A 56,899-nucleotide genomic window follows, 5' to 3' on the forward strand; every position below is an offset into this window, starting at 1 on the left:
ATAATGTCGCGTCGACAGGTGCGGGGTGCCGTGGATCCGGCTGGGCCACAGGAACTCCAGTCCGAACATTTCGGGATTGTGACTCCAGCGCTCGAGGGACAGCGGCGTCGCCTCGGTGATCTCGAACCGGACCGGTCTCCCGTCTTGCTCTGGATCTTCGAGGTTCGTTCCTTGACCCGCCCTGCGGCGAAGACATCCCGGACCCTGAGGCCGACGAGATCGCAACCGCGCAACTTGCTGTCAACGGCCATGTTGAACAGCGCCAGGTCGCGCGCATTGCCCGCCATCTCGAGGCGGACGCGTATGGACCAAACATGCCGGGGCAGCAGCGGGCGTTTCTGCCCGATGATGCGTCCCTTGTTCCAAGGGGCGCGGACAGGATGGAGGACGGGAAGAAAATCGACGGACATGGGACTACCTCCTGTCCGCCGGGCCGACCCTTCTTCGGTCATGCCGACCACTACAGGATACCACGTCTCAGGCCGGGAGGGGGAGCGTCGGGCGGATTGCCGACTTTCGCTGCGCGTGCAAAAGACACACTGTCTGAAACATGAAAGCGGCAATTATGGTCTCAGCGTTAGCGCCCTGCCATGCTACACGAAGCACGACGTGACCTACCCCCGATTTCAGGGTCACTCGTAATTCGAGCCTGATGCCACGAAAGCCTAGTCTGAGCCCTAAGTGCAGAATGATACACGATGGGCCACTGTCGATTGCCAAACCCACTACGCTTGCGTTCGCATCATCTCGCGGATCAGATCATTTGTCTCTGGTCTCGTCGTTTGGTGCCGATATCGAAGGGCCAAAACAGTTCTTGATATTTCAAGGCCATCGATTGGTATAGACACTAGGCCGATGTCCAAAGGAATAGCTGTGACTGGCAGGATCACCGCACCCGATCCCTGTCGGGCAAGTTCGACCAACCAATCCACGCGATTTGACCGATAGGCGGCGTAAAGTTCGTGACCATGATCCGCGCAGGTTCCATGCAAAGTATCCCGCATTTCGCAATTCAGTCGGTCAAGCATGTCAGTTTGAGCAAGCGTCGAAAGAGAAATCGCCTTTAGTTCAGACAACGGATGCGACTTTGAAACCACAACCTTGTAGTCCTCTTCATAGAGATAATCTATACGATAGAGGTCTGCACTGACCTTGTCCGCGGTGACGACAACGTCAAAGTCACCATCTCGCAACCCGCCAAGAAGCTCGGAGGATGATGCAACAATCAATTCGATTTCGGCTTGCGGTAACCGCTTACGCGTACGCTCCATAGCTGCCGAAATCAGGTTGTGGCCAATCGTTTCGCCGACACCGAGAGAGATTGGAACCCGCTCCAAACGCATGTGACGGACCGCCTCAGCCTTCGCCTGGCGCGTCTCATCGTAAATCCTCTGCAACCTTGGCAGCATGAGTTTCCCGAGGGCTGTAAGCCTGCATCCTGCACGGTCCCTGACAAAGAGCTCACCTCCAAGCTCGTCTTCAAGCTTCTTGATCGCAGTCGTCAAGGAAGGTTGGGAGACATTGGAGGCACTGGCTGCGTGGGTGAAGTTTCGGTGCTCGCAGAGAGCGAGAAAATACCTGATCTGGTTCATTTCCATCGCCGCATTCTCCGCCACATTTCAACGCAGGCCATCAAAGCAACCTCCATAGTCCATGTCTATCAAAAAATAGAACTTCGGAATTGGAGTCTGACCCATCCGCCATGGGACAAGAGTGCATCGAAACCAAACACGACGAACTTTAAGTCAGGGGACGACCATGAACATGAAAATCCTTCCGATATTCGCCGCACTGGCACTGATCACAACTTCTGCAACTGCACAGGACAATCCAATGGAAAATCATACTGCCAGCTACATCGCCATGCCGGCCGCCGAAGGCCAGAGCGGAGCCTTCGCAGAGTTTCTGGCGGGCGCCGCACCCATCGTGCGAGAAACAGAGCCGGGGACTGTGCTTTGGTTTGCTCTGCAAGCCGAGGATACGCTCGCAATCTTTGACATCTTTGCAGATGAAGACGCACGCGATACTCACTTTTCAGGAGCGGTTGCTGCGGCGTTGAACCAAAATGCCGACACGCTGGTCGACGGAGGATGGCAAGACGGTGTTGTCGCGAATATCAACAACTCCGATGTCCTGTCGGTAAAGGCGCCGGTTGATCTCGACACGGCAACGACCGCAACGTACATCAAGCTCGAAGCTGCTTCGGGTAAAGGCCCCGAACTGGCAGCTTTGCTGACCGCCGCCGGCCCCATCGTTGCAGATACCGAACCAAAAACTTTGTTCTGGGCGGCGCTGCAAATTGACGAGAGCAACTTTGCCATCTTCGACATCTTTGCCGACAACTCTGGCCGCGAAGCGCACTTTGCCGGACAAGTTGCCAAGCTGCTGAATGAAAGGGCTTCGGAACTGGTCGCTGGCGGATGGAACGACGGTGTGGTTGCAAACGTCCGTAATTTTGACATCCTCGCTGCCAAATAATCTTGAGCTGCCTTGAGAAAGAGGTGCCTGGTGCAAACCATCGGGCGCTTTGCTGCTTTAATTGAGATCACGCCAAAGCGGCTGAGTAACCGCAGCGAATCGGCATTTTGTTCCACTCTGCCGACGCTCACCCACCGAAAATGCTGCCGCATATGCAATTGACCGGTCTGGTGAAGCTGCACTGCAGCGCCGGCCACCTTGCCGAGCGGCAGCTATGGGCCGTAAGGGCCGGTCACGCAAACTCGGCAATGATGGCTCTTGTCGTCTGAACCGCCGTCTCCAGCTCGGTCTTCTCCGCCTCCTTAAGCCCCAGAGCTGCCAGATCGAATGACAATTGACTTGCCCCAGCACCACCAGCGGCCACTCGAGCCGCTCGACCCCACGCCCGAACTGATAGCGCTGGTTTCGGATGTGGAGGCTCCTTTGCAGGTGTCTCAGCAACCTTCGACGCGGAAGCTGAACCATTCGCCCCTGCAGCCGCGCGCACCTCCTGCAACTCCTGCTTCAGCTTCTCCACGGTCTCCCGCGTCTCGGTCATCTGCCGATCGCGCCGCAGCCCGTCCTCATCCGGATACGGGAAACTCCCCGCTTGACCCGCGTGAAGCACCTTCAGTGCCGGATCTTCGAAGTACTTGATCCGCCGCGCGCGGATCGGCATCTGCGCGTCGATCACGAGGATCACCTCGTCGAGGTCCATCCGGCGGGCCTGGTCCTCGGTCAGAAGCGGCGTGTCCTCGGTCCGCTCGGAGACGCTGCGCCCCTCGAAGGGGTTGCGCCCGACCGCACGGGACCGTGTGACTACGCGCTTGGTGGTCTTGCCCACAGCCTGGCTCAGTTCCTCGATCGTCTTCTGCTCGGACGGGGTGAGGTAGAGTTTCACGCCTGCGCCGCCCTGAAGCGACCGGCGGGTGTTTTCGCCATAGATCTCGTCCAGCGCCGGAATGGTCTGGGTGACGATGGCGAGGTTTCCGCCGAAGGATCGCAGCGTCTTGATGCTTTCGGCGACGATCGGCATTTTCCCGAGCCGGTCGAATTCATCGAGCATGATCATCACGGGCCAAGGCTCGTCGTCCCCCGGCTCCTGCGCCTGCAACGACGCGATCAGGTCCGAGAAGAACAGCCGGATCAGCGGGGCGAGGGGACGGATCATCTCGGACTCTACCACGAGATAGATCGCGTGCGGGCGGCGTCGGATATCCCGGAAGGAGAAATCCGAGGTCGCGGTGGCCGCGTCGATCGCGCGGTTGTCCCAGGTGTCGAGCCCCGAAGTCATCAGGAGCGACAGGTACGAGGTCAGGGTGTCGTTGTTGGTCGAGGCCATGCGCTCGAAGATCAGCTTGGCCGATGCGTTCTTCACCTCATGCGCTCGCTTCAGATATTCCTTCTGCTTGTCACCACCCGAGGCGGTGATGCGGTAGATTTCGCCGATGGTCGGAACGCCGCGCTCAAAGGCCAGAAGACCGGCCGCGACGAAGAGGTCGATGCCCCCGGCCAGGAGCCCGCTCAGCTTTTCGTTGTCGGTCTGCAGGAAGAGCTTGGCGGTGAGCTTCAACTCCATCTGTTGCCGGTCGGGATTGGTCATCGCCGCGATGCGGGCCAGCGGGTTATAGCGGTGGGTGGGGCGGTCCCAGTCGGTCGGCGCGAACCGAAAGACCTTGTCGCCCATGCTGGCGCGGAAGCGTGATGTCTCGCGGAAGTTCTCGCCCTTTACGTCGAGCACCACGGCCGAGCCCTTGTAGGTGAGCAGGTTCGGAATCACGAAGCCCACGCCCTTGCCTCGGCCCGTGGGCGCCACGATCAGCGCATGCGGGAAGGTCTTCGAGACGAGGAAGGGACGCTTCGATTTCGGAGGGCCAAGCTTGCCGAGAAGGAAGCCGCCGCCAGGTTTGGCGAAGAAGCCGTTGCGCTTCATCTCGCCCCGGGTCTGCCAATGGGTCGTGCCGAAACGCGTCAGGGCATCGCCGAGAAGCGTGACGCTCAGCATCAGCGCGGCAATGCCGAAGCCTGCGAGTATCAGGTTCACCCAGAGGAAGTCCCGAGGGGCACTGGATCCGAGGGCGCGGTATTCCCGCGCGAGTAATGTGACGTCGAAGGCTTGCGTCGACAGCCCATAGCGGATGGACAGGTAGCCCGTGGCCACGACATAGCCGATGGCGAGGCCGACCAGCGTAAGGCTCAGGATCCCGCCTGCGATCTTCCCCTTATCCATGGGTGATCCCTTTCTCGCCATGCGCAGCGTCGTGACGTGCCCGCTGCGCCTCGATCTGCTCCTCGGCCAAGGCATCCAGCACCCGCTCCATGGCGGGGCCGTGAGCCGTCACCTCGCTGCTCTCCAGATAGGCCTTGGCGAGTTCCAGCTGCCGCAACGGGTGCTCAGTGAACTTCTCCAACACATCCGCGTGCCCCGCGCGCAGCGCCGTCACCGCGTTCGGCGTGAGGTTGCGGTCGATCTGGGCGGCGAGGCGCTGGCCGTGAGTCTCGGTGAGCGGTTTCACGTCCTCGGCCTCTGCCCGCTGCAGGAAGGTCATCACATCAGGGGCGGTCTCAGCCATAAAGCGCCGTTCGGCATAGTCCTGCCGCGCTTGATCCTCGATGTCGAAGCTCCGCTCGCTGATATAGGCGCGCGATGCCCCCATGGCGCGCAGGCGATTGATTTCCTCTTGCACCGCCGCCCCGAACTCCTCGTCCGGCATTTCCGCGCGGTAGCGCGCGAGGGTGCGGTCGTCTTCCGTGATCGGGCCGAGATGTTGCATGGGATCCCGCAGCGCGAGGTACATGTCGCCGACGTGGAGTGTGCGGTCCTTTTCCTCGACGGCGAACTCCTGCGGCTTGCGGCTGTCAGTGATCTTGTCCCAGGCTATCGACGCCAGTTCGGCATGATCCGGCGACCGCTCTGCGAAGGCGTTGAAGGCGGCGCGGGCCTCTTCGACCTCGACGGCACCGGCTCGGCGCACGGACGGATCATCAGAGAAGGGATGGTCGAAATCCGTCCGGCGGAACTGAGCAACAAGGTCTTGGAAATTCCGGCGCTCAGACGGGACGAAAATGTCGGGCTCGCCCGCCGCGCGCTCGCGCTCCGGCAGCGTCACGCGCTCGGCCAGGGCAACCGGGTCATCCTTGGTGTCATCCACCTCATCGGCGGCCCGCAGGATGCGCGCATCTGTCAGGGTGTCGCCCAGACGGACATGGACGGCTTCCAGCCTGTCGAGGGCTTTCTCGCGGTCCTCGCCCTTCTCCAGATCGAGATCGCCCGCCTTGGCGATAGCGCGCAGATCCTGCGCCAGCCATTGGCGCTCAAGGGCGGCATTGCCTGCGCCCTCACGCATGCGAGCGGCCACGGCTTCGGGATCGATCCCAGTGCCCTGCAGCGCCTCGCTGAGGCGCGTCTTCACCGCATCGTCGTCGAGGCGCCCCATCTGGTCCTCGCGCATATTGGCCCGCGCATAGACCCCGTCCCGGGACGGTGCGTCGAGGAGGGCGGCCGAGCGTTCACCGAGCGGATTGAGATGCGCAACGGAGGCCAGCACATCGGTGAGCTTGCGCTCAATCTCCGGCCGCTCGGATGCGGGTGCCCGGTCGATCGCCGCTTCGATCTGACGGATGTTCTGAGAAAACTCGGTGATCAGCGTATCAAACGTTGTTTCGTCTTGGGACATGTAGATGGCTCCGTCAGATTGAATCTGACCGCCCCTGGCAAGGATGGTGCTGGCCCGCTCAAGCGCCTCGGCCACGTCATCGAAGTTCGACCGGGACGCCTCGGCCGCCAGACCCCGATAGGTCAGCGCATTGCGCGCCACCGTTTCCAGCGCCGCGGCGAGATCAGCGCCTGTGCGCTGGCGCTCGACGGGCGCTCGGCCTTCGTCACGGGCCTTGTAGACCTCATCAATCTCGGCACGGTAGGTCGTGACCCCCCGGTCGAGACGCCGTGTTGCCTCGAGCCGGATCCCGTGGACCTGTGCCGCCTCGACCATCGCCACCCGGAAGGCGTCGTAGTTGAAGTGGTGATCCTTCCCGAGAAAGAACATTTCGCCATCCTTGCTGCGGCGGTTCAGAACGATATGCGCATGTGGATGCGCGCGATCTTGGTGTATTGCAGCAATATAGTCGAATTGCGACCCCTCACCTTGAAAGAACTGCTCGCAGACTGTTTCCGTGATCGCGCGTACCTCTTCGCCGGTGGTGCCGACGGGAAACGCCATCAGAAGATGCGAGGTATGGCCGAGCTTCGGGCTGTGCCGCTCGCCCCACTGGTTCTCGAAGCGCCGGACAACCCGGTCAATCTCCGCCTCGGTCAGGGTTTTCTTGCCATCATGGGTGCCGCGGCTGTCGAGGATATGGCTCGATTTGGTGGTGAGGTAGGTGAGCTGGGCCTTTAGCTGCGCGCCCGTGTGGCACCCGCCTTTCGAGATCGGCTTGAAGATGGCCGGCGAGTAGCCGCGTGCCGCCCGGACCATCTGCGCGTTCTTCGACAGGCCCTGCCAACTGCCCGAAACCCGGCTCCAGTCGCGATCGAAGAGAGCGGGGCTGACGCCGCGCACCTCACTCCACGCCATGTTTGGCCACCTGCTCCGCTTCCTGCCGCGCCAGACCGGCGAGGGCCTTGGTGACCTCGAGGTCCAGTTCGCGACGCCGCGCGCGGAACATCTCCTGGATCTGGTCGGCCATGTCGAAAACGAGCACCGCGAGATCGCGGATCTCGACATGGCTGGCGGGGGTATAGGGCAGACGCTCGCCTTTGAGCTTTGCCTCGTTCAGGCGGCGCGCGACCTGGTTCACGTTATTGCCGACCCGGTTCAGCGCTGCGCTCAACCCCCTCAGTTCATGCGTCATGCCCTCATCGGGGCGCAAAAGATCGTCAGCGGCCAGCATAAGGCAGCGCATGGCGTCCGAACGATGCGCGATCCCACGTCGCGCGAGAGCCGCATCGAAGCCGCGAAGGTCGCGGTCGGAGACGCGCATGGTCAGCACACGGGTGCGGCTGTCATTGGCGGAGACGGCGGAACGACCCCGGCCGAGCACGTTGTAGACGGTCTTGGGCGAGACCTTCAGCGCCGCACTGATCGCACTGACCGAGACGCCTTTCGCCCGTTCCCGGACGATCTGACGGCGCTCCTGATCGGTCAGTCTGCGACTGCTGCTCATGTGAAGTATACGTTCCTATTTCTTGCCAACTTCGTACAAGCCCGCCTTCTCCCAGCACAAGCGGAGAAGGCCGCAAGGGCTTGTACTCAATGCAGAAAATCGGCCTCTCGGGCCGATTTGACGTCCTTTGGCAAATGCAGCGCGCAAGGCGCTCAATGCAACGCGTCCCGCGTTGCCTGCACCGCGCATCGCGTCCTTTGGACCGCGTTTTGCGCGCCCTGCAGCACGGCTTCTGGCGAGTGGCAGATGGCCCGTGCTGTCCGCATCGCGCGTGGTGCCCGATGGTCCACGTCCCGTGCGGTATGCGTCACGCCTCCTGCGTCGCGCACTATGGCCGATGTCGCATGTCGCGCGTCATCTGGGGACCGCATCGCGCGGACGGGAGAACATCAGGTGTCAAGAGCGTGGTGCTTTTCGCTCCCTGCGCGATGCACCATGGACCCCGTATTCCGCCCAAGGGAACCTGCATCACGTCTTCTGCTTGACGCCGTCGCACACGGGGGTTAGCGACATGGAAACATCTTTGCTGCGTTTCACTATTCTTGCGAGAGGTCCACCCACCATGCCGAACGACAATCTCGTGGTGATCGCTGCGATGGCCCGGAAAGGGGAGAGTGGCAAGACCACGCTCTCGCGCGCCTTGATAAGTGCTGCTGTTGCCGCCGGGCGTCGCGTCCTTCTGATCGATACCGATAGCACCGGCGTGCTCGGCACCTGGCACAAACGGGCTGAAGCCGCGGGGTTGGGATCACCGCTCCTGCGATCTGCGACCGTCGAAAGTGTGGGAGCCGTGGATCGCCGGATCGAGCAGGTCTATGCGGCGGATTCGGCAGATTTTATCTTCATTGATACAGCTGGCGTCGGGGCCGAGTGGTCGGACGGGATCGCCGTTCTGGCCGATCACATCGTAACCCCGGTGATGCTCTCGACCTCCGACCTCGATGTCGGCGCGCAGACCGCCGACTGGTTCGAGAAACTGCGTGCCCGCGTCGATGATCCCGAAAGCCTGCCGCGGCACCACGTCGTTCTGAACATGGTCGACCCCAAGACCACGCGCGCAGATGCGGCCCTCATCGAGGCGGCTATTGCGCGGTTCCCGGTGGTCGAGACCGTGATGATGCGCCGGAATGTCTACAAGGAAATGGACGAGAAGGGCCTCCTGCACGCTGTGGCGTTGCAGAAGCAGGCCGATCCGAACCCCCTCATGCGCCCCCATGTGCGCCACGTGGTCGAGGCTCTCGAAGAAGCGACCGACATCCTCAACAACATCTTGGCCGCGTGAGGACAGGGTTGTGAGGAAGAGAATCCCGACAATCACGCGGCCCGACCGGGCTTATGCTGCATCCCTGCGACCAGAGGTGGTAGAAGACCCGGGAAGGGAAGAGGTTCTACGAGCTCAGACGATGCCAGAAGCTGCAAACGTCGAGCCTGTGGTCTTGGACAGTCACGCTGTTTCGCCGCCAAGTACGCAGCCTGCGCCCGCTCCTCAGCCCAGACCGGAGACGGCCGAGCGTGCTGCATCCGCGGCCATGGTATCTCCCACCCGCCCACGCCGCAGTCCGGCGACGCGCAAGATCGACATCCGGGTGAACGCCCTCGAACGGCAGGAGGACGCCCTGATCGACTGCGGCGTCGATCCGGCCCATGTCATCCGCGCCGCCCTGCGCCGTGCAGTGAAGAACTGGGAGCTCGGGGCCGACTTCGTCCCTCCCGCCGAGGAGCAGCGCACACGGATCACCGAATGGCGTGCACGAACCTCGCTGGCAGTCGATGTCGGCGCTGTGACCACCCTCCTGCGCGCCCACGACCCGCTGGACGTGCTGAGTAAGTGGACCCTGATCCGAGGGCAGTTGGAGCCCCGTGTCTGGGCCGAAATCGACGCGATCATAGTCGAACTCAGCGAAGGCCCCAGTCTACCAACGCCGCAGGACGAATAAAGCGCAGCTCAATTGTTAGCGCGCAAAAAACCGATGCGCGTTGAGCCCAACGGAAACGACAAAAGGTGGCAACGTAAGAGAATAGTGGCCGCAATTCATCCACCTGACGTCAGGCGAGGCCCCTGCACCTCGCAGCTGGTCGACAAACCTCTCGGACAAAGCTGGAAAAACAACCTGATCGCGTCGCGCAAGCACGAGCTGCAGGTCCAGAGAAGGTCGGGCCAATCGATGGGCATAGTTTGTCAGGTTAAGCGGAGCCCAAGCCCGCTGGAAATCTTGAAGCTCAATCTTGCCTTCTAGACTTGTTCGGATGTGTCGCGTTGCCCCGCCCGTCCAAACCATTTCAGCAAGGTCGCCACCGGTGAGCAAGAGGCTCGCCTTGTGCACAGAAAGGTCATGCGCAGCAATCAGGCCCGCCACCCATGACCCAAGACTGATCCCGAGAACTGAAATCTTTCGATATCCGGCGCGCTCTGCAATCCTCACAAGCTGTCGCCCGTCGATCACACCCTGGCGAACAGATTGAAGTGTCCGCCCCAAGTTAGGGCTGAGCATGTAATCCGCGTGCAGAGAACCCAGCCGTTTACGTTCCAGATGGTAGGGCAGTGCCATCTCAAACACGGTGATGCCCCGTTTTGCAAAAAACTGGGCAAGCTGCGCGTTTCGATCAGATGCATTCCAATGATGGAAGACTATTAGGGCGTGATCGGATGACTTTGCCTCCGACACCTTGGCGTACACCGTGTCATTCTCAATCGTTCCGGTCGAAATGTCAGATCGGAAACTCAGAAACCCATCTTGATGGGTAACATCGGAAAGATTTTCGGCTGGGGCGAAGAAGCTGTTCGAACGACCGACCATCATCTCCGCGTGTCTGCAAAATTCAGCAAAGCTTGCCAAATCTTTCGCTTCAGGAAAGGCGCGCCACGGATCAAGCTCAAGCTCTGAGGGATGTTTGACGTCATCACGGCGCCGCATCCTGCGCTCATCCCATTGGTCCAGCCATTTATGGAGCATAATGTGACCCTCCGGTACGGCGCACCAAAAACCTGAACTCAGGATCGAAGAGGCCTAGCAAGGCGACGATTGAAGCCGCAAAAACAAGTATAGAGAAGCCTGGAACGATGCCGGCGAGGACATATGCCATAAACAAAACTGCAATAGCGAGACCGGGACGAAGCGTTTTCCTGTCAGCAGACACCAACTCTCCAAGTCGGACCCGTCCGTAAAGATAGATGGCCATAGCAAGAAACGCGACAAGCAGACTGGTATAATGCGTCAAACCGGGAGATGACGCCCAACTGATAGGCGCAGATTGCAATCCAAATGCGGCCTGTCCATCAGCAATCAGCCAAGCCCAGACGCTAGAGGCAGACGTCAGTCGATAGAGACTTTCAATCTTCATGCAGGTGGCGACGAGCAAGCCAAGTGCCGTATACCGAAATACCCCCCTAAGGATCTCACGGGCGCTTGCGTTTAGCTCATCCGACCGATCAGTTCCCTCTGAAGCCGCCAGGACGGTGCGGATGGCCACAACATCGTCGATCATGTTGGAACACAGGACCATTGCGGCAAAGAACAGATAAAAGCACAGGCACATATAGAGATAGGCTATTCCGGTGAACGCGGTCTGTTCGAAGATCCCAATTTGCTCCGGCTGCACCAGCGCGATCGATCCCCAATCGATGGCCTGATCTCTCGTACCATTCAACAAGGGAAGCAGGCGAACACTTATCCATTGGAACAAGCCTGCAAAGCCAACACAGATCAAGAATACGGTCCAATAGGTATAGCCAGAGGCGGCAACCCTTTTCGACCAAGGCTCTATCTGAGCACCGTCCTCAAAGCCTGCCACGAGCACGGGGCGGCTCACATTTTTCCACTTCGCGAGCAAATCGGCAACGATCGCGAGGCCAAGAGGCAACAAGAGCACAAACAGAACAGTCCAATTCAGCGCCCAGAGAAACCCGACTTGTTTCATCACGCCGTCTTCTCGGACATATGTGAAGCTGTGGATGGACAGGAAATAGGACAAGAATTGAAGCGCGACCGCCCCTGCGAAGACAGCTGCCGGCAGCGACAGCAGGGACCCTCTTGAGAATAACGCTTCGGTAAAGCTTGCCAGATCAAAGCGGCGCGGAGCGCCTTCGACCTGCAGCTCTTCCAAGTCTGCGGCGGCAGTCGAACCTTCGACTTGTTCTGGCTCAGGAGCAAGGTCCTCACGCTTACGAGTTCGCCTTTTGGCGACCAACCTAGATTGGGCTGCACTCAGCGCCGTTTGCCAAGCACTGGTCGCCTCAGGATCATTGCAGCCCAGAACCCGCGCAAGCCAACGTATGTTGGTAGCACTGATGCCCTTCTCATTGTCCTCAAACCAGAGTTGGACAGTGCGCAACTCAATGCCAGCTCGGTTCGCGTCGATTGCAGAGATCGCATCCGCCAAGAGATCGGGCGTCCATGGACCCTGAGGAACGCCATCCTTGTCGACGGGTCGGCCAACCCCAGCAGCCGCGACGCGTGCAAACAGTTCCTTGAAGTCTTCGTCACTTCGCTCTGGCGAGATGAAAAACTTTCCGTTCTTTATCAGCAGCATACAAGGAAACTTTTCGACTAATTTCACACTGGTTCGTAATGGGACGTGATCTCGCATCCGCGTGGCAGCATCTAGCCCGCACAACCTGGGGTAGCAACTGACCACACGCCAATGTCATTCGCACAGCATCTAGCAGGCCAAACTACGCCTGTGCGTCGCTGCGAAAGCGCTGCCCCTCAACCTGAACAACGTCGGAAAATTTCGAATGCCACACGCGAAGAAACCAACGGCAGGGGCCGTCAAATCTCCAGGCCACATGCAATCTCGGCTAACCGCTGAGCCCGTGATGCGGATCCTCTGCAAAAGGACGGACAGGTTGGTGGGATATCTTTACAAATGGAACAATGGCGATCTGCAGCCGGCATGGCTGACTGATGCAGTGGCAAGCATTCGATACGAGCCGATGAGCAAGGCAGCTTAACCTCACGCCCACGACGCGGTGTCTTATGCCCTACAGCAGACAGTGAACACGCTAGCACTTGTCCTGTCGCCAGTTGCCCAACCGACAAGGTATGGAGCGACGGGCCTTTGCTGATACGTTGTGCTCATCACACTCCGGAATCTTTCGGCCCAGATTGATTCAGAAACTGAATTGGACATCGAAAGCTGTTCGGCACAAGGTTTACGCCGGAGGCTACCATGGCTCACACATATCTGCATCGCATCGACCCGAACGCCAACATGGCGCGCTTCTACCATATTGACCTCGCGCCAACCCTTTTTGGTGAGGTTGCAGTCCTGCGCCATTGGGGTCGGATAGGCACAAACGGCCGCACAACGATCGAAACATTGCCGAGTATCAATGAGGCACAGCAGTCCGCGGACCGAACCCTGCGGCAGAAATCGCGTCGAGGCTATAATCCGGTAGACGCAAAACACGGGTAAAATCTACAGCCAACTATCGATCAGCGATGTCGCTGCAAAAGGCCTTCCATCTCGGCGCCCGCCTCAATCGCAATCCGTTCATGCAAGACATCGGCGTGAACCACAGCACTCGTCCCGAGTTGCACATTTCGCGCCGAAACCGACCCAGATATCGACCCCAAGACAGTAAGGTCGTTGGCAATCACCGAGCCTTCAACCCGTCCTGTGGCCGCAACCACAACCTGGGGTGCTTGGACAGATCCGACGATCCGTCCCTCGATATCAAACGCGCCTGCGGAGGTGACGTCACCCTCAATCACCAGGTCAGCCGCCACGATGCTGCGCCGGGCACTTGCTCGTGCAGCCTCCGGCCAGATTGGGAGTTCTTTGCTCTGAGCCATGCCTATGCCTTCAATCAAAATCGACGTGCGTGGACTGGAACAGAAGCGCAACCTTTGGGCAAGTGGCCGAGCAGCGATCGGCGAAGAAGCGCGTTTCCCTTTGTGCGGGAAATAGACAGAGAAAACTTCAATGTTGATAACAGTTATCAATAGGTCTACTTTATAGGGCAAAGATCGGAGGGCCCATGATCAGCGCTGACCTCGGACCGCAGCTTGAAAGTTTCGTCGCAAAACTTGTAGAGACAGGTCGCTATAACTCGAAGAGCGAAGTGCTGCGGGAAGGCATCCGCCTGATCCAAGAACGTGAGGCTCGGCTTTCTTTGCTCGATTTGGCCTTGGCGCGCGGTCTTGATGACGCCGAGAAGGGACGTGTCAAACCCGTGTCCGATGTGGTCACTAGGCTTGAAGCCAAGTATCAAAGCATGGGTAGCGCATCGGGATGAATGTCGATTTCACCAGCGCGGCAGAGGCCGACCTGGAAGCAATCGCAGATCACATCGCGCGAGACAACCCAACGCGCGCCTTGAGCTTCGTGCGCGAACTTTACGAGCGCTGTCTTGATATTGCCGACATGCCAGACGCTTGGCCGATCGTGCCACGTTATGAGCATCATCGCATCCGTCGACGCGTCCATGGTCGCTATCTTATTTTCTACCTTAAAGGCTATGACCGGATCACAATCCTTCACATCCTAAACGGCGCGATGAATGTCGAAGCGATCCTGTTCCCTGAGGGCTGAAGCGCAGTGTTCTGCGGGAAGAGGTGTCTGGTTTACGGAGCCCGAAGGTCGCATCGCATAATTTTGATTATGTAATACTTGGGACTTTCGCCAACCGTTCGGTGCGGCAAGAGCCAACGACCGGATTGGGGCTGCATACCGACTGACGGCTCCAAGTTCAAAGAAATCTAAGCGCAGACATACTCTCGCATAGCTGCTGATGCCGCAAAGGAACACAGGACGACGTCCGAAGGACCTGCGACGCTTCGACAAAACTACCATTTGATCACTTGGGAGATCGGCGAACCAACCGGATAGACGTGCAAACCGAGTGTTTCTCCCGTGCAGTCCGATGCCGCATTTGCTATCTTGAGGTATGACGACGATGGGGGCGCGATGAAGGGTGATTGGGTTAAACGCGGATTGCCAAACGCACCCGTCCTTGTATTTATTCACGGCGTCCTGTCCAGCGGCGAAAGCTGCTGGCGGCATCCAAGCGGAGCCAATTGGCCAGAAATTGCCGCCAAGGATCCGGACATGTCGGCTCTTAGCGTTTACGTTTTTACGTATAGAACGGGTTTTTTCTCCGGAAACTATGGTCTTGTCGACGCAGCCAATGCGTTGAAGGAACATTTTTCCGTCGATGGAGTAAACAGTTCAAAGGAGTTGGTTTTTGTGTGCCATAGCATGGGGGGAATCGTAGCGCGCAGATATCTAGTATCACAAGCCGCCGAACTGATTAGTCGCCAAGTGCAAATCGCGCTTTTCCTTTTGGCTTCGCCATCGCTTGGCTCAGATTACGCCAACTTGGTGAGTCCCCTAGCGAAAATTGTCGGACATCTTCAGGTGGCCGCACTACGTTCTGCCCGTTCTAATGCTTGGTTGCATGAATTGGACCATGACTTTCGGAACTTGAAGGAGCGGGCACTTCTTCCAATATCGGGAAAGGAACTAATTGAAGATCGCTTCGTTGCGTCACGCTGGTTGTTACGCAAACAGGTAGTCGAGCCATTTTCTGGAGCCTGCTATTTTGCCGAACCCTACAAAGTACCTGGGTCGGACCACTTCTCAATCGTGAAGATCGAGAATGAACATGCGATCCAACATCGTCAGCTTAAGCACTTTGTAGCAGAATGGCGTCTGACCAAAACACGGGCGGGCACGGCCGGAGATTCTGTCAAACAAAGTCGCATCAATCCGATAGAATCAGGCCAGGACTCACTAGCTATCTCTTCGAACAACATGCTTTCTACAAAACTCCAAGACATAGCCCCGGGTGGACAACCTTCCCAGACGTCGCTTTCTGCCGTTGAGGAGGCGATAGCCCCTTTCCCCCACGCAAGCTTAGAGGCAATCATGGGCGACCCCGCAACTAAGCATCTTGTCGACCGCTTCTGGGATTTAGACGCAAGCGACCGGCGTGAGATCGCGCTCGAACTTGGCCTAATCAGTGAGGGGGAAGTCGACCTTCCGGAGCTGCAGCGCTACGGTGTTGCGTTGATTCGCGCATCCGAGCGCAACCTCCTTGATCAGCTTGAGAAGCTGGTCAAGGTGCGGGAATAAACAAGGGAGAGCGAGATTAATATGCATATGGACTTTCCGAAACTCTATTCCGAAATTTCGACCGACGGTGCACAGAGGTCCCTGCGTTGGACCGGTGTGGAGAAATTCGTCGGCAGCTATACGAACTCGCGGGTAGAGATGCTCGCCCGTCTTGTATTCCAAACCAAGCCGCCAGCCAGCGGTCACCAGCAGGACGATCTGGCAACCGAACTTGCGGCGTTCCGCAAGACGTTTTCGGATGCCGATCCTTCCATCGAGCATGGCGTTCGGCAAGACCAGATCCTTGCGGCTGCAGCGCTGATGCAATACTTCACAACGAAATCTACAGCGGCGATGGCAGTGATAACGACCGCCTGCAACGGCGCACGCAAGGTTACACTACCAATCGATCTGGTGACGGCGGCTGAGAACGCTCTTTCACAGTTTGCCGCCAGTCGGCGCAAGCGGACCGATCTCGGAAAGGTCGAGATCGAAGTTCCGGAATTGGATTGTGAGTTGGACTTCTCTTCAGCTCAGGCCAACGCGCCGTCTACGTTCAAGGGCGTATTCGATCAACTTGCCGAAGCGGTGGACCAAGCCCTCGCCGACGTCGTCACCAAGTTCAATGCGTCGACGAAGATCTTGGTCCACGCCAACAAGAAGGCAGACGAGGAGCTAGATATGCTTTCCTGGGTATTCGGGCAAAGGGCCCTGATGCCCGACCAACCGTTCACCGACGTCCCAGCCACTCAGAAGCCGCTCGTCCTCGCTCGAGATTTGGCCTCGCTGACCACTATCGTTCCCGGTCCCAACTCAGTGCCGGCACTGTTGGCACGGGCGGGCGTCGATTGCACCGGACATTTGAGGATCGTAGATGCGGTGAACGCAGTCACGGATGACTGGACTGCAGCGGCCTTGAAGAATTGCAAGCCGTCCCCCGCGACCTCTCCAATCCACTTCGCTCTCTTGAAGCGGCAGGAGACCGGGCCCGGTGATGGTTGGATCGCGGGCTGGGCCGCCATCACAGGAATCGACCATGCCGCAGCGATGTCCCCCTTGGCCCTAGCGGAGTTATTCTACCGCGAAAACCTTTGGCTGCGTTGATCCCAAATGGCAGAAACAGAGATAATTTGCGCGAACCGCGAATGCCGCATCGCTCAAGGCGGTAAGTGCGTCGAAGGCCACGATGATCTCACAAAATGCCCTTTTTACGGTAGGGAACCCGAGGAGCTGGACGACGAGCAGGTCGGTGACGGTCAGGAATCTACCAGCGTGTTCGACGGCGTCCATTTGCCCGACGCTCTCCCGCTAGATAGTGGGGGCGCCGACAAGATACTAGCCATGCTGCCGTCGCGTATGATCGGCCTGATCGGGGCTTACGATTCCGGTAAAACGAGCGTCATCGCGGGTCTATTTGACCTTTTCCAGCTGCGGGCGGTTTCCGACAGCGTCTTCGCTGGATCTTCGACGCTGCACGGTTTCGAAATGATTTGCCACGATGCAAGGGTCGCGTCGGAACGCAACGAGCCGCACTCCGAGCGCACCAAGCGGGGTGAGGTTCGGTTCTACCATATTGACGTGCAGCGTAATGGTGTACTCCAGTCACTTCTGATTGCCGACCGTTCGGGAGAGGAGTACGAGGAAGTTGCAGATCTCGCGGCGAACGCGGCTGGCATGTTCGAACTGCGGCGGGCAGATGTAATCACCATACTAGTGGACGGGCGGCGGCTCACATCACCTAGTGATCGTGCGGACGTCATGGGGGCCATCCCACTCATTGTCCGTGGCATGGCCGAGAACGGCGCATTCTTGAGGAAGCCAAACCTTGCCATTGTGCTGACCAAAAATGACGCCGTACAGGCATCGCCCCGTAAGGATCGAGTCGAGCAGGACTTCAGAGCAATTGCCGACCATGTCCGAGATGCGTTCGCCGACCACTTCGGCGAGTTCGGAACCTTCGTCACCTCCGCCTCGCCCGCAGATGTGAACCTCGTGCGCGGCGCAGGCTTGGATGAGTTGCTGGACTTCTGGCTGAGACCGAGCGCGCAGCCGAAGGCAATTCGGGTCCGCCACCGAAACGGTCGAGTGTTCGATGGCCTCAGGATCAAGGAGATGGATGGTGGCTGACAGCATCAAGAAACAAGTCTCGATCTCGATCATCGGCCTACCTGGATCCGGTAAGACGACCTTTATAGCGGCGCTTTGGGAACTGGTGAACGAACCTAGACTCCAGAAGGCACTTACCATCGAGTCGATCGGGAAGAACGATCACAGCTATTTGCGAAAGATCGTGAGGGTCTGGCGGAAGGCGACTGAACAAGCTCGGACCAGGCTCACCGGTCTTAGCGCAGTAAGAATGAACCTGCAGGACCTTCACGGGAACGTGGTCGAGGTCGCCCTGCCCGATGCTCCTGGCGAAGATTTCCGTGCGATGTGGGAGAACCGCGAGCTCGGGCGCGTGCTCGGCGAGAGTCTAGCAGACGGAAACATCATGCTCCTTGTCAACGGCAACAAGGTGAAGGCGCCTGCTTGGGTCACTGAGCGAGCCGCGCAGCGCAGGGCGACGGGTAGGCAGAAGGTCGAGGCACTCGCGAAGGAGTGGCATCCGAGTCTCGCCCCGACCCAGGTGCAACTGGTGGATCTCCTCCAACTGATTTCGCACCCGCCTGTTGGGCGAGCCGGACGCAGGCTCGTCGTTATGATCAGCGCCTGGGACAAAGTTGAGGGGGAGAGGCTCACACCGGACGCCTTCCTGACCGCGAAAATGCCACTGCTCTCACAGTACATCGAAGCCGGTCGCGACGGCTGGACGAGCCGAGTTTACGGCGTTAGTGCGCAGGGCGGAGAGTACGACGGGAATGACGACAACACCGAACCGGTCGAAGACGGAGCTTCGAAGAAGAAGACGATGAAGGGTCGCGACGCGGACCGGCTACGCGAAGTGGACATCCCGGCTGACCGCATCCGCCTCGTCTTCGGCGAGCAAGAGTCGACGGACCTGACCGAACCGTTGCAATGGCTTATGCATTGAACATGGACCGCATAAGGCTTGAACAGACGCTCCACGGGTACAGCGAGGGCCATCGGCTGATCTACGGATCGTTCAAGCCACCGCAGTCCGATGCGCGCAACATGCTGGTGCTGAGCGACGCTTCCGCTAGCGGCAGCCGCATCCCGTCGGAGGGCTACCTCACCGGCTACCCGCTTGCTGAATCGGGCAAATACGTGCTTGCTCGGACGTGGGCAGCACCTGAGATGAGCCGGCCGGGCTGCGTGTGGACCCATTCGCTTCTGATTGACTTTGGGGACCTTGCGCGTCTGGGCTCGGCACTCAGCCTGCTCGATTGCTTCCGGCGTCCATCTGGGGGGGGCGGCTCCGAGTATGCTGCACGGCTGGAGGTCGCCGTGACGAGGACGCCGATGGTTGTGCCAGCCCACGATGTCGACCGAGCCGGCCAATGGGCAAATGCGCTCTACGGTAAACCGAAGAACAGGATCATCGCTGAACGCGAGGGTCCCGGCGACGACGTCCTAGTGTTGGCGATCTGGATGCAGCAGTGGCCCCGATTGCGGCGAGCCTTCCGCTTCAGCTCTTTCTCTGCGGACGATCGCTCGACGTCGGCGGACACCTTCGACCTCCAGCTCGTGGATGCGGGCCGAGCAACTCGATCGAAAATGCCGGACAGCATCGTCGCAACTGCGGTCAAACAGGGCGACTGGCTTGATGCTCTCGTCGACGACCTAGTGCTGCCTGAGCGATCGCACCTTCGGCAATTCCTTCGGGACGTGGGATCAGACGTCACTAACGGCCGAGCGGCGATGGTTCCACTGATCCACCTGCACGGGGCATTGGAGCCGGAGGCCGGTCAGTCGAAGTTGGCGACCGCCGTTTCCGAACTCGAGAGGTTGGGTTCTGGACAGGGCCGGATGGGACGGGCCGCAGCCGCGCGAGTCGTGCTAACGCAATCTGTGGTCGACGACCACCAGCTATTGGATTTCGCGTTTCAGCAGGTCCGAGCAGACCGCGACCTGCTCGGAGTCGACCCGGCCATCGTTGGCCGCGCTGTCCTACGCTGGAGACCCGATCTGCTCGCCGACGGTTTAGCCGAGGAGGGTCCGCTGCAGAAAGCGGTCGCAGCGGCCCTTCCGGGAGCCGACCCCGAAGAGCTCGTGCACGCGCTTAACGTCATGCCTGCGGCAGCCGCGGCAGTGCTTTTGTCCCGCCCGGACGTCCTCGAACACGCGTCGTTTTGGCGGATCACCGCCATCGACGCCTTGGCACTGATCCGCTCGCTAGACATTGATCAAGAGCATGCGACGCGAATCGTCGGCGCAATTGCGGAGGCCGAAAGAGACGACTGTTCGCGGATGGTGGTCGACTGCTTTGGCATCAGTCCGGTGTTGAACATCCTATCTGGGATGGATGTCGTAGGGATTCGCTCAAGAATGGGCTGGATCCGTGCCATTGCCCAGCGAACGAACGACATAGCTGAAAAGATGTCAGATGGAGGGCTTGCGCACCGGCCGTTGCTCTTAGTCCTCGCAGAAGTCCTCGACCCCGACGCTGTGCCGAACAGCGTTGGGACAGACCCTTGGGTAGTGGCCGTCGAGCGCACGAGGACTTCTGACGACGTTGCGTCCGAAGACCTGCTCGCTGCTTTCCTATTCAACCGCGCCAGAGGATGGCGATCAACGTCGAGGGGCCGACTTTTCTTTCTCTCCGTACAACGTCTTCACGAGGCCATGGCCCGGGAGCGCCTCTCGGACGCTGCTTGGCGCATAGCTAAGCAGCGACTGCCCTATGGTTCGGCCTGGCGTGATTGGGACCAATGCGAGAAGCTACGTCGCGCTGTCGTTGAGGAATTCGTAGACCGGGACCTTCCACCAATTGAGTTCGGAACTGTCGTGAACGACGGCTACCTCTGGAAAGAGCTGGTCGACCTCGCCGCCGACACCTGGCGGGGGCGGAAGTATCTGGACAAAGTGCGCAGTGCACTTCGCGGCGGTCCCGAAAGTTGGTGGGATGAGCGCGCTAAGCTGATCGATCTACTCGTCAAATAGCAACGAGTTAGGGATCCGGTTGCTTTGGTGACGCAGGGATCTCTCTGCTACGCTTGACTTGTCTCTTGGCCCGGCGGGTTTCCCCGCCGAGTATGGTCTTGGTCGGCTTTAGAAGCCGACCTCGTCGTCGCGGTCGCGATCGACCAGCTCGGGGCCTTCGCCCTCGGCCGTCTTCGGGCGGCTGAGGAAGTCGACCTTCTCGGCGATGATCTCGCAGCCGTAGCAGTCGACACCCGCCGCATCGGTCCACTTCGTGTAGTGGATGCGGCCCTGGACCAAGACCTTCATACCCTTCTCGCAGTTCTCGGCGACCGACTTGCCGAGGCCGTTGAAGCAGGTGATGCGGTGCCATTCGGTGTCCATCACGCGGTAGCCGTGCTCGTCGCGGATCGGGCGGCCTTCCGACAGGCGGGGGCGCGAGGTGGCGAGTGTGAAGTGGGTGATCTTCGTGCCGCCCTGGGTGACGCGAGCTTCCGGGGCCTGACCGATGTTGCCGGCGAGGATGACGATGTTCTGCATGGTGTTTCTTCTGTGTCTGGTGCGAGGGACCATCCCTTCGACAAGACCCGGCAGAAGCCTGGCGGGAGACGTCTGCACGGCTGGGCCAAGGGACCAGCCGGAAACCCCCGAGGGGCCGGGGTGGAGCGGGCAGGACGCTTTGCGGCCAACACGGCCCGGACAGGAGCGGGGTTGCGGGCAGGAAACCGAACAGGCTTAGGGGATTGTCAGTCGAAGGGGAGGTGCCTCAACCAGACCACAGGGGGAGAGGAACCCAAGCAGACGAGTTCAGCCGACCTCATCCGGCAATGTCAGGCCCACGAAGAACCGTCCCGAAAAGGGGAGAATGAGATCAGCACGCCCACCCATGCTCCCTGCCTCAAGGTCAGGGTATCGCCCTACCCCGCGCCGAGACTGCGGAGCCGCTGGAACACCGAGCAGCACCTGAACACCGGAATTCAATCTAAAGGCAGGGGCGCCGATAGAACTGCCGAATGGGCAAGATGTTCAGATCTGTGACCGGCCTCACCACGGAAGACCAATGCGCGGCGGTGTTGCATACGACGAACAGAGACCATCGCTGCGAAGGACGACAGCGTCACTGACTGGAACGGGCCTCGGCCATCCAAGCGTCGACAATTGCGACGAGGTATGGTTCTGAAAGCCGATCGGTCACTTGCCAGGCGGCGGACCCACTGTGGCGGTTTTCAGGCCAAGTCGTCGAGTTTCACAACAGGTAGTGCAATCTAAGCGATCGTGCCTACATTTTGCATAGAAGATCGGGGCGGGCCGAGATGATGTGTGGTGCCGTCATCTGGTCATGCTTGCTTTACGCAAAAATATGTGGCATCTTTCCGTCATAACGCAATCACTGAATCGCACGGACGGTGCTCGAATGGCAGACTTCGATTGGAAACAACTTCTGAAGCGCGGCCTGCTTCTCGCTTTGGAAGACCGGATGGGCGCCGAAACCCTGCGGGCCTTTCAACTCGTGCGAGATCACGCCGGTTTGGACAGGAAGCGTGGTCGCGAACTCGAAGGGCAAGCACGGTTCCGGATGATGGAGCAAGCATTCGAGGAAATTTGTGCGCGCTTTGACGGTCTGCCCCTAGCTGGTGGAGTGCTTCCCAACACCAACCTGAAGATTTTTCAGCCGTTCATGCGCTTCGGTGGGGAAGGTCCGGGTGTTATCCTTGGCCTTGCGGCCATGCCCGAGCCCAGCAAGCTTCCGGCCAAGAACCGGTCGCGCCTCGCGGGCGTCACGCTCAACTTCAGTCTTATGCCCAGTTTCGATTTCGACGGCTTGGGCCCGAAGCCGGGAGACATCTTCGTGCTCTTCTTGGTCGCCCGGGACCGCGAACAGTCCGGAAAGCTTGAGGAGATCGCGATTGGCGTGATCGACTCTGCCTACGATCAGTTTCTGTTTTACGAACGCCTTGACAAGTTCCTTGCCGATGATGCCGATGCCACCGAAACCGTACGCTCTTCTGCATCGGCTCCGTCCGACGTTGGACTGGTGCGCTTGAAATCGAAGGTGAAACCGTTCGTCCCCCCCGAGTTGCCGCCCGAGGTGGAGGACGATACCGGCACTAAATGAACGGTATCACTGATACCGACGGGAGGGTTGAATGCGCGTAGGAACGCCTGGCTTCATGCCAGAACGCCTAGCGGAACTGCGGGCTGCTCGGCGAATTCTGAGCATGAAGGAGCTGGCTCGGATAATCGGCGTCTCGCCTAGTGCCGTTTCCCGATGGGAAAACGGAACACATGCACCCGATGCAGATGCTCTCACGGCACTCTCTCGCGAACTGCGCGTTCGGCGGGAATATTTCTTGCGGCCCGTTCACGGCAGCGATCACCCGATGTTTTCGCGGTCGCTTTCCAGCGCGTTGAAGCGCGACACGTCTTATCAAGACACGCAGATGCAGTGGCTTCAGGAAATCTCCTCCATTCTGCAGCATTATGTGGATTTTCCTGCAGTCGATATTCCCGACATGATGAAAGGTCTGACGTACCGCCAACTGCGCGACGAGGATATCGAAGGCATTGCTCAAGATTTGCGGGGGCACTGGCGGCTCGGCCAAGGCCCGATTACGGACGTCGTCGCAATTCTCGAACGGATTGGGTGTGTCGTTGGTTCCATCGAGATGGGAACCTCGAAGCTAGACGGGCTATGCAGCTGGTCGCGCGGCGATGAACGACCCCACATCCTCCTGGCGACCGACAAGATGTCCTTGCCCCGCCGACAGATGGATGCGGCTCATGAACTGGGGCATGCGATCCTCCACAAGGGGGTCAGCCATGAAGAGCTGAAGTCGGACCTGAAGGAAATTGAGCGCCAGGCTTTCCGTTTTGCAAGCGCTTTCCTGTTGCCCGAGACCACCTATGTGCATGAAGTGCAACACTATTCATTGGCTGGTCTCGTTTCGGTCAAAGAGCGGTGGCGGGTTTCGGTCAAGGCACAGATCCGACGGCTCCTAGATCTCGACGTTATCCCAGAACACCATGGCACCCAACTCTACAAGAGTTACTCTGCCAATGGCTGGAACAAGGTGGAGCCACTGGATCGCGACTGGCCAGTTCCGGAACCTTCGATGTTGCGCAACGCCATCAGCCTCATTGTAGAATCCGGAACCCGAACCAAGGAAGATCTCCTTTCAGTCGAGTTCACGATGCATCCCTCCGACATAGAGAACCTGGCCGGACTTCCGAATGGTTGGTTCACCCGAGAAGGCAGCATTGTGCAGTTGTCGCTGAAATCCGATTCAGCGAAGCCGCTTGCCACGGCCCCTGCAGGAGAGGTTGTGCCTTTCACCCGCCGCTGATTTGGGAGTGGCAAGGGGGGGGGGCTCACGCCCCCCTCTCGAACTTCACCACGGGGATGCCGAGCTTCTTGGCCTTGTCGGCGAGGTTTTCCTGGATGCCGTTGCCCGGGAAGACGAGGACGCCGACGGGCAGAACATCCAACATGGCGTCGTTCCGCTTGAAGGGTGCCGCCTTGGCGTGCTTGGTCCAGTCGGGCTTGAAGGCCACCTGCGTCACGCCCCGGGACTCGGCCCATTTGGAGGCGATGAGTTCGGCGCCCTTTGGGCTTCCCCCGTGCAGCAGGACCATGTCGGGATACTTGGTCCGGACCTGGTCGAGCTTGCCCCAGATCAAGCGGTGATCGTTGAAGTCGGTCCCACCGGTCAGGGCGACCTTGGGGCCTGCGGGCAGCATCACCTCGGTCTCCGCGCGGCGCTTGGCGGCCAGGAAGTCGCGGCTGTCGATCAGCGCTGCGGTCATGTGCTGGCGGTTCACCATCGAACCGGTGCGGGGGCGCCAGATGGAGCCGGTGTGATGGACAAACTCGGTCGCGGCGTGATCACGCATCATGTCCATGCAGTTGCGCCGTTCGATCAGGGTCAGGCCTTCCGCCGTCAGGCGCTCGAGTTCGGTGGATTTCACCTCGGAGCCGTCCTGTTCGCGCTGGAGGCGGCGTTGGGCCTGCTCGTTCTCATCGAGCGACCGCTCGATCCGGGCCGTGGCGCGGTGGAAGAGGTTGACCTGGCCCCAGAGCACCTCTTCGAGGTCGGGTTCCATGCGGGTGTCTTCCAGGGTCGCGACGAGGGCGTCGAAGATGTCGGCGACGGCGACAGCCAGGCGCTGCCCATCGGGCATCGGGCGCGGATCGGGCTCGTCAAAGGGACGGTAGCCATAGAGCTGCAGCTCGTCGAGCGCATGGGCGGTCTGGGATGCGGTGTGGGCGGGTTCATACGCGTCGTCGTGGGTGTGGATCGTCATCGGTTCTTGCCTCCGGGCCTCAACTGGTCCGCGCGTCATCCCGCGCGGCCTTCATGGGCTGCGAAAGCCGTGGGAGGGGACGGCCCTTCACCCCCTTTCGGGGCCGGAACGCATGTGGAGGAGGACGGGGGGCGGCTGATTTGCTTCGCGATGCAAAGGCGGGGCTCGTCCCCGCCGGCGGAAATCAGTCGCCCCCCGTCCTTGAAGGGGCGGCCCCTTTGACGGCCGCCTGCCCATCTCTTGAAGGCCGTGTGGGTGACGGGTGGATGAGATTGCCCGGAAAGAGGCAAAGCGACGATCCAGAGCCATGACAGGGGCCCGTGATCCCTGCCCCGCTGTCCCCTGACCGGCCCCTGCGCGATGCAGCTCAGCCTGACAGGCGATGCCGATCCTCTGGCCCGATCTGACATGCCAGATGCTGGCGCAGTGCCTCCTTGCCGTTCGCCCGGAGATCATCGTTGAAATCCCCGAGAAGCGGTTCCAGCACCCGCACGGAAATCCCGACCTCGGTGGCTCTGGCGCTCAACCTCTCTGCCGCGCGTTGCCCGGCCGGATCGCGATCGATGGCGATGGAGAGGCGCTGCACCCCCTTCGGCAGCAGGACCGCCCCGAGGTGACCCGACGAGAGCGCCGCCCAGACGGGAAGGCCGGGCACTGCCTCGACAAGGGACAGCATGGTCTCGATGCCTTCGCCGATGACGAGGATGTCGTCATGCGGCATCAGCCTGACGGCATTGCCGAGAAGGTGACCCATGGCCCGCCGCTGCGTCTCGACGCCCGCTTTCCCCTGTCCGTCAGGTGCCAGCCAGGTGCGATGCACTCCCTGCAAAGCCCCTGCCCCATCGGTGACCGCGGCGATCAGAGCTGGTCTGGGGACGCTCCGGGTCTGACCCTCGTCCCGATGCCAGCACGTCGGGTGAAAGCGCAGGGCACTCATCATGCCGCCTTGGGTCAGGCCCCGGGAACGGAGGTAGGTGTCAGCAAGCGTGCCTGCGACCGGCACCGAGGCTGCAAAGAGCCGCGCCGCCGCCGCTGGTGTGCCACCGGGGGCCTTGGCCTTCTTCGGCGCAGGCGCATCCGGGAGAACCGGCTGCGGACGACCAAGATGCGCTCGGGCCTCGGCCAGAAGATCAGGAAAGCGGGAGATCCCGGTCCTCTCGCGGATGATGTCGAGCAGATCACCGTGCTCGCCCGTTGCGCCATCGGTGAACTTGCCAGCCGCGCCCGGCCCTGAGGCGGGTCCAGTCAGCCGCACAAAGAGCGACCGGCCGGGGTTGTTCTGCAGGTCGCCCACGATCCAGTAGGACCCTTCCCGCCGTCCGGCGGGAAGGTAAGCGCGACAGACGCTCTCTGCATTTTGCGCCAGAGCGCGGATCACCTCTTCGGTCTCGGAATACATGGCTCAACAACCCCCGCGTGCATGTAGTCCCGTCACAGGACAACGTGCAAGAAGCCGCTCGAGAACGGCGATGCCGGCAGGGTCGGTCGGGCAGAAGAGGCGGAGCTTCCAGCTGATGATCTCCGAGAAGAAGCCATCGGCTTTGAGCCGGTCCTTGGCGGCTTCCGTGAAGCCGGACAGCTCGATCCGGTTGACGCCCATAACGCGGGACCGGTGCAACTCCATTCCCTCGGCAAGCTGCACCACGGTCTTGCCCTCAAGAACGAGGGCATGGACCTGCGCCGCCGTGAGCTTCGGTGCGTCGTCAGCAAGAGTGGTCGCGACCCAGCCGGGCGAAACCCGGCGGCCGATAATGCGTTGACCGTCGTCAGTCTGCAGCCGGTAGACGCGGGTTTCGTCCTGGGGGAGCTGCTTCCAGATCGGCAAGAGAAGGCCAACCACGATGTGCAAGGTGGTCTCGCTGAACTCCGGCACCTCGGCCAGTTCCGCCGTCCAGGCGGTGGCGAAGGCCGAGCGGTCGGCCTCCAACCAGTGGGTGTCCTCCATGATCTTCGCGGGAACCGTGTTCGCCTCGGTCGGCCGGATCAGACGCAGGCGCGGTTCGATGGTGCCATCGTCCAGCATCAGACTGGTCGCGGGCACCTGTACCGCCGCGCGGCTTGAACGGCTGTTGACCAGAAGGCGTGCCTTCGGGTCGTGGAGCCAGTCGAGAGCGTCCGCGAGAGAAGTCGGCGTGTTCCGCCGCTTTTCCGCAATGGTCAGAAGCTGGGTTTCTGCGCCGGAGCCGGGATGGGTGTAGATCACCCGCGCATCGGTGACGCAGAAACTCTCGGCTCGCAGGGTCTCAAGCCCGAGGTCGTAGACCCCGGCGGCGATGGCGCCCTCGATTCGCTGATCGAGTAGGTCCTCGAAGGCCGAGAAGAGCACGGCCTGCATGTCGATGGTCAGTGCGAGCAGGCGATTGAGGAAGGTGGTGATCGGGGGCAGGTCATCCTTCAGCCCGTTATCGTCGGTAAGGCTGAGGCCGGTGGCATCCTCGAAGGCCCCGAGCGAACAATCCGCCACATCGCCGCGATAGATGCGGCGGTAAAGCTGGCGCAGGGCATCGCGGGCATAGGGGGACTCGAGGTTGTCCTCCGGTCGGAACAGCCCCTGCCCGCCGGTCTGGCGCTGCCCGCGGGTGATGGCCCCCAGCGTGTCGAGGCGGCGCGCGATGGTCGAGAGGAACCGCTTTTCCGCCTTCACATCGGTGGCCACCGGTCGGAACAGTGGCGGCTGCGCCTGATTGGTGCGGTTGGTCCGCCCGAGGCCCTGGATGGCAGCGTCCGCCTTCCAACCGGGTTCCAGCAGGTAGTGGACCCGCAGCCGCTGGTTCTTCGCCCCGAGATCAGCGTGATAGCTCCGCCCCGTGCCGCCGGCATCCGAGAAGATCAGGATGCGCTTCTGATCGTCCATGAAGGCGGCGGTTTCCGCGAGGTTGGCAGACCCCGCCCGGCTTTCGACGACAAGCCGCGCGGCATGTCCCTCGCCCCTGCGCACGATCCGCCGTGACCGGCCGGTGACCTCGGCCACGAGGTCGGTGCCGAAGCGCTGGACGATCTGGTCAAGCGCCCCGGGCACGGGTGGCAATGAAGCCAGCTTTTCGATCAGGGCATCGCGCCTCCGAGCGGCCTCGCGGCATTCGACCGGCTGGCCATCGCGCACGACAGGCCGCGACGACAGGTTGCCGTCGCCGTCGGTGAAGGGCTCGTAGAGCTGCACCGGGAAGGAATGAGCGAGGTAGTCGAGGACATATTCCCGCGGGGTGATGTCGACGCGGATGTCGTTCCATTCGTCGGTGGGGATCTCCGACAGGCGGCGTTCCATCAGCGCCTCGCCGGTCGAGACGATCTGGATGACGGCCGCATGGCCCAAGGTCAGATCGGCCTCGATGCTGGAAATGAGAGTAGGGGTTTTCATCGAGGTGAGCAGATGGCCGAAGAACCGTTGCTTCGCGGACTCAAAGGCCGAGCGGGCAGCGGACTTGGCCTGGCGGTTCAGCGTGCCGCTTTCGCCAGTGATGTTGGCGGCTTCCATCGCGGCGGCGAGGTTGTTGTGGATGATGGCAAAGGCCCCGGCATAGGCATCGTAGATGCCGCGCTGCTCGGGCGTCAGCGCATGTTCCAGCATCTCGTATTCGACGCCGTCATAAGAAAGCGACCGGGCCGTGTAGAGACCCAGCGAGCGCAGGTCGCGCGCCAGCACCTCCATGGCTGCCACGCCACCGGCTTCAATAGCCTCGACGAATTCCCCGCGGGTCGAGAAGGGGAAGTCTTCCCCGCCCCAAAGACCGAGCCGCTGCGCGTAAGCGAGGTTGTGAACTGAGGTCGCCCCAGTGGCTGAGACATAGACCACGCGGGCATTGGACAGCTTGTGCTGGAGCCGCAGGCCCGCCCTGCCCTGCTGCGAGGCTTCGGTGTCGCCGCGCTCGCCCTTGGACCCTGCAGCATTCGCCAAGGCATGGCTTTCATCGAACAAGATCACCCCGTCGAAGTCGGCACCCAGCCAGTCGACGATCTGGTCGACGCGGGATTTCTTGGCCCCGCGTTCCTCGGAGCGCAGTGTCGCATATGTAGTGAAGAGGACGCCTTCGGTCAGCGGGATGTCGCGGCCTTGGGCAAAGCGCGAGAGCGGCGTCACCAGAAGACGCTCTTGGCCGAGCGCCGACCAGTCGCGCTGAGCGTCCTCGAGCAGCTTGTCACTCTTCGAGATCCAGAGCGCCTTGCGTCGGCCTTGGGCCCAGTTGTCGAGCAGGATCCCGGCTGACTGGCGGCCCTTGCCCGCACCGGTGCCATCGCCAAGGAAGAAGCCACGGCGGAAGCGGACGGCGTCAGGGGCATCGTCGGGTGCGGCCGAGACCATGTCGCCAGTTTCGTCGACAATCCAAGACCCCGCGAGATATGCGCCATGCGCCTCACCGGCATAGATCACGGTCTCAAGCTGCGCGTCGGACAGCAGTCCGTCGCGCAGGACGGCGGCGGGGAGTTTCGGGCGGTAGGAAGGTTTCGGGGGCGCGACCGAAGCCATCGCCGCGGACTGGACCAGCTTGGTCGGGTGCGGGGCAGCGCCAGGGATGTCGATCGCCTGCAGGCGGAAGGTCTCATAAATGGCATCCGATAGGCGCATACCAGCTGCCCCGTCCTCGGTCGGACCGCGCAGGGTATAGGCAAGGTCTGCGGCCTCGATCTGTGGAGCGGTGTTGGTGGGGGGTGTTGCTGGCGTGGCGCGCGATGTGCTGATGGCCTTGCGCGTGGTGCGGGCAGGATTTCCCGGGACGGGGGAAGTGGCGCCCTGCCGGGCTGGTGCGACCTGCGCCAGCGCGAGGCGCGGGGGGACGTGGGCAGTGATCAGCGACAGCAGGCTGGCAACATCCGGCGAAATCGGGCGCGCCAGATCGGCGGTGATGCCGCCTTGCTCACCGCCCCGGCATTTGTCGAAGACCGAGATCCGGGTCTCGAAGCTGGTGCCGTGTTTGGCGAATGCGGCACCGGAGACGGCACCGGTGAAGACCAGATGGGCAGACTCGGTCAGGCGGGCGAAGGTTTCCGCCCATGCCGGAGCGTCGGGCCCGAAACCGGCGCCGGTGATGGCCACGAGCCGCCCACCGGGGGCAAGGCGCGCGAGCGCCGATCGCAAATGCCGGGATGTCGCCTCGGTCGTCCGGCCATCGACATTGGCCACAGCCGAGAAGGGCGGGTTCATCAGGATGACGCTCGGGCGCAAGCCCGCGTCGAGGTGATCGTCGATCTGTGCGGCGTCGAAACTGGTGACAGGGTACCCCGGAAAGAGGAGGCGCAGAAGGTCGGCGCGGGTGTCGGCCAACTCGTTCAGCGCAAGGCTGCCACCCGCGATCTCAGCGAGGATCGCCAGAAGCCCGGTCCCGGCCGAAGGCTCAAGGACCAGGTCACGCGGCGTGATCTGTGCGGCGGCCAGTGCAGCGAGCCCCATGGGCAGCGGCGTCGAGAATTGCTGGAATCGCTCCATCTCCTCCGAGCGCCGGGTATGCGTCGGCAAGAGGCCCGCCACCTTGGCAAGGACCGGCAGCAGGGCAGCGGGCGAGCCAGCCCGGGCCAAAAGCGCACGGCCGAATTTCCGCAGGAAGAGGACCAGCGCCACCTCGCCCGCCTCATAGGCGAGCTTCCAGTCCCAGTCGCCGTCGGCATCCGAGCCGCCGAAGGCACGCTCCATCTCGAGGCGCAGACGCAGCGCGTCGATCTGGAAGCCCTTCGCCAGATCGGGCTGCAGCGCCTCGGCCACGGCGAGGATCGCGCGCGCGGCATCGCGAGATGGAACAGGAACGGGAGGCGCAACAGGCGCGAGATATGTCATCGGGGAACTCCGGAATGAAGGACAGGATCAGGCCCGGACACCCTCTCTCGGGCACCCTCAGGCCTGATCTTCCCCGGCCCCCCCTCTTCCTCTCGAGCCGACGCGTCCCGGACGCTTGGCTTGATTTTGTTCCTGTTATGTTCTATCTTTGGGACCAAGCCAGAAAGGGAGTTTCCCGATGGACAGCACCACGCATGCCCTGCCCGCGACGCCCAAGCAGATCGCCTACGCGCGCTCGCTCGCCGTGCGCAACCAGACCCTCCTGCCCTGGGAGGTTCATCAGGACCGTCGGTCCCTGAGTGCCTGGATCGATGCGCAGGCCCAGCTGAAGCCGGTGTCGGACATGGAGCGGCTGCCGACCTCAAAGCAGGTGGCCTTCGCGGAGAAGCTCGCACGGATCAAGCGCCGCGCCGTCCCGGATGAATGCTTCCGCGACAAGGGGCTCATGTCGAAGTGGATCGACGGGAACAGGTGATCGAGCATCTCAGACGAGCGGCAACTGTGCTCTGTTAGATGTACTCGATGTCGAGATGTGATGCCAGCAGTGGGATGCCCTTGCGTTTGGCCCGGGAGACAGGTCGTTGCAAGGAACGCCGCGCAAACCCGGAAACCACCTTACCAAAAGTAGCACCCCTGTTGACCCGCGATTGCCTTGGCTAAAAACAGGACATCTTCATCGAGAGAAAGGGTTGTGTGCGTGGTGCACCTATGCAGATTCAGCGCCAAATGGGGTGTTGGTCGGGTTCATCAAAGGCTGATTTTCGGCACATGCGATTGGAAGTCTACACCAACATGGCCCTTACCGGGCCTGTCGGCTTGGACCGCGTCGGAAGGTAAATCGCGGCTGATCAGATCATTCCCCTGACGCTGGACCTGTGGAAAAATCGGCCAACTTCATCTTTGCCGATGCCGACCCTGACATTGCCGCGACCGGGGCGGTGAAGAATTTCACTCTGAATGCAGGGCAGGTCTGTTAAGTGGGCACGCGGCATTTTATGCGGCGCGCAGAGTATCCGACGTTCGTGACGACGGTAAAGCGCGTGGCCGAGGCACTTGTGCCCGGCGAAACACTTGGGGCCGACCATCACACCACAGCAGTTTGGCCGGGTACAGGCGTTCTTCGACGTGGCGAAATTGGACGAGGCCAAATTGATTACTGGTGGCGCAGCTGCCACGATCACAGGGCAGGACGGCGGCCTCGACATCGCCCCGGCAGTCTATGCTGATGTGACCAACTATATGCGCGTGGCCCGCGAAGAGGCATTCGGCCCAGTGGGCGTGCTCATCCCCTTTGACACTGACCATAATGCAAGCCGTATCGCCAATGGCAGCGACCATGGCCTGATCGGCGCGCTGTGAACCCGCACTATCAGTCGTGGCCTGCGCGTGGCCGTCCGGGTAAAGGCAGGGCAGTGTCTCATCAAGGTCTGGAATACGGTGTCGTTGCAAACGCCCTTTGGCGTCCACAAAAACAATGAATATGGCCGCAAAAAGGGCATCGAGGCGATCCACCACTATTCACACTTCGGGATGACAACGGTCAGAATGCAGCGCGTTGAATTGCTGCTTCACATTGATATTGTTGCTGAATATTCGCTGGTCATTATTCAATCATAGAAAAGCGCACAGTGCCTGTTCGTTGCATTCGCTGATCAGGTCATACTCGTTGTGCCAAACTGCGCTAAAGGACCGACGGAGACATCCGATTACGACCCACGGAAATCCGCCTTTATTTGATATATGAAAGGGTACCTGATGTTGACACGTCGCTCCTTCGCCCTGATGGGCGCCGCCTTTGGCACAAGTGCCGCACTCCCCGCTTTTGCCCGCGCGCCGCTTGGTGTGACCCTGCCCAGCTTTCACCGTGTCAAAGTGGGCACTACTGAGGTAACAGCACTTTTGGACGGCGTTCTGGCGCTGAGCCCCGATTACTTCTCGGGCGTCGATCCCGCCAATATGGCCGCTATCCTGGAGTCGGTCGGTCAGGATTCCACGCTGGAAACCCCGATCAACACCTTTGTCGTGAACACCGAAACCGGCACCTATCTGGTCGATGCAGGTCTTGGGGGCGCACAGCTGTTCGGCCCCGGCCTTGGCAATACGCTGGCCAACCTGACCGCCGTTGGCATCACGCCCGACCAGATCGACGGCGTGATCCTGACCCACGCGCACCCCGATCACGCCGAGGGGCTGGTGGACGCGGAAGGCAAAGCGGTCTTCCCGAATGCCGAGATCGTCGTCCATGAAGCCGAGATGAAGTTCTGGGGCGATGACGCGATCCTTGCCCAAGCCCCCGACAGTGCCAAGGGCCTGTTCGAATCCGCCCGTCGCACGCTTGGCGCCTATGCCGACCGCACGCGGCAAGTGGCCGAAAGTGAGGTGTTCCCCGGCCTGACGCTGAAGCACGCGCCTGGCCATACGATGGGTCATGCGGTGCTGCACATTGCCAGCGGTGACCAGCAGATGATGATCATGGGCGACACGCTGCACAACATCGCCATCCACACGGCGGTGCCTGAGGCCGGTTTCGGGTTTGATACCGATGCCACCCTTGCGGCGCAGTCGCGCCGCAAACTGTTGGATATGGCAGCCGCCGATGGCATCCTGACGGCGTTCACCCATGTTAACTTCCCCGGCTTTGGCAAATTCAAGGCCAAGGACAGCGGCTTTGTCTATCTGCCGGCTGATTGGGTCTGATCCCAAACAAGACGGATGGATGGGGATATCCCATCCATCCGCCCAATCTTCCCGCGTCATACCCCGAAAGTTTCCGACATCATGACCCAGCTTACCGTTGATGCCCGCGTTGTCGCCCGCTTGACCGGCACCTTGCCCGAAGGCGGTTTTGAAGAGGGCACGCCGATCTGGACCTGTGACGCGCCGGGCCTGCTGGACCCAGCACACGCACCCGAAACACGGCTTGAAGCCGTGCCGTTGGGCGAAAAGCTGGCCTTTCTGATGGAAGACGTGATCACCCGCGCCGAAGCGGCGCGGTTTATCGACCTGACCGAAAGTCTGGGCTACCGCGATGCTGCCCCCGGCATTCAGACCCCTCCGGGCATGCGCCGCAACAAGACCGTGCACTGGATTGCGCCCGAGGCGGCCATGGCAGAACTGCACCGCCGCTTGAAACCCTTGCTTCCCGCCACGCTTGAAGGGCGCGCACTGTCACCGCGTCTTAGCCAGCGGATCAACATGTACCGTTACGATATCGGGGATGAATTTAACCTGCATACCGATGGCGACTGGCCGGGATTCGGGCTTTCGACAGACGGCACGGCCATGGCGCAATGGCGCGGCACCCATTCAATGCTGACGATGCTATTGTACCTGAACGGTTCCGAGGATGGCATCATCGGCGGCGAAACGGTGCTTTACGACAAGGGCGAAGCCGGGGCCACCATCACCCCCCACACCGGGCGGGCTCTATTCTTTCGCCACGGGCAGAACCGGGCGTCAGTGTTGCATGCAGGCGCACGGTTGGGCGCGGGTACCAGCAAATATGTGGCGCGCATCAACGTCATGTATGATCTGTAATCAGTTGCAGCCGGTCAGTTCGAAGCACCAAGGTGCTTGTAGACCGTGGTGCGCGACATGCCCAGTTCCTGCGCCGCACGCGTTACGTTGCCGTCGTGGCGGCGCACGGCTGCTCGCACGGCAAGGCACTGATCGGCCTTCCACTGCACGCCTTTACAACTGGCACAGGCATGTTGAATCGTAGGGGGTGACCTATTGACCAGCAGGCCTGCGAAATCCGCCATCTGCACAGGCCCGCTCTGCCGCCGCCCCGCGGCTTGGGCCATCGCCGCCCGCAATTCGCGCAGGTTGCCCGGCCAATCATGTGCCGCCAGCAGGTCTGCGACCCCTCGCCCAAGCGTGGCATCAGCGCGTGCTGCCCGCGCAAAGCGCAATGCGAGCGCGGGCAGATCACTGCGGTCGTTCAACAATGGCAGGGTAATTACCGTCCCCATCGCTGCATAGCGCAGTTGTGGGACAAGGTCAGCCGCAGCCGGGGCAGTGGTCGCGCCGAGCAAGAACAGGACATCGGGCCGCACAAGCGCGCCGGTCATCGGATGGCGATATTCGCCCTGTTCCAGCAGCCGAGCGATGACCATCTGCAAGGGTCCGGCAAGGGCCGTCATGTCCCCAAGATACAGGCTGCCCCCTGCCGCCTCGGCCAAAAGGCCCGTGCTTTCCGTCTGTCCCAGCAGTGTTGTGACTGCCTGCGCGGCATTCAAAGTGGCTGCATCCACCGCCACGAACGGCTTGCCCTTCCGCGCGATGGCGTGGGCAATGCGGGCATAGGTTTCTTTGCCCGTACCACTTTGCCCGATCAGGCAGATTGGCTGGCCGTTGCGCGCCGCATCCGGCAGGCCGGACAGCGCGCGACGCAGGTCGGGGTCATCCAGCACGATCTCGCGGAACGGGTCGGCTTCGCGGTCTGCGACAGCAACAGGTTTGGCGGGCATCGACACCGCTGGGCTTTGCCGCCCCGCCAGCGCGAAGCTGGCGCGGTTTGCCACGCAGCGCATCGACACACCCGACCCCATTCTGTCACGCAGGCGCAGGGTTTCGCCCTGCAGCAGGCGCTGCGCAATATCCTCGAACTGCCGGTCGAACAGCCGGTCAAACCGTTCGGATAGCAGGTTTTTGAACCCGGTCAGAAACATCTCGCCCCGCCGGTTCACGGCATGGATCCGAAACTCTTCATCCAGCACCAGCATGCCCACCGACAGCGTACCCAGATATTCCGGTCTTGGGTGGAACTGCAAAACGATCATCCGGTCATGTGTGGCGCGAATTAGGCTGTTTTCTATGTTGCTCGCCGACATCTGCACCAGCGCCGCCGTATGTTGCTGCCGGATCGTGGACCCGGATGACGCATCCAGCACCCCCGCCAGACCACCTCGCCCGTCAAAGATCGGGGCCGAAATGCAACTAACATCGCCATGCGCGCGCAGGAAATGTTCGCCACCGTAAATCTGCGTCGGAGCGCGGTTGATGATGCACAGACCCAAGGCGTTCGTACCCCGTGTCGCTTCTGTCCAGACCGACCCCGCAATGACGGCTCGCCCTGCATCAGTATCGGCGAACTGACCGTCGGTCAGCGTGTCCAGCACCACCCCATCGGGCGATCCAAGCGCGATCATAAAATTTGACCCGGCGATCTGGTCGAACAGCAGTTCCAGCTCTGGCCGAGCGAAATGGATCAGGTCGGCGTGGTCCGCGCGGCTGGCGCGAAAGGCTGTGTCAGTAAGAACCAGGCCCTCGCTGCGCGCCAGCGGATCAAGCCCGAACCCAAGACTGCGCAGCCAGCTATCAGAGATATCACCCGGCAATGCGCCGCCCGGAAACCGCCCTTGCGATTCAAGCATCATGCGAGCGCGCGACAGCGCCGCGCTTTGATGTGACATTGTCGGTCCTCCTCCCCAGGCTGACCCCCCTTTTTGCTAAGTGGCCAGAGCCGTTTTGTCAACGCGCCAACCGATTCGCAGGCGACTGTCCAGATTTTGCACAGTGGCCGGATGATGGGGCCGCATGCTGTCCACATGGCTCTGAATCGCTTGGACTCTGTTCAGAAAACCCACGCTCTGGGGCTGTTTCGTCCACATTTTGAACGCTTCCGCAGGGGGGAAGCCTTTGATTTGCCGGGCCGACGGAAGGCTGCTTTGTCGGTCATGCAACCACAATGCCCGACCGGGCGGAAAACAGGAAAGGTCACCCAATGAAGGCGCAGGTTCTTCACAAATACGACATGGCTTTGACCGCGCCAAACTGGGTGACCTTGCAAGATGTGCCGGATCCCAAGATTGCAAAATCGACAGATGTAATTGTTCGCATCGGCGGGGCCGGTGTGTGCCGCACCGATCTTCATATCGTTGAAGGCGTGTGGATGCCGATCACCGACCCCACCGGCGATAAGCTGCTGCCGCTCATTATGGGGCATGAGAACGCAGGCTGGGTCGAAGAAATCGGCCCTGAGGTTGAAGGCTTCAAGATTGGCGATCCGGTCATCGTGCACCCGAAGGTCACGGGTGGCACTTGTCTTGCCTGCCGCCGTGGCCATGACATGCACGGTGACGGCAAGTTTCCGGGGCTGGACAGCAACGGCGGCTATGCCGAGGCGCTGCTGACATCGTCGCGCAATCTTGTAGCCTTGCCCAAGACGCTGGCCCCCAAGGACGTGGCCCCTTATGCCGACGCCGGACTGACGGCCTACCGCGCAGCCAAGAAAGCCGCGCAAGTGTTGCTGCCCGACCAGACGGCGGTTGTCATCGGCGCGGGCGGTCTGGGCCACATCGGTGTGCAGGTTCTGCGCGCCATGTGTGCAGCGCGGATCATCGTCGTTGATATTTCCGATGTGTCGCTGAAACTGGCAGGTGAAGGCGGGGCCGATCATCTGGTCAAGGCTGACGGTGACGAGGTTGACGCCGTGCTGGCGCTGACTGGCGGCAAGGGAGCCGAGGCAGTGATCGACTTCGTGGGCGAAAAAGGCACCACGAAGAAGGGGCTCGACATGACCCGAGCCAACGGCAGCTATTACATCGTGGGATACGGCGAAAACATCAATATTCCCACCGTTGACCTGATCTCTACCGAGCGAAACATTATCGGCAATCTTGTCGGCACCTGGGCCGAACTGACCGAATTGATGGCGCTGGCTGACCGCGGTTTGGTGGAACTGGCGACCAAGCACTACAAACTCAGCGAAGCAAATCAGGCACTGCAAGACCTGCACCACGGCAAGATCAAGGGACGTGCGGTTCTGGTCCCCTGACCGTCCGCTTCCCTTGCAATAAACATGATCTTTCGGGAGGAAACCATGACCAAGACAACGCTGCGCGGCGCGTTTGCCGCAACGACGGCCCTGAGCCTGATTGCCAGCACGGCAATGGCTGAGGATTACACCAAATACGGCATCAAGGCCGATGTGCCGGGCACCTGTTCCTTCGAAGCGATTGATGCCAAGGACTACACCGGGCGCACGCTGAACATCATCACCCATGCCATCCCGGTGATCGGCGAGCCGACAGCGCTGCACGCTCAGCAGTTTCAGGAACTGACCGGGGCCACCGTCAACGTGGTGCACGTGCCGTTCGGCGATCTGTTCCAGCGGATCATGATTCCGTTCCAGACACAGCAGGCGGCGTATGACGTGCTGTTCCATGCCTCGCTGTGGCTGGGGGATTTCAGTCCGTTTTTTGCCGAAGTGCCTGCGGCATATCAGGAAACATCGGGGATGAAATCTGTGACCGACACCTACCGTGGCGTGTCGCTTGTGGATGGCAAGCTGTTGCAATACCCGATGGACGGCGACCGCCATTATCTGAAGTACCGCAGCGATGTGTTCGCAAACCCGGATATGCAGGCGAAGTTCAAAGAGGCCACTGGCCGCGATCTGACCGTGCCTGCAACATGGGAGGAATATAACGAGGTCGCCGCCGTATTCAACGATTTCGACTTTGACGGCGACGGTGCGCCGAACTTCGGCACTGCCGAAGTGACCAAGCGCGACGACTTGATGTTTTCCGCCTTCATCAGCCGTGTTGCGGCCTATGCCAAGCACCCCGACGTGAAGGGTGGTTTCTTCTTTGATCTGGAAACCATGACGCCCCTGATCAACACCCCCGGCTGGGTGCGCGGGCTGGAACTGTTCGTGGCGGCACAGGCGTCGATGCCGCCCGGTGGCACGTCTTTCGGTCTGGGGGATGAGATCTTTTCGTTCGGTGGCGGGCAGACATTGATGTCCTATTCATGGGACGATGCTTTCATTCAGGCCATGCAGGCTGACAGCCCGATCCGCAATAAGGTGGCCGCAGCACCCTTGCCGGGCGCGAAAGAGGTCTGGAACCGCACCACCGGCGCGTGGGATACGTTCGAGACGCCAAATCAGGTATCATATGTCACCTGGGGTTGGTCGTCTGCAGTGGCCGCGGCAAGCCCCAATCAGGATATGGCATTCGACTATCTGTGCTTCTTTTCCAACGAGGCGAACACCATGGCTGACCTGCAAATCGGCCGCTTTGGCGTGAACCCGTACCGGGCCGAACATTTCGACCCGGCGTTCTATCAGAACGACCTTGGCTGGGATGCTGCCGTTGCCACCACCTATGCCGACACGCTGAAGGCGGTGGACAGCGCCCCCAATCAGGTGTTCGACCTGCGCGTCCCGGGGGTGGGCGAGTTCATGTCGTCGCTGGCTGCAGGTGTGGCACGGGCGCAATCGGGCGAGGCCACGGCGCAAGAGGCGCTGGATGGTGTGGCCGCCGAATGGACCGCAATCGTGGACCGGATTGGCAAGGACAAGGTGAAAGCCGCCTATGCAAACGTGGTGGCACTGGAAGACAAGTGATCAAAGGGGGGCTGTTGCAGCCCCCCCCACCCCCATCGCCTCCCCATGGGGGAGGCCCCTGCACTGACGTGGCACGTCTTGCCGGATGCGTCGCAAGACAGCTTTGCAGATCCCGCTTATCCCTCCCGCCTTTGGGGCGGAGGGTTGGGTGGGGCGGCTTTAGTGACGGCAACCAAGCCGATCCGAAACCTAAAAGGACCGCACGCCGATGTACCGCCAGAAATACCTGTTCCTTCTGCCCGGCCTTCTGGTGCTGGTGGCGATCATCCTTTTCCCGCTTCTGTTCACCATCCGCGTCAGCTTTTCCTCCTGGGATGTGTATAACCCCGGCTTGAACTGGATCGGCGGCGAGAACTATGGCCGCCTGTGGGAGGACGCCCGCTATTGGCAGGCTCTCGGGCGATTGACGCTGCTCTCGGTCACGACGGTGCTGATCCAATATGTCCTTGGCTTTGCGCTGGCACTGATGGTCTGGCGCGACCTAGCCGCGCGGCGGCTGTTCCGGGTGTTGTTCCTGATCCCGATGATGACCACGCCCGTCGTCATGTCGGTGCTGTGGCGCACGATCTTTCATGAAAGCCTCGGCCCGCTGAACCCCATTCTGGAAAGTCTCGGCATCGGCGCCGCACCTTGGCTCTCCAGCGCAGGCTGGGCCTTTGCGGCGGTGGTGATGGTCGAGGTCTGGCAATGGACGCCGTTCATGTTTCTGCTGCTGCTGGCGGGGCTTTTGTCCTTGCCGAACGAGCCATATCTCGCTGCAAAGATTGATGGTGCGGGGCCTGTGCGAACGTTCTTTTCGGTAACCTTTCCGATGCTGGGCGCGATTTCGGTGGGGGCCATCCTGATCCGCCTGATCGAGGCGTCAAAGATCATGGAAACGGTCTATGTGCTGACATCTGGCGGGCCGGGCACCAGTACCGAAACATCCAGCTATTACATCTACATTCGGGGGATGCGGGATTTCCAGATCGGTTATTCGGCGGCGCTGTCGCTGACCTACCTGATCATCATGATCGTGGCGCTGACGGTGATTGCGAAGCTTCTGGTGCGCGCATTGGTAAAGGACGCGGCATGAAAACCCTGTATCTGGCACTGAAATATCTGGCGATCGCGCTGTGGTCGGCCTTTGTCGTGTTCCCGTTCCTCTGGGCGCTGACCACCAGTTTCAAATCCGCCAATGGCGTGACCGGCGGGGCGACATGGATCCCGTGGGTGCAGTATGAACCATCCTTGCAGGGCTGGCAGTCGCTTTTCGGCGGGGTGGGCGGCATCAATGTGGTGAAGCCGTTCTACAATTCCCTCGTCGTTACCCTGTCGGCCAGCGTGATCAGCATCACGCTTGGCACACTGGCCGCCTATGCGCTGTCGCGGTTCACCTTCCGGTTTCTGTGGATGCGCAACAGCGACATTACCTTCTTCTTCATCAGCCAGCGGATCATGCCACCTATAGTGCTGGCCATTCCGTTTTTCCTGATGCTGCGCTCGCTTGGCCTGCTGGATAGTCTGCCGGGGTTGATCCTCGTTTATGTGGCGCTGCTGATGCCGATTGCGGTGTGGGTCATGGTCGATTTCTTCAACGGCGTGCCGCGTGGGCTGGATGAGATGGCGTGGATGGATGGCTGCAATCCGATCATCACCTTCTGGCGGGTGATCCTGCCCAATGCTCTGCCGGGGTTGGTGGTGGCCGGGATGTTCTGCATCATCTTTGGCTGGAATGACTTTTTCTTTGCCTTCACGCTGACCTTTACCGAGACGCAGCTTTTGCCAGTGGCCATCGTGTCGCTGAATTCATCGGTGACGCCGTGGTGGTCGCTGTCGGCGGCGGCGCTGGTATCTATCGCGCCGCTGGTTGTGCTGGCGTTTGTGGTAGAGCGGTTCCTGTCAAAGGGCGGCTTGGCCGGGGCGGTGCGCTGATGCTGAAGATCACAGATCTTGAGCTGCTGGTGGGGAGCGTGGCGCATCTGGCCGCCATCAACGCCAGCTTTCAGCCCGGCACGCTGACCACAATTCTGGGCCGCACCGGGGCGGGCAAGACCACGCTGATGCGCGCGATTGCGGGGCTGATTGCGCCGGACAGGGGCCAGATCTTGCTGGACGGCACGGGTTGGACGCGCCTGCCGCCCTGGAAGCGCCCGGTGGCGATGGTGACGCAGCAATTCATCAACTATCCACATCTGAACGTGCGAGACAATGTGGCCTTCCCGCTGGTGCGCGCGGGTGTGGCCAAGGCCGACGCCGCCGCCCGCGCCGAGGCGGCCCTGGCGCGCGTGGGTCTTGCCGCGATGGTGGACCGCCGCCCCTCGGCGCTGTCAGGTGGCCAGCAACAGCGTGTGGCAATCGCCCGTGCGCTGGTGAAAAAGGCCCCGGTCCTTCTGTTGGACGAGCCGTTTGTGAACCTTGATTACAATCTGCGCGAAGCATTTCGCAAAGATCTGGTTGACCTCTTGGCCGTAGAGACGGGCACAGTGGTGCTTTACGCCTCGACCGATCCGCGTGAGGCGTTGCAGATGGGCGACCAGATCGTTCTGCTGGCGGACGGTCGCATCGTGCAATCGGGCAGCCCGCGTGATGTATTTGCCAACCCGGCCAGCCTGACCGCCGCCAGTGTCGTGAACGACCCGCCGATCAACCCGATCCCATTTCACCAGAACGGCGTTGCCGATTTCGGCGCGCTTGGCCAGCAGGCAATTACTCTGCCGTCGGGTGCCTACACGCTGGGCCTGCGCGCAAGCGATATCCGCGCGGGCGGGCCGCATCAGGCGCGGGTCACGCTTACCGAAGTCACCGGGTCTGAAACGCTGACCCACCTGTCGTTGAACGGCCTTGACCTGGTGATGCAGGAAAAAAGCGTCGTGCTGCGAAGCCCCGGTGATGTGGTGGGCGTGCATCTTGATCTGCACAAAGGATTAGTCTTTGGCGCAGACGGGCAAAGGGCAGGGGTCTGACATGGCAGAAATTCGTCTGGCCAAACTGGCCCACTCCTACGGCAACGGAACAAATGCGCTGAAACCGCTAGACATGACCTGGCGCGATGGCGGCACCTATGCGCTGCTCGGGCCATCTGGTTGTGGCAAATCCACCATGCTCAATATCATCTCGGGCCTATTGAAGCCGTCTGAGGGCCGGGTCCTGTTTGACGGGCAGGATGTGACTGATAAAGACACCGGCGCGCGGAATATCGCGCAGGTGTTTCAGGTGCCGGTGATCTACCGGTCGATGACGGTGGGCGAAAATCTGGCCTTCCCGTTGGTGTGCCGCCGCGTGCCCACCCCCCGCATCAAGGCGCGGGTGGAGGCGATTGCCGAGCGGCTGGGCCTGTCGCGGCATCTGAACAGCCGCGCCGTGGCGCTTACGGCAGATCAGAAACAACTGATCTCGCTGGGCCGCGGGCTGGTGCGCGAAGATGTTTCAGCGGTGCTGCTGGACGAACCGCTGACGGTGATCGACCCGCAGATGAAGTTCGAGCTGCGCAAGATCCTGAAGGACATCAACCGCGAGTTTCGCCTGACTATGGTGCTGGTCACGCATGACCAGAACGAGGCGCTGACCTTTGCCGATACAGTTGTCGTGATGAACCACGGTGAGGTGATACAGGCGGGCACTCCGCAAGAGCTGTTTGAACGCCCTGCCACCACCCATGTTGGGACCTTTATCGGCAGCCCAGCGATGAACTTTTTGCCCGCCGTGCGCGAGGGTGACCGGGTGCTTGTCCCCGGCGCCGGCCTGTCCCGCACAGCCCCCGCGGACCTGCCTACCACAGATCTGACACTGGCCTTTCGCCCGGAGCATGCAGTTGCGGGTGGCCCCCTGGCAGGCACCGTGACGCGCATTTGGTTTGAAGGTGCCGATCAGGTGCTGGCCTTGTCGGTCGGCGACGCGTCGTTGCGCATCCGTGCCGTAGCAGGGGCCGAAACGGTCGGGGCAATCGTGCGTTTTGACGTGCCGCAAGACTGCTTGCGGCTATACCACCAAGGCCGCCTTGTGGCCTGAAAAATTTGCAACCTGAGGAGATGGCGACAATGAGTGATTACTATTCACAGGAAAACCACGGTCCGTTTCATCTGCACAGCCTTGGCGATTTTACCCTGACCTCGGGGCAGGTGCTGAAGGACGCGCAAATTGCCTACGCCACCCAAGGCAAGCTGAACGCGGCCAAGGACAACGCAGTGCTGGTCACCACCTGGTACACGGGCACCACCAAGATCATGGAGCAAATTTACATAGGCGCGGGCCATGCGCTGGACCCATCGAAGTATTTCATCATTCTGGCAAATCAGTTGGGATCAGGCCTGTCCACATCGCCCTCTAACTCTGCGGCGCAAGGGGGGGCGGCCTTTCCCGCAGTGTCAATGGGAGATGACGTCAATGCACAGCACCGGCTGGTGACCGAGGCGTTTGGCCTCGATCATCTGGCGCTGGTGTTCGGCGGGTCGATGGGGGCGGGGCAGGCGCTGGAATGGGCCTGCCGTTACCCCGGTTTTGCGCAGCGCGTTGCGGCCTTGGCGGGGGTTGGCACCACGCGCCCCCATGCCGTGGTCATAGGCAAGATCGTCCAGGACATCCTGACCTCTGCTCCAGGCTTCAACGGCGGAGCCTATGCCGCTGCCGACATGGCAGTGCCACTGCGCCAGCACGCGCTTTACTGGACTAACCTTGCTTGGTGCCCTGATTTTCTAGACCGCAAGGGATGGGAACCCTTGGGTCATGCGTCTCTGGATGCCTTTCTGACCGATTTCATGACCGGCTATTTCGCGCCGATGGATGCCAACAACCTGCTGGCACAGGTCAGCAAATGGCAACGCGCCGATGTGGGTGGCAATGCGGGCGGCGATGCAAAGGCCGCCTACGCGAAGGTGAAGTCTAAGGTGCTGCTGATGCCGATATCGTCAGACCAGATTTTCCCTGTGGCCACCTGCATCGCAGAGGCAGCATTGATCCCCGGTGCCCGCCTGACCGTGATCGACGGCAAGGCAGGCCATCTTGGTCTTTTCGCCATCGAGCCTGATTACATGCCGCAGATCAACGCGGCGCTCTCCGGGCTGCTAGGTGAACAGGTCTAGGCGATCTTCTTGCGGGCGATCTGATCAGTCATCTGGTGGACTTGATTGCGTCTGGAGTCTCGTCCTAAGCTCAGCTGATCCGCGCGGATTGCCGCTTTACCCATCGGATAGGTATTGAAGACTCAATCGAAGCGACTCCGCCGATCTTCGTTAGACGTCCGGTCAAAAAGTGCTCGAAGTCGTTCAGGTCGGCAACCGAAATTCGAAGTAGATAGTCGAAGCTGCCGGTCATCAGCCAACACTCCACGACTTCGGGGCAGAGTTTGACCTCACGCTCGAACTCGACAAGTTTGCGGTCCACCTGCTGATCCAGCTTGACAGAGACGAAGACACTGAAGCCAAAGCCCATGCGTACCTCGTCCACCACGGCGCTGTAGCCGGTGATGAAGCCGTCAGCCTCTAGCCGACGGATGCGCCGCGCACAGGGTGAGGGCGAAAGGCCGACACGCTCGCTCAGTTCCTGATGTGAGATGCGCGCATCTGCCTGCAGCTCTTTCAGAATTCGGTGGTCGATCTGATCCAGTTTCATATGATATACGCCGAAAATCAGCGCTCCTTGTCAATTTGACGCCGAATATGAGCAATCGGAGTGCGAAAAGACAGGTAAAATGCAAGTATCTCGCCCAGGGACTGCGATATTCTTGCCTAAAGGAGTTGCCGATGCCTGATTTTCCCCATCTGAAAACCATTGAACAGCGCTTGCTGTGGTTGTCGCACTGGATGATCCATCACGCCAATCACATCCGGCCCAACGTAGACGGGATCAAGGTCGGCGGGCATCAGGCGTCGTCGGCCTCGATGGTGTCGATCCTGACAGCGCTCTATTTCCACGCGCTGCGGCCACAAGACCGGGTCGCGGTCAAACCCCATGCCTCGCCGGTCTTTCACGCCATCCAATATCTGATGGCCAACCAGACCCGCGAAAAGATGGAGAATTTCCGCGGTTTCGGTGGGGTGCAAAGCTACCCCAGCCGGACCAAGGACGTGGATGATGTCGATTTCTCTACCGGATCGGTCGGCCTTGGCGTCGCGATCACGTCGTTTGCGTCGATCATGCAGGACTATATCGCCGCCAAGGACTGGGGCGGCGATCTGCCTTTGGGCCGCATGGTGGCGTTGGTCGGTGATGCCGAGATGGACGAAGGCAACGTCTATGAGACGCTGCAAGAGGGCTGGAAGAACGATCTGAGAAACTGCTGGTGGATCATCGACTACAACCGCCAGTCGCTGGACGGGATCGTGCGTGAAGGGCTGTTTGCGCGGATCGAGCAGATCTTCGACGCCTTCGGCTGGGATGTGGTGCGGGTCAAATACGGCGCCCTGCAACGCGCGGCTTTTGCCGAGCCGGGAGGCAGCGCCCTGCGCGACTGGATCGACCGCTGCCCGAACCAGCAATACGCCGCGCTGACCTTTATGGGCGGGGCCGTCTGGCGCAAGCGGCTGATGGAGGATCTGGGCGATCAGGGCGATGTATCGGCGCTGATCGACCGGCGCGACGACGCAGGATTGGCAGCGCTGATGGAAAACCTGGGCGGCAACTGCGTGCAGACCATGGCCGAGGCGTTTGACGCCGTCACCCACGACCGGCCGACCTGCTTTCTCGCCTATACGATCAAGGGCTGGGGCACCCCGATTGCCGGCCACAAGGACAACCACGGCGGGCTGATGAACCCCACTCAGTTTGCGTCATGGCAAAGGCACATGGGCGTGCCGCAGGGCCAGGAGTGGGAGCCGATGGCCACCGTCCAAGACCCGACCGCCCTGCGCAGTTTCCTCTCGCGTGTGCCGTTTTTTGCAAATGGCAGCCGCCGCTATCACGACGACCGCATTGCCGTGCCGAAGATCATCGTCGATACTGGCCGCGAGATCTCGACCCAGGCTGCCTTCGGCAAGATCCTCGACGAACTTTCCAAGAGCTCCTCTGCGTTGGCCGCGCGGATCGTTACCACCTCGCCTGACGTAACGGGAACCACCAGCCTCGGCCCCTGGGTCAACCGGCGCAAGTTGTTTGCGCGTCAGCCGCAGGCCGATGCCTTCATTGAGCACCGCATCCCCTCGACCGCGAAGTGGGAGTTTGCGCCCGAGGGACAGCATATCGAACTGGGCATCGCCGAGATGAACCTGTTCTTGCTGCTGGGGGCGGCGGGCTTGTCACACAGCCTATTCGGCAAGCGGCTGTTCCCCATCGGCACAGTCTATGACCCCTTTGTGCATCGGGGCCTCGATGCCCTGAATTATGCCTGCTATCAGGATGCCCGCTTCATCATCATCGGCACCCCGTCGGGCGTTACACTGGCGCCCGAAGGCGGCGCGCATCAGTCCATCGGGACACCCTTGACCGGCATGTCGCAGGATGGTTTGGCGGCGTTTGAACCGGCCTTTGCCGATGAATTGGCGGTGATCATGGAATGGGCCTTCGACTACCTTCAACGCGACGGCGATGGCGACCCGGACGAACGCACCTGGCTGCGCGACAAAACAGGCGGGTCGGTCTATCTGCGGTTGACGACAAACCCGCTCGAACAGCCGGGCAAGCGCCACGACAACGCCTTCTTGCAAGGAGCCATCGACGGAGCTTACTGGCTGCGAAAGCCCGGACCAAATTGCCAGTCAGTGATCGCCTATCAGGGGGCTGTAGCGCCTGAGGCTATTGCGGCAGCGGGCATCATCGGCGAACACCGCCGCGATGTGGGGGTGCTGGCCGTTACCTCGGCCGATCGGCTGAACGCGGGCTGGACGGCCGCACAGCGCGCCCGCGCACGTGGTAACCGGGCGGCACGCAGCCACATTGAGACATTGTTGGCGGACCTGCCACGAGATTGTCTGCTGGTCACGGCCATTGACGGACACCCGGCCACTTTGGCCTGGCTAGGGTCGGTCGGCGGGCACAAGACAGTGTCACACGGGGTCGAGCATTTCGGCCAGACTGGCACAATCGGCGACCTCTATCACCACTTCGGGCTGGACCGTGACTCCCTTGCGCAGTCCATAGCGGGTTTGACAACGGGACGAGGTCCTTAGGGTCAGTGAACAGCCCCTAGTTTGCTAGACTCCTTGCAGTTTCAGTTTCTGCTGCTGTTCGAAGGCGATCGGTGACAGCATGCCGTTCCTAACGTGTTTGCGCTGCGGGTTGTAGAAGAACTCGATGTAGTCGAACACGTCTTGTCGGGCTCCACTGCGGGCCCGCAAGCTATTGTAGGACAAGGCAATCGCTAGTGAGAACGATACCGTGGCTTGGCAAACTGAGCGCAGTTGCCAACCTATAGGTTGGCAGGGGCGCTTAGGGACATCAGCCTCGGTCAAGCTTCTGTCCGAAGGACCACGGTCTGGTCGCGGCGGCGCTCCGGTAGGTACTCCGCTGCGACCTTCGGCAACCACCGCAAATCTGTAGCCGTCTCTTATCCCAGCGCATTCAAATCTCCCATCAATTAGAGCTACCCTCAGTTCTTTGGAAATTCTGACTTTGGAGCGTCCAAAACGCTAAAGTGTCGCTTCCGTCAAAGAAATCCATGGTGCTCACTTTAAAAATATGTCACTTTAGATATCATGGACGCCGCAAGGTCACAAAATCTGAAGAAACTGCTTGATGCCGTGCCGGCCGGGTACCTAGTCGATGCCGCATGGCTCGTCTCCCACGGCATCGCCTATGAGAGCTTCCGTGACTATGTGAAGCGCGGCTGGCTCGACCGCATCACCCGAGGCGTATTCCGCCGCCCACTCCCCAGCACCGCAGCCATCCCGATATCAAACAGCATCGACTGGAAGACCTGCATCCTTTCCACGCAGCACATCATGGGTCATGACCTGCATGTCGGCGGCACCACGGCGCTCGGCGAACAGGGGCATGCCCATTATCTGCGCCTCGGCGATAGCGCTCCTGTCTGGGTGTATGGGGACAGTATCCCCAATTGGCTGGCGAAACTACCGACGGATGCCCAGATCAGAATCCGCCCCCGTTCCTTGTTTGCCGACCCGAAACTGGGCTTGATCGAGGGCAAAACGACCGGCCAGCCGTGGGACTGGGGTCTCACGATGTCGACGCCGGAGCGCGCGATCCTGGAGGCCATGGACGAACTACCTGACCATGAAAGCTTCCACACTGTCGACATGGTCTTCGAGAGCCTGACGACCCTGCGCCCAAGACTGCTGTCCGACCTCCTCCAGACTTGCCGCAAGATCAAGGTCAAGCGCCTGTTCTTCGTTTTCTCCGACCGCCACGACCATCCTTGGCGCAAGCGGATCGACCCGCAGGCATTTGATCTCGGTAGCGGCGACCGGGCCCTGGTTCAGGGCGGGAAGATCCACCCCCGCTATCGGATCATGGTGCCGAAAGATTTCGTGGAACCGGAGGTCGGCAGTGGCGCGTGAGACCTATGAAGCCCAAGTTGCGCTCCTCGTGCGCGTCCTGCCCCATGTCGCAGGCGAAAGCGTCTTCGCGCTCAAGGGCGGGACGGCGATCAACCTCTTTTACCGGGACCTGCCGCGGCTGTCGGTCGATATCGACCTGACCTACCTGCCAATCAAGGAACGCGCCGAAAGCCTGGACGAGATCAATGCGGCAATGGACCGCATCGCAGCTTCCATCGAGGCCGGTATCCGCGGCGCGAAATCGCAGCGTATCCAAGGCGGCGGCGGCGGAGACACACGGCTGCTTGCACGCCTCGGCAATGCCGAGATCAAGATCGAAACCTCGCCTGTGACCCGAGGCGTGGTTCACGACCCGGAAATCCGTATCGTCTCGGGCGCCGTGGAGGACGCCTACGGCTATGCTGAAATACAGGTCGTCTCTTTCGAGGACCTGTTCGCAGGCAAGCTGCACGCTGCCCTAGATCGGCAGCATCCCCGCGACCTCTACGACGTCACGCTCCTTTACGAAAACGAGGGCCTGACGCAGGACCTCTTCCAGACCTTCCTGATCTATGTCGCCAGTTCGCCCCGGCCGGCGCATGAGCTTCTCGATCCGAATCTGATCGACCTCGAGCAACCCTACGCGCGGGAGTTCGAGGGAATGACCAGAACACCCGTTCCTCTCGACTCGCTTCTGGCGACGCGCCTCAGGCTGATCGCAGATGTACAATCGCGCCTCGACGACAAAGCGAGGCAGTTCCTTCTGACACTTCAAGACGGGGAGCCTGACTTTGCGGCCATCGACCGGGCGCAGGCGGGTCAGCTGCCCGCCGTGCAGTGGAAACTCGTCAACCTGAACAAGCTGAAGCGCGAAAACCCCGCAAAGCACGCAGCGCAGCGCGACGCCCTGCTGAAACTTCTGAGCTGAACCATGTCCTGCACCGGCGAGACGGGGGCAGAGACATCGCCGTCCTCAGCACGTCTATGGGAAGTCCAGAAGACCGGCGAACTCAGTCCGTCGTTGCAAGCCCTGTGTCGCGCTGAACTGACCGCATTTTCGCCCGACGAAAGGCCAAGCGCAGGGCTTCGGTCGGCAAAGGCGGTGAGTCAATAGCCTCAAAGAAGCGCTCATGGTCGATCTTCTTGAGATCAGTGTGGTCAGGACTTTCGATATCGGGCGTTGTCATCTTTACGATCCTCTGGTGCAATTGCGGTTTGGCAGATCAGCCGCCAGCCGCGATCGAGGCGCGTGGATGGACCATCTCTCCGACCAATCGCGCCAGCCAGGTCGGGAACTGCGGCGCAGCCGATACCAGTTCTGTCTTTGCAGTCTCCGTGAGCTTGGATCGCAGGATTTGCATGGCCTTGGGAGCCTCATCCGGACCGAGCCATGCCAGAGCCCGGACAACCTGGCCCGAGGTCTTGCTCCCAAGGGCCAACTGCCAGCGCGGCGCATGACGCAGTTCGACTGCCTGCCGGCCAAGCTTCAGCACACGGCTTCGTCCCGAGGTGAGGTAAACCGTCTTGACCGGCACCTGCGTGGTCAGGCCCAAAGCGTTTGCCGCGGCAGCACCGCTCGGCACGATCGTCTCGCCCCGCTGCACAGCGAGCGCTTCAATCGCCTGTTCAGCCGACGGACTGCGCGGACCAAAGCGTGTCTGGACCGGGCGCATGTAGATGCCGCGTCCCGCACGGATCAACTCGCCGCGCGCGGCCAGACGCGACAGCGTCTGATCGACCGCCGCGCGCGAGCCGAGGTGCAAGAGGCCCTTCGCTGCCAAGGGCACCCCCTCCGGCAACGTCATCGCGACCTTCATAATGCTCTCGGCCATGCGCTCCATGATCGCTCCTTTGTCAGAAACATATGCGGTTTTCTGACAGTATTCAACCGTGCCGTCTCACCCGAAGCGGCGCCCTCCTTCGGTGAAGGTGTACTCGTTGACGATGATCCCCTCCTCGATGGCCTCGTCCGATGTCAGGTGGTCGTATTCAGCCTGAAGCTGGCGGTAGAGCCAGCGGGCCAGATCACGCAGCGCCTCGGTCACGATCTCCTCCGCGTCTTCAGTCGGCGGCTGCCAGGTCGGACTGTCCCGCGTGACGTCAACGGCCATGGTGTATTCGTGGTAGTAGCGGCCGCGGTGGCTGACCTCCGCAGCGAGCTGGTAGAAGTTACGTCGCTGGATGGCCTGCAGGCGGTCGGCGACGCCATGCAGTGTCGCGTCCGTGGGCGCGTAGTCCCGGATGCGCGCTGCCGCGCCCTTGGCGTGGGACCAGTAGCCTTCGAAGCAGGCCCCATCGCCTTGGCTCCAGAACCCGGAGAACCAGATGCAGGGTTTGGCCCGCGTCCCGCCGCCCATCATGCGCGCGGGCGTGGTCTTCAGGCGGATGCCGAGGATGTCACAGACCCTCTCGAAATCCTCATGGACCGCGTCCCACCAATCATCGTGGGGGCCAAGCTCGCGATACCAGCTGCGCGCCTTTTCCTTGGCCGCATCCGAAAGCTCGGGGAACTGGTAGACGGTGGTGCAGATCACCTCAGGCATCTGCGTCCTCCCCGTGCAGAGCAGTGGCAAGCCATTCCTGGCTGATCGTCCAGCCGATGGAATTGCGCGCGCCGAGGTCGATGACATGCGCGCCGCCACCGAAGGCGTCGAGGCGCGGCCGGGAGCAGGTCAGGGCGTACTGGAAGCCCCAGAGGCCGGTGAGGTCGAGCTCTTCCGCAAGGCGCAGCACGAAGCGGATGACGGCTTCGACATCGCCGTGGTCGTCGTCATGGATCCAGAGGGCGCTGCCCTCGGGCGCGTCTTGGCGCACGAGGTCGAAGCCCGCGACCTCCGGGTCCTCGGCGTCCTGATCCTTGGCGCGGAGCTCTTGGAACAGCGCGAGCGCGCGGGCAGCCTTATCGGGGGTGCCAACGTCGAGCAGGCACGAGAAATGGGTGAAGTAATCCGCCATGGGGACCTCCTGAATGGGAAGACCCGACCGAGCGGCCGGGCACTGGATTGGGATGAAAGGGTGGTTGGGGGCGATCAGCCGGTAGGCCTGTCGCCCACCGCCTGTCGCATGGAATGCGCGCAGAGCATCTGCCGGTAGAAGCGCTTGCGCGCCGGCCGGAAGCCGCGCACGGCGCGCGTGTCGGGGTGGAGCGCCCGGACCGCCGCGCGCAGGACGGCGTAGGGCGAAGCCGTCACCGGCAGGCCGAGGCGCTGATAGGCCGGATCGGTCATCTCAGGCGACCTCGACCACGGGCGAGGCGAGATGCGGATCGACCAGGGCCTCGATCCGCGCGGTCCGGCCCATCCAGGGCTCGGGACGGATCGCCTTCACCCAGTCAGCAAAGCTCGGGATGAAGCCAAGGTCTTCCTTCACATGCTGCTCTCCCACCCAGCGGGTCGGGATGATGCGCCCGGTCGAGAGGGTGAGGGTCTGGCCGAAGATCGTCTCGGCCATGAAGATGCCCTCCGCATGGTGGCGCAAGGCCCGGTGCCGGAAGTCAGCCGTGATCTCCTTGCTCTGGTCGATTATGTGGACAGCACGCCGACGGTGGCGTTTTGCCCTATGCTGGCTGTTACGACCCGCAAAAACACCGAGGCGCAAATGTTCAAACTGAGAAGCGCCGACGGTGGCGCGACCATTCTTGTGACCGATATGGACGGCAACGCAGTCGACCCGATCTGCAGATTTGTCGGCTACCTTGGGGCGAAGGCGTATTCGCCGAACACCGCCCTCGCCTATGCACGCGACCTCATTCATCTCTGGACCTTTCTCTCAACCCAAGGAATTCACTGGACCTCCTTCTCCCCCGAACTCTCGGCCGCATTCCTCGAGTACCTCCGGTCGGTAAACGCCAAACGCAAGCGCCGGGATACTTCGATCAGACTGGTGGTGAGCGAGGGGGCTGCCGTTCAGCAGGGCCTTTCAGCCGCCACGATCAATCGCATCCTCGTGGCGGTTGACGCCTTCTATCGCTGGGCGATTTTCACAGGAGCGTTCAGCGGGCCAAACCCCATAGTCAGAAGGCAGGATCGGACTTCCTGGCGGGTGAGCGACCGACACAAACCTTTTCTGGCAGGTATTTCGCAGCATAAGCCTGAGATCAGAGAATTGCGCCTGAAAACGGTGCAACGGCTCCCCCGACCGATGAGCCAATATCAGGTTGAAAGCTTACTGGCCGCCACCCGCAATCTCCGCGACCGCAGCCTGATCTTGCTCATGTTGAATGGTGGCCTACGCCCAGGGGAGGTCCTTGGATTGCAGATGAAAGACATAAGCTACGGGCGTCGTCGCATCTTCGTCCGCTGCTGCGACGATCATCCAAAGGGCGCGAGATCGAAGTCCCGCGTCGAGCGCATAGTCGATTTGCACGATGGCGAGACCCTGGAAACACTGAACACGTACGTCATGCATGAACGGCCTCACGATGCCGAAGCGCTGTTCGTTTTCCTCGTAGGCGGGGGAGGCGCAAATCGTAAGGATCCATTGTCCTATTCTGCGCTGGCCCGTCTATTTGCCCGTGCTTGCGACCGCGCCGGGATCCGAGAACAGTGGATGACCCCCCATGCACTCCGCCACACCCACGCGACACGCATGTGGGAGGCGGGGATGCGAGAGCTGACCCTGCAGAAGCGCTTGGGCCATGCATCGCCGGAATCGACGAAGATTTATACTAGGGTCTCCGATGCCGTGGTCGTGACCGAATACCGGCGGGCCCTCGGCCTTGATCGCCCGGCGCGGGGTGAAGGGGGAGATCAGCCGTGAAGCAGATCTCTCCTAAAACCGAGACCGGTCATCCCCGCCCCTTCAAACATGCGGACGAAGCGGACTATGCGGCCTTTCTGGCGTGCATTCCGATGGACGACAGTTTTCGGCGCCAACGGCTGCTTTACCGATCTAGGTTTGTCGAGAGCTGGCCGGATATCAACGACTGGTTCTCCGCCCCCCTGCCGATCAGGATTGGCCGCCTGAGCGGCGACACGCAGGCACACCCGACTTATCCGGTCAGTTTTCGGGCGCGCAGTTACCTGTACTACGCCGCCATGACTGACTGCATCCAGCTGGACTACGACTTTCTGTTTGCCGTCGGGAACATGCGCGTTGCTGAGACGATGGCACCCCTAGGCGCCTACACTGGTTTGGACCAGTTGGTCGCGGAAAGCGAGCGGATTGGCTATTCCGCAGCCAGCGTGCGGGCGTCGCTTCACGTCATCCTGCCCCGGCTCGCCATGCACACCGGCATCCGATCCTTCGATGATCTCCGACAGCGCCACCTTGACGAGATGATGGCCGGTATCGAAGCATTCGCAGAGCGCAGTGACGCTCACCTGTTCAGAAAGGAAGAGGAAGACTTCCCGAACGGCTTTCTGCGAGGTTGGCACAACCAGACCCGGCGATTGCAGCTTCTCCTCTTCCACAACGGAAATGATGTTGTCCGCCCACAGATCATACAGGACAAGCGCAAACCGATCCCATCGCCGCGGCCTGATCTTCAGGACTGGGCGGATCGCTGGGTTGCGAAAAGGCAGCTGACCTTGGCGCGCCCGACGGTCGACCACTTAGCCGTGTCGATGCGCCACTTCATCGGTTACCTCGCGGGCTTGCAACCCAAGGTTCAGACCTTTGCGGACATCACGCCCGACCTCTTCAACGATTACCTGCGCCACTTGCAGCACGACATCGCGCCTCGAACCGGCGCGCCACTGTCCATTACTGCCCGGCGCGCACGAGCAGGTGCCGTTGCCAGATTTCTCGCGGACGGTGCGGCTTGGGATTGGCCGAACTTCCCCACACGCCCGCTCCTCGACCCAAGTGACCTGCCGAGGCTAGCGCACCGCGTTCCGCGGTTCATACCCGACGATCAGCTTTCACGTCTGATGGAGCATCTTCCGAAGATCGAATGTGCATTCCAGCGTGCAGCACTTCTGGTTGCCCGCTGGTCAGGGGCTAGAAGGGGAGAGATCGTCCGGCTCCGCATCGACTGTCTGGATCGCTATCCCGACGGGACCCATCGCCTACGAATTCCTGCAAGAAAGACGATGCGGGAGCGCCTTGTTCCGCTCCACGATGACGCTGCCACGGCATTGAGCCAGGTGATCGCTAGCCGTTTGGAAGCCAATGACCGACCGATCCGGGACGATAGGACTGGCGAAATTGTTCGATATGTCTTCTATCGCCGCGGCGGGCGGATTTCGCCAGACTACTTGATGCAGGCTCCACTGAACCAACTCTGCACGCTGGCCGGGCTTATCGATCATGACGGCAAACCCACAGTCAGCACTCACCGGTTTCGACATACCGTAGGCACGCAACTGGCCGAGCGCGGGGCGAAACTGCACACGATCATGAGTGTTCTCGGTCATCAGACCCCTCATATGTCGATGGTCTACGCTAGGATCAGCGACACCGAAGTGCTGCGCGATTACCGCAGCGTCCTGGGACCCGGCGAAACGATTGCCGGCCCGGGTGCAGATGCGATCCGCGCAGGCAAGCTGTCGTGCGCGGCGATCGATTGGCTGAAGTCGAACTTCATCAAGACTGAGCTCGAACTTGGCCATTGTCTTCGCCTGCCCTCAGAGGGGCCTTGCGAATGCGACCTGTATCTCAGCTGCACAAAATTTGTGACCAGTAAGGCCTATGCTGGTCGGCTTCGAGACAGGAGAAAACTCGAAGTAGCGCTTGCAGCCGATGCCAGAGAACGGGGGTGGTCGCGAGAAGTCGAACGGCACAACGGCATCGCGAACCGCATCGAAAGGCTCTTGGTCGACCTGGAAGAACCAATTGAAGAATGAACTCTGCGGCGGCCCCGCGATAGACCACAGGGACCTCCCCGCCGTCCTCACCGCCAGCGCTTTGATCCGCGCAGTGCGGACGGCGGGGCCCCTCCTATGGACTATCGCTACCCTCAGCGTAAAGAAAGCGCTTGCCTGTCCAGATAACATCTAACCAGGCATGCACCGCCATGAAATCGTCGACCGTGCCGCCCCATTTCTTCACCGAGGACAAGGCGTGGTGATACGGATGTGCCATGGCCACCCCCTCAGAAGTCATGGGTGAAGAGTTCAGACGAGGTGAAGCGCTCGTTGAACTCGAGATGGATACAGCGGGCCGCGGCATCGAAGCAGAACTCGCCCCAGGCACCGTCGTTGTTTTCCCAGCCGCAGTGGGTATCGGAGAGGAAATCGTAGGCAAGCTGCTCGACGACATCCTCAAGCGACAGGCTGCGCATTTCGACCTCGGGGTCGTCCCAGGTGAGCGCCGCGTATTCGATCTCGGTCTTCGGGAACTCGACCGCGGTCTCGCCGGACCATGCGCCGATGCTTTCGATCTGGCCGCTGTCACCGGCACCGTCAAAGGTCACGGTGACATGGGTGATGCTGGCGGCCGTGAGGCCATCGAAGAGGCGATCCTTGTTGCCGGGACGCAGCGCGTCAATCCGGGCAGCGCGTTCGGCATGCGCCGCGAAGATCTGGCCCATGTCGACGGTTGAGGGCGCCATCGGGGGCGCGAGGGTGGGTTCAGTCGGGATCATCGGATGTCTCCGGTAAGAGGAAGGGATCGAAGCCGGGCCGGGCGATCTCTCTCCCCCGGGGCAAGCTCCAAATCCCCCCTGCCCTCCTCTGTCTCTCGGGCCTCACGCAGCGACCTGCAGCGCCCGGGCGGCGAAGGCGCGCCAGAGCGGGTCGACGAGACGCCCGTCAAGAAGGTCGGCGCGGTGGCGCAGCCGTTCCGCCAGATAGGGCTCACACCAGGCCGCCGTGCGGCAGGCCAGCGCGCGCAGCTGGCTTGCCTCAGTCACCACGCCCCGCGCCTCGGCCGCGCTAATCACCGGGTGGCTCCACGCAACGGCGCCATCGCTAGCGGCCCCGGCCAGCACAAGGCGCTCGTCGCGGTCGAGGATCGCCAGAAGCTGGGGCGCAGCATCCGGGGCAATCCCTTCGGCATGGTCGATCGCGCCCTGCATGGCCACGGCCAAGGTCGCGAAATGGGCGAGGACGAGCGGAGCGGCCCGGCCCGACATCAGATCGGCCGGTGCGCGGCGCGACAGGGTCAGGGCGAAGGGGTGATTGTGGTCAGCGTCGTCCGAGGAAAAATGCGGTGGGACGACCCGCGCGTAAGTGGTCGAGTGGATAGGCAATGGCAGGTCGAACATGGGGAGATCTCCGACGGCGCGGGAAGCCTCTCTCCCCGCCTCATCCGTCAAAGACCAAACCGCCGCCCTCTTCCTCGAAGGGGCGACGGTAGCAAGTCTGGTGCCACGATCAGAGCTTGCCGAGGGCCCGCAAGCTCAGCTCGGTCCCGCCGCCGACGATGATGTGGTCATGCAACGTCAGGCCGAGATACTTGCACCCCTTCTGGATC

50 protein-coding genes and 4 pseudogenes (1 of these 54 cut by a window edge) are annotated in these 56,899 nt (G+C 61.2%); 29 read left to right on the forward strand and 25 right to left on the reverse strand.

The window, feature by feature from the left end:
- Both CUR21_RS18860 and CUR21_RS05230 read right to left on the reverse strand, forming a co-directional pair.
- Positions 1–410, reverse strand: a pseudogene (locus CUR21_RS18860) (integrase); the annotation flags it as partial.
- A 315-nt stretch (positions 411–725) separates the two neighbouring features.
- Positions 726–1,598 carry a LysR family transcriptional regulator gene (locus tag CUR21_RS05230; protein WP_100195979.1) on the reverse strand — a complete coding sequence of 291 codons (873 nt, stop codon included), beginning with the start codon at positions 1,596–1,598 and terminating at the stop codon, positions 726–728.
- A 160-nt stretch (positions 1,599–1,758) separates the two neighbouring features.
- Between CUR21_RS05230 and CUR21_RS05235 the strand changes: the two genes are divergently transcribed.
- A complete protein-coding gene (locus CUR21_RS05235) occupies positions 1,759–2,478 on the forward strand; it encodes a hypothetical protein (protein ID WP_100195980.1) in 720 nt (239 codons plus the stop codon).
- A 232-nt stretch (positions 2,479–2,710) separates the two neighbouring features.
- Here the strand turns inward: CUR21_RS05235 and CUR21_RS05240 are convergent, their stop codons facing one another.
- From CUR21_RS05240 to CUR21_RS05250, 3 genes are read right to left on the reverse strand one after another with little or no spacing between them, the layout of a single operon-like run.
- A complete protein-coding gene (locus CUR21_RS05240; protein ID WP_100195981.1) occupies positions 2,711–4,687 on the reverse strand; it encodes a type IV secretory system conjugative DNA transfer family protein in 1,977 nt (658 codons plus the stop codon).
- Positions 4,680–7,031, reverse strand: a complete 2,352-nt coding sequence (locus CUR21_RS05245; RefSeq protein WP_100195982.1) for a relaxase/mobilization nuclease domain-containing protein — start codon at positions 7,029–7,031, stop codon at positions 4,680–4,682. Before CUR21_RS05245 ends, CUR21_RS05240 begins: the two co-directional genes overlap by 8 nt.
- A complete protein-coding gene (locus tag CUR21_RS05250) occupies positions 7,018–7,620 on the reverse strand; it encodes a helix-turn-helix domain-containing protein (protein WP_100195983.1) in 603 nt (200 codons plus the stop codon). The genes CUR21_RS05245 and CUR21_RS05250 overlap by 14 nt, the downstream gene beginning before the upstream one ends.
- A gap of 562 nt (positions 7,621–8,182) precedes the next feature.
- Between CUR21_RS05250 and CUR21_RS05255 the strand changes: the two genes are divergently transcribed.
- Both CUR21_RS05255 and CUR21_RS18865 read left to right on the forward strand, forming a co-directional pair.
- Positions 8,183–8,902, forward strand: coding sequence for a ParA family protein (locus tag CUR21_RS05255; RefSeq protein ID WP_100195984.1), 720 nt, complete (start codon positions 8,183–8,185; stop codon positions 8,900–8,902).
- A 247-nt stretch (positions 8,903–9,149) separates the two neighbouring features.
- Positions 9,150–9,557: a hypothetical protein gene (locus tag CUR21_RS18865; protein ID WP_232622695.1), complete on the forward strand. Its 408-nt coding sequence runs from the start codon at positions 9,150–9,152 to the stop codon at positions 9,555–9,557.
- 15 nt (positions 9,558–9,572) lie between these two features.
- On the opposite strand, the gene CUR21_RS05265 is transcribed toward CUR21_RS18865, so the two are convergent.
- Together CUR21_RS05265 and CUR21_RS05270 are read right to left on the reverse strand one after the other, a co-directional pair.
- Positions 9,573–10,574 carry a S9 family peptidase gene (locus tag CUR21_RS05265; RefSeq protein ID WP_100195986.1) on the reverse strand — a complete coding sequence of 334 codons (1,002 nt, stop codon included), beginning with the start codon at positions 10,572–10,574 and terminating at the stop codon, positions 9,573–9,575.
- Entirely contained in the window at positions 10,564–12,150 is a 1,587-nt protein-coding gene (locus CUR21_RS05270; protein ID WP_232622696.1) for an RcgA family putative transporter, read from the reverse strand. Before CUR21_RS05270 ends, CUR21_RS05265 begins: the two co-directional genes overlap by 11 nt.
- Positions 12,151–12,789: 639 nt before the next feature.
- Here CUR21_RS05270 and CUR21_RS05275 point away from each other — a divergent pair.
- The gene (locus CUR21_RS05275) at positions 12,790–13,035 is read left to right on the forward strand and encodes a WGR domain-containing protein (protein ID WP_100195987.1); all 246 of its coding nucleotides are present in this window, start codon (positions 12,790–12,792) and stop codon (positions 13,033–13,035) included.
- Positions 13,036–13,055: 20 nt separating this feature from the next.
- On the opposite strand, the gene CUR21_RS05280 is transcribed toward CUR21_RS05275, so the two are convergent.
- Positions 13,056–13,565, reverse strand: coding sequence for a polymer-forming cytoskeletal protein (locus tag CUR21_RS05280; RefSeq protein WP_232622697.1), 510 nt, complete (start codon positions 13,563–13,565; stop codon positions 13,056–13,058).
- 35 nt (positions 13,566–13,600) lie between these two features.
- Here CUR21_RS05280 and CUR21_RS05285 point away from each other — a divergent pair, with 35 nt between their 5' ends.
- From CUR21_RS05285 to CUR21_RS05315, 7 genes are all read left to right on the forward strand, one after another.
- A complete protein-coding gene (locus CUR21_RS05285) occupies positions 13,601–13,858 on the forward strand; it encodes a type II toxin-antitoxin system ParD family antitoxin (RefSeq protein WP_100195989.1) in 258 nt (85 codons plus the stop codon).
- Entirely contained in the window at positions 13,855–14,154 is a 300-nt protein-coding gene (locus CUR21_RS05290; RefSeq protein ID WP_100195990.1) for a type II toxin-antitoxin system RelE/ParE family toxin, read from the forward strand. The genes CUR21_RS05285 and CUR21_RS05290 overlap by 4 nt, the downstream gene beginning before the upstream one ends.
- A 375-nt stretch (positions 14,155–14,529) precedes the next feature.
- On the forward strand, positions 14,530–15,696 hold the full coding sequence (locus CUR21_RS05295; RefSeq protein WP_157791936.1) for an alpha/beta fold hydrolase: 1,167 nt from the start codon (positions 14,530–14,532) through the stop codon (positions 15,694–15,696).
- A 21-nt stretch (positions 15,697–15,717) separates the two neighbouring features.
- A complete protein-coding gene (locus CUR21_RS05300; RefSeq protein WP_100195992.1) occupies positions 15,718–16,779 on the forward strand; it encodes a GTPase-associated system all-helical protein GASH in 1,062 nt (353 codons plus the stop codon).
- Between the two features lie 6 nt (positions 16,780–16,785).
- Positions 16,786–17,802: a hypothetical protein gene (locus CUR21_RS05305; RefSeq protein ID WP_100195993.1), complete on the forward strand. Its 1,017-nt coding sequence runs from the start codon at positions 16,786–16,788 to the stop codon at positions 17,800–17,802.
- A complete protein-coding gene (locus CUR21_RS05310; protein WP_157791937.1) occupies positions 17,795–18,706 on the forward strand; it encodes a hypothetical protein in 912 nt (303 codons plus the stop codon). Before CUR21_RS05305 ends, CUR21_RS05310 begins: the two co-directional genes overlap by 8 nt.
- Positions 18,691–20,736: a hypothetical protein gene (locus tag CUR21_RS05315; RefSeq protein ID WP_100195995.1), complete on the forward strand. Its 2,046-nt coding sequence runs from the start codon at positions 18,691–18,693 to the stop codon at positions 20,734–20,736. The genes CUR21_RS05310 and CUR21_RS05315 overlap by 16 nt, the downstream gene beginning before the upstream one ends.
- 108 nt (positions 20,737–20,844) lie before the next feature.
- Here the strand turns inward: CUR21_RS05315 and CUR21_RS05320 are convergent, their stop codons facing one another.
- Positions 20,845–21,255 (reverse strand): single-stranded DNA-binding protein, encoded by a 411-nt coding sequence (locus CUR21_RS05320; RefSeq protein WP_100195996.1) that lies wholly within the window; start codon positions 21,253–21,255, stop codon positions 20,845–20,847.
- 874 nt (positions 21,256–22,129) lie between these two features.
- On the opposite strand from CUR21_RS05320, the gene CUR21_RS05325 reads away from it, so the two are divergent.
- The gene (locus CUR21_RS05325; RefSeq protein ID WP_100195997.1) at positions 22,130–22,831 is read left to right on the forward strand and encodes a hypothetical protein; all 702 of its coding nucleotides are present in this window, start codon (positions 22,130–22,132) and stop codon (positions 22,829–22,831) included.
- Positions 22,832–22,862: 31 nt separating this feature from the next.
- A complete protein-coding gene (locus tag CUR21_RS05330; RefSeq protein WP_100195998.1) occupies positions 22,863–24,059 on the forward strand; it encodes an ImmA/IrrE family metallo-endopeptidase in 1,197 nt (398 codons plus the stop codon).
- Between the two features lie 25 nt (positions 24,060–24,084).
- Here CUR21_RS05330 and CUR21_RS05335 read toward each other — a convergent pair whose 3' ends face one another.
- The 3 genes from CUR21_RS05335 to CUR21_RS05345 all read right to left on the reverse strand — a co-directional run bounded on the left by CUR21_RS05335 (position 24,085) and on the right by CUR21_RS05345 (position 30,784).
- A complete protein-coding gene (locus CUR21_RS05335; protein WP_100195999.1) occupies positions 24,085–25,017 on the reverse strand; it encodes a DUF2493 domain-containing protein in 933 nt (310 codons plus the stop codon).
- A 367-nt stretch (positions 25,018–25,384) separates the two neighbouring features.
- Positions 25,385–26,416: a toprim domain-containing protein gene (locus CUR21_RS05340; RefSeq protein WP_100196000.1), complete on the reverse strand. Its 1,032-nt coding sequence runs from the start codon at positions 26,414–26,416 to the stop codon at positions 25,385–25,387.
- Positions 26,417–26,419: 3 nt separating this feature from the next.
- Positions 26,420–30,784, reverse strand: a complete 4,365-nt coding sequence (locus CUR21_RS05345; RefSeq protein WP_100196001.1) for a strawberry notch family protein — start codon at positions 30,782–30,784, stop codon at positions 26,420–26,422.
- A gap of 178 nt (positions 30,785–30,962) precedes the next feature.
- Here CUR21_RS05345 and CUR21_RS05350 point away from each other — a divergent pair, with 178 nt between their 5' ends.
- The 4 genes and pseudogenes from CUR21_RS05350 (at position 30,963) to CUR21_RS05370 (ending at position 34,321) form a co-directional block, all read left to right on the forward strand.
- Positions 30,963–31,259, forward strand: a complete 297-nt coding sequence (locus CUR21_RS05350; protein ID WP_100196002.1) for a hypothetical protein — start codon at positions 30,963–30,965, stop codon at positions 31,257–31,259.
- 596 nt (positions 31,260–31,855) lie between these two features.
- Positions 31,856–32,401, forward strand: a pseudogene (locus CUR21_RS19035) (aldehyde dehydrogenase family protein).
- A gap of 138 nt (positions 32,402–32,539) precedes the next feature.
- Complete coding sequence (locus tag CUR21_RS05365; protein WP_157791940.1) at positions 32,540–33,481, forward strand: MBL fold metallo-hydrolase; 942 nt, start codon at positions 32,540–32,542, stop codon at positions 33,479–33,481.
- An 81-nt stretch (positions 33,482–33,562) separates the two neighbouring features.
- The gene (locus CUR21_RS05370) at positions 33,563–34,321 is read left to right on the forward strand and encodes a 2OG-Fe(II) oxygenase (RefSeq protein WP_157791941.1); all 759 of its coding nucleotides are present in this window, start codon (positions 33,563–33,565) and stop codon (positions 34,319–34,321) included.
- Positions 34,322–34,335: 14 nt separating this feature from the next.
- Here the strand turns inward: CUR21_RS05370 and CUR21_RS05375 are convergent, their stop codons facing one another.
- Positions 34,336–36,198 carry a sigma-54-dependent Fis family transcriptional regulator gene (locus tag CUR21_RS05375; protein ID WP_100196110.1) on the reverse strand — a complete coding sequence of 621 codons (1,863 nt, stop codon included), beginning with the start codon at positions 36,196–36,198 and terminating at the stop codon, positions 34,336–34,338.
- A gap of 275 nt (positions 36,199–36,473) precedes the next feature.
- On the opposite strand from CUR21_RS05375, the gene CUR21_RS05380 reads away from it, so the two are divergent.
- The 7 genes from CUR21_RS05380 to CUR21_RS05410 all read left to right on the forward strand — a co-directional run bounded on the left by CUR21_RS05380 (position 36,474) and on the right by CUR21_RS05410 (position 44,197).
- The gene (locus tag CUR21_RS05380) at positions 36,474–37,562 is read left to right on the forward strand and encodes an NAD(P)-dependent alcohol dehydrogenase (protein ID WP_232622698.1); all 1,089 of its coding nucleotides are present in this window, start codon (positions 36,474–36,476) and stop codon (positions 37,560–37,562) included.
- A gap of 45 nt (positions 37,563–37,607) precedes the next feature.
- Positions 37,608–39,137, forward strand: coding sequence for an extracellular solute-binding protein (locus tag CUR21_RS05385; RefSeq protein ID WP_100196111.1), 1,530 nt, complete (start codon positions 37,608–37,610; stop codon positions 39,135–39,137).
- A 208-nt stretch (positions 39,138–39,345) separates the two neighbouring features.
- Entirely contained in the window at positions 39,346–40,212 is an 867-nt protein-coding gene (locus tag CUR21_RS05390; RefSeq protein ID WP_100196008.1) for a carbohydrate ABC transporter permease, read from the forward strand.
- Positions 40,209–41,051, forward strand: a complete 843-nt coding sequence (locus tag CUR21_RS05395; protein ID WP_100196009.1) for a carbohydrate ABC transporter permease — start codon at positions 40,209–40,211, stop codon at positions 41,049–41,051. Before CUR21_RS05390 ends, CUR21_RS05395 begins: the two co-directional genes overlap by 4 nt.
- Positions 41,051–42,082, forward strand: a complete 1,032-nt coding sequence (locus tag CUR21_RS05400; protein WP_100196010.1) for an ABC transporter ATP-binding protein — start codon at positions 41,051–41,053, stop codon at positions 42,080–42,082. The genes CUR21_RS05395 and CUR21_RS05400 overlap by 1 nt, the downstream gene beginning before the upstream one ends.
- A gap of 1 nt (position 42,083) precedes the next feature.
- Positions 42,084–43,127: an ABC transporter ATP-binding protein gene (locus tag CUR21_RS05405; RefSeq protein ID WP_100196011.1), complete on the forward strand. Its 1,044-nt coding sequence runs from the start codon at positions 42,084–42,086 to the stop codon at positions 43,125–43,127.
- Positions 43,128–43,156: 29 nt separating this feature from the next.
- Positions 43,157–44,197 (forward strand): alpha/beta fold hydrolase, encoded by a 1,041-nt coding sequence (locus tag CUR21_RS05410; protein ID WP_100196012.1) that lies wholly within the window; start codon positions 43,157–43,159, stop codon positions 44,195–44,197.
- 70 nt (positions 44,198–44,267) lie between these two features.
- Here CUR21_RS05410 and CUR21_RS05415 read toward each other — a convergent pair whose 3' ends face one another.
- The gene (locus CUR21_RS05415; RefSeq protein WP_100196013.1) at positions 44,268–44,726 is read right to left on the reverse strand and encodes an Lrp/AsnC family transcriptional regulator; all 459 of its coding nucleotides are present in this window, start codon (positions 44,724–44,726) and stop codon (positions 44,268–44,270) included.
- Positions 44,727–44,857: 131 nt separating this feature from the next.
- On the opposite strand from CUR21_RS05415, the gene CUR21_RS05420 reads away from it, so the two are divergent.
- On the forward strand, positions 44,858–47,218 hold the full coding sequence (locus CUR21_RS05420) for a 1-deoxy-D-xylulose-5-phosphate synthase N-terminal domain-containing protein (protein ID WP_100196014.1): 2,361 nt from the start codon (positions 44,858–44,860) through the stop codon (positions 47,216–47,218).
- Between the two features lie 24 nt (positions 47,219–47,242).
- On the opposite strand, the pseudogene CUR21_RS05425 reads toward CUR21_RS05420, so the two are convergent.
- Positions 47,243–47,383, reverse strand: a pseudogene (locus CUR21_RS05425) (IS3 family transposase); the annotation flags it as partial.
- 360 nt (positions 47,384–47,743) lie between these two features.
- Between CUR21_RS05425 and CUR21_RS05430 the strand changes: the two are divergent.
- Together CUR21_RS05430 and CUR21_RS05435 are read left to right on the forward strand one after the other, a co-directional pair.
- On the forward strand, positions 47,744–48,565 hold the full coding sequence (locus tag CUR21_RS05430) for a type IV toxin-antitoxin system AbiEi family antitoxin (RefSeq protein ID WP_100196015.1): 822 nt from the start codon (positions 47,744–47,746) through the stop codon (positions 48,563–48,565).
- The gene (locus tag CUR21_RS05435; protein WP_100196016.1) at positions 48,555–49,472 is read left to right on the forward strand and encodes a nucleotidyl transferase AbiEii/AbiGii toxin family protein; all 918 of its coding nucleotides are present in this window, start codon (positions 48,555–48,557) and stop codon (positions 49,470–49,472) included. Before CUR21_RS05430 ends, CUR21_RS05435 begins: the two co-directional genes overlap by 11 nt.
- A gap of 82 nt (positions 49,473–49,554) precedes the next feature.
- Here CUR21_RS05435 and CUR21_RS18555 read toward each other — a convergent pair whose 3' ends face one another.
- From CUR21_RS18555 to CUR21_RS05460, 6 genes and pseudogenes are all read right to left on the reverse strand, one after another.
- Positions 49,555–49,731, reverse strand: coding sequence for a hypothetical protein (locus tag CUR21_RS18555; RefSeq protein ID WP_153750067.1), 177 nt, complete (start codon positions 49,729–49,731; stop codon positions 49,555–49,557).
- A gap of 36 nt (positions 49,732–49,767) precedes the next feature.
- A complete protein-coding gene (locus CUR21_RS05440; RefSeq protein ID WP_100196017.1) occupies positions 49,768–50,385 on the reverse strand; it encodes a DUF6088 family protein in 618 nt (205 codons plus the stop codon).
- A gap of 57 nt (positions 50,386–50,442) precedes the next feature.
- Positions 50,443–51,087, reverse strand: coding sequence for an antitoxin of toxin-antitoxin stability system (locus tag CUR21_RS05445; protein ID WP_100196018.1), 645 nt, complete (start codon positions 51,085–51,087; stop codon positions 50,443–50,445).
- Entirely contained in the window at positions 51,080–51,499 is a 420-nt protein-coding gene (locus tag CUR21_RS05450; RefSeq protein ID WP_100196019.1) for a hypothetical protein, read from the reverse strand. Before CUR21_RS05450 ends, CUR21_RS05445 begins: the two co-directional genes overlap by 8 nt.
- A gap of 74 nt (positions 51,500–51,573) precedes the next feature.
- The gene (locus CUR21_RS05455; RefSeq protein ID WP_100196020.1) at positions 51,574–51,771 is read right to left on the reverse strand and encodes a hypothetical protein; all 198 of its coding nucleotides are present in this window, start codon (positions 51,769–51,771) and stop codon (positions 51,574–51,576) included.
- A 1-nt stretch (position 51,772) separates the two neighbouring features.
- A pseudogene (locus CUR21_RS05460) lies at positions 51,773–52,078 on the reverse strand (hypothetical protein); the annotation flags it as partial.
- On the opposite strand from CUR21_RS05460, the gene CUR21_RS05465 reads away from it, so the two are divergent.
- Positions 52,010–53,302 (forward strand): tyrosine-type recombinase/integrase, encoded by a 1,293-nt coding sequence (locus CUR21_RS05465; protein WP_232622699.1) that lies wholly within the window; start codon positions 52,010–52,012, stop codon positions 53,300–53,302. The pseudogene CUR21_RS05460 and the gene CUR21_RS05465 sit on opposite strands and share 69 nt — an antisense overlap.
- Positions 53,299–55,329: a tyrosine-type recombinase/integrase gene (locus tag CUR21_RS05470; RefSeq protein ID WP_100196022.1), complete on the forward strand. Its 2,031-nt coding sequence runs from the start codon at positions 53,299–53,301 to the stop codon at positions 55,327–55,329. Before CUR21_RS05465 ends, CUR21_RS05470 begins: the two co-directional genes overlap by 4 nt.
- 94 nt (positions 55,330–55,423) lie before the next feature.
- Here CUR21_RS05470 and CUR21_RS18560 read toward each other — a convergent pair whose 3' ends face one another.
- The 4 genes from CUR21_RS18560 to CUR21_RS05485 form a co-directional block, all read right to left on the reverse strand.
- On the reverse strand, positions 55,424–55,567 hold the full coding sequence (locus CUR21_RS18560) for a hypothetical protein (RefSeq protein ID WP_157791942.1): 144 nt from the start codon (positions 55,565–55,567) through the stop codon (positions 55,424–55,426).
- A gap of 10 nt (positions 55,568–55,577) precedes the next feature.
- Positions 55,578–56,069, reverse strand: a complete 492-nt coding sequence (locus CUR21_RS05475) for a DUF6878 family protein (protein WP_100196023.1) — start codon at positions 56,067–56,069, stop codon at positions 55,578–55,580.
- Between the two features lie 102 nt (positions 56,070–56,171).
- Entirely contained in the window at positions 56,172–56,690 is a 519-nt protein-coding gene (locus CUR21_RS05480; RefSeq protein WP_100196024.1) for a DNA repair protein RadC, read from the reverse strand.
- 109 nt (positions 56,691–56,799) lie between these two features.
- On the reverse strand, positions 56,800–56,899 hold the end of the coding sequence (locus CUR21_RS05485) for a RadC family protein (RefSeq protein ID WP_100196025.1). It continues 341 nt past the right edge of the window; the window shows 100 of its 441 coding nt (coding positions 342–441); its start codon lies beyond the right edge, outside the window; it ends in the stop codon at positions 56,800–56,802.

Origin of the sequence: Pseudorhodobacter sp. MZDSW-24AT (assembly GCF_002794355.1) — a bacterium.
Lineage (GTDB): Bacteria > Pseudomonadota > Alphaproteobacteria > Rhodobacterales > Rhodobacteraceae > Pseudotabrizicola.

Coding starts and splice junctions, on each gene's coding strand:
- CUR21_RS05230 (WP_100195979.1), bottom strand. CDS start 1,598: ATGGAAATGAACCAGATCAGGTATTTTCTCGCTCTCTGCGAGCACCGA.
- CUR21_RS05235 (WP_100195980.1), top strand. CDS start 1,759: ATGAACATGAAAATCCTTCCGATATTCGCCGCACTGGCACTGATCACA.
- CUR21_RS05240 (WP_100195981.1), bottom strand. CDS start 4,687: ATGGATAAGGGGAAGATCGCAGGCGGGATCCTGAGCCTTACGCTGGTC.
- CUR21_RS05245 (WP_100195982.1), bottom strand. CDS start 7,031: ATGGCGTGGAGTGAGGTGCGCGGCGTCAGCCCCGCTCTCTTCGATCGC.
- CUR21_RS05250 (WP_100195983.1), bottom strand. CDS start 7,620: ATGAGCAGCAGTCGCAGACTGACCGATCAGGAGCGCCGTCAGATCGTC.
- CUR21_RS05255 (WP_100195984.1), top strand. CDS start 8,183: ATGCCGAACGACAATCTCGTGGTGATCGCTGCGATGGCCCGGAAAGGG.
- CUR21_RS18865 (WP_232622695.1), top strand. CDS start 9,150: ATGGTATCTCCCACCCGCCCACGCCGCAGTCCGGCGACGCGCAAGATC.
- CUR21_RS05265 (WP_100195986.1), bottom strand. CDS start 10,574: ATGCTCCATAAATGGCTGGACCAATGGGATGAGCGCAGGATGCGGCGC.
- CUR21_RS05270 (WP_232622696.1), bottom strand. CDS start 12,150: ATGCTGCTGATAAAGAACGGAAAGTTTTTCATCTCGCCAGAGCGAAGT.
- CUR21_RS05275 (WP_100195987.1), top strand. CDS start 12,790: ATGGCTCACACATATCTGCATCGCATCGACCCGAACGCCAACATGGCG.
- CUR21_RS05285 (WP_100195989.1), top strand. CDS start 13,601: ATGATCAGCGCTGACCTCGGACCGCAGCTTGAAAGTTTCGTCGCAAAA.
- CUR21_RS05290 (WP_100195990.1), top strand. CDS start 13,855: ATGAATGTCGATTTCACCAGCGCGGCAGAGGCCGACCTGGAAGCAATC.
- CUR21_RS05295 (WP_157791936.1), top strand. CDS start 14,530: ATGAAGGGTGATTGGGTTAAACGCGGATTGCCAAACGCACCCGTCCTT.
- CUR21_RS05300 (WP_100195992.1), top strand. CDS start 15,718: ATGCATATGGACTTTCCGAAACTCTATTCCGAAATTTCGACCGACGGT.
- CUR21_RS05305 (WP_100195993.1), top strand. CDS start 16,786: ATGGCAGAAACAGAGATAATTTGCGCGAACCGCGAATGCCGCATCGCT.
- CUR21_RS05315 (WP_100195995.1), top strand. CDS start 18,691: ATGGCTTATGCATTGAACATGGACCGCATAAGGCTTGAACAGACGCTC.
- CUR21_RS05320 (WP_100195996.1), bottom strand. CDS start 21,255: ATGCAGAACATCGTCATCCTCGCCGGCAACATCGGTCAGGCCCCGGAA.
- CUR21_RS05325 (WP_100195997.1), top strand. CDS start 22,130: ATGGCAGACTTCGATTGGAAACAACTTCTGAAGCGCGGCCTGCTTCTC.
- CUR21_RS05330 (WP_100195998.1), top strand. CDS start 22,863: ATGCGCGTAGGAACGCCTGGCTTCATGCCAGAACGCCTAGCGGAACTG.
- CUR21_RS05335 (WP_100195999.1), bottom strand. CDS start 25,017: ATGACGATCCACACCCACGACGACGCGTATGAACCCGCCCACACCGCA.
- CUR21_RS05340 (WP_100196000.1), bottom strand. CDS start 26,416: ATGTATTCCGAGACCGAAGAGGTGATCCGCGCTCTGGCGCAAAATGCA.
- CUR21_RS05345 (WP_100196001.1), bottom strand. CDS start 30,784: ATGACATATCTCGCGCCTGTTGCGCCTCCCGTTCCTGTTCCATCTCGC.
- CUR21_RS05350 (WP_100196002.1), top strand. CDS start 30,963: ATGGACAGCACCACGCATGCCCTGCCCGCGACGCCCAAGCAGATCGCC.
- CUR21_RS05365 (WP_157791940.1), top strand. CDS start 32,540: ATGTTGACACGTCGCTCCTTCGCCCTGATGGGCGCCGCCTTTGGCACA.
- CUR21_RS05370 (WP_157791941.1), top strand. CDS start 33,563: ATGACCCAGCTTACCGTTGATGCCCGCGTTGTCGCCCGCTTGACCGGC.
- CUR21_RS05375 (WP_100196110.1), bottom strand. CDS start 36,198: ATGTCACATCAAAGCGCGGCGCTGTCGCGCGCTCGCATGATGCTTGAA.
- CUR21_RS05380 (WP_232622698.1), top strand. CDS start 36,474: ATGCCCGACCGGGCGGAAAACAGGAAAGGTCACCCAATGAAGGCGCAG.
- CUR21_RS05385 (WP_100196111.1), top strand. CDS start 37,608: ATGACCAAGACAACGCTGCGCGGCGCGTTTGCCGCAACGACGGCCCTG.
- CUR21_RS05390 (WP_100196008.1), top strand. CDS start 39,346: ATGTACCGCCAGAAATACCTGTTCCTTCTGCCCGGCCTTCTGGTGCTG.
- CUR21_RS05395 (WP_100196009.1), top strand. CDS start 40,209: ATGAAAACCCTGTATCTGGCACTGAAATATCTGGCGATCGCGCTGTGG.
- CUR21_RS05400 (WP_100196010.1), top strand. CDS start 41,051: ATGCTGAAGATCACAGATCTTGAGCTGCTGGTGGGGAGCGTGGCGCAT.
- CUR21_RS05405 (WP_100196011.1), top strand. CDS start 42,084: ATGGCAGAAATTCGTCTGGCCAAACTGGCCCACTCCTACGGCAACGGA.
- CUR21_RS05410 (WP_100196012.1), top strand. CDS start 43,157: ATGAGTGATTACTATTCACAGGAAAACCACGGTCCGTTTCATCTGCAC.
- CUR21_RS05415 (WP_100196013.1), bottom strand. CDS start 44,726: ATGAAACTGGATCAGATCGACCACCGAATTCTGAAAGAGCTGCAGGCA.
- CUR21_RS05420 (WP_100196014.1), top strand. CDS start 44,858: ATGCCTGATTTTCCCCATCTGAAAACCATTGAACAGCGCTTGCTGTGG.
- CUR21_RS05430 (WP_100196015.1), top strand. CDS start 47,744: ATGGACGCCGCAAGGTCACAAAATCTGAAGAAACTGCTTGATGCCGTG.
- CUR21_RS18555 (WP_153750067.1), bottom strand. CDS start 49,731: ATGACAACGCCCGATATCGAAAGTCCTGACCACACTGATCTCAAGAAG.
- CUR21_RS05440 (WP_100196017.1), bottom strand. CDS start 50,385: ATGGAGCGCATGGCCGAGAGCATTATGAAGGTCGCGATGACGTTGCCG.
- CUR21_RS05445 (WP_100196018.1), bottom strand. CDS start 51,087: ATGCCTGAGGTGATCTGCACCACCGTCTACCAGTTCCCCGAGCTTTCG.
- CUR21_RS05450 (WP_100196019.1), bottom strand. CDS start 51,499: ATGGCGGATTACTTCACCCATTTCTCGTGCCTGCTCGACGTTGGCACC.
- CUR21_RS05455 (WP_100196020.1), bottom strand. CDS start 51,771: ATGACCGATCCGGCCTATCAGCGCCTCGGCCTGCCGGTGACGGCTTCG.
- CUR21_RS05465 (WP_232622699.1), top strand. CDS start 52,010: ATGGTGGCGCAAGGCCCGGTGCCGGAAGTCAGCCGTGATCTCCTTGCT.
- CUR21_RS18560 (WP_157791942.1), bottom strand. CDS start 55,567: ATGGCACATCCGTATCACCACGCCTTGTCCTCGGTGAAGAAATGGGGC.
- CUR21_RS05475 (WP_100196023.1), bottom strand. CDS start 56,069: ATGATCCCGACTGAACCCACCCTCGCGCCCCCGATGGCGCCCTCAACC.
- CUR21_RS05480 (WP_100196024.1), bottom strand. CDS start 56,690: ATGTTCGACCTGCCATTGCCTATCCACTCGACCACTTACGCGCGGGTC.